The following is a 56,511-nucleotide window of genomic DNA, read 5'->3' on the forward strand; positions in this document are numbered from 1 at the left end:
CTGCCGTTCGGCAGAACCTGTTGTCTCAAGCGAGGCGCGTATCTTACCGCAACCCCGTTCAGTGTCAACCGTTTTTTTCGTCTTTTTCGATCTCGCTGCGAGCAGCGCATCGAACGAACCGGTTGTCACTCAAGTATTACCCTGGCATAAAAAGCATCGCTTTTTCAATGGGTTATCACTTGCTCATTGGTGCTGCCCAGTGTTCCGTGAACCCTGTCGCCCCAAGCGAGGACGCGAATTCTACAGACCCCAGCCGGGGTGTCAACGCTTTTTAACGAAAAAGCCGAAAAACCCTGCATCACTTCCCGAAACGACAGCGGGAATCCTCTGAGGTGCCCGCCATGCTGCTACTTGTTACGCGCCTTCTTCTTGGCCCGGTGCTTCATATCCTTGATATGCTGCCGGCTGCGTTCCTTCTTGGCCAACTGCCTCGGTGTAAGCGTATTACGGCGTCCGGCAAATGGGTTCTCACTGGTGCGGAACTCAAACCGAATTGGCGTGCCACGCACCTTCAGGTATTTGGTAAACCGGTTTTCTAGATAGCGCTTGTATGAACCGGGCAGTGACCCGGTCTGGTTACCGTGCACCACAATGATCGGCGGGTTGGAGCCCCCCTGGTGTGCGTAACGCAACTTGATGCGACGGTTGTTCACCATCGGCGGCTGGTGGTCAGCCACCACGTCCTCCAGCAAGCGGGTCAACTGGTTGGTTGACCATTTGGCCATGGCACAGTCATATGCCTCGTTGATGGAGTCATACAGGTTGCCTACGCCCGAGCCATGGAGTGCCGAGATAAAGTGGAACCGCGCGAAGCCGGCAAATGCCAGGCGGCGTTCGACCTGCGATTTGACGTGGTCACGCTCATCCGGGCTCATACCGTCCCACTTGTTCAGAGCCACCACCAGCGCTCGACCGGAATCGATCACGAACCCGAGCATACTCAGATCCTGCTCGGTTACGCCTTCTCGCGCATCAATGACGCTGACCACCACGTTCGCATCCTTGATGGCCTGCAGGGTTTTGACGATTGAGAACTTTTCTACGGCTTCCTTGATATTCTTGCGTCGCCGAACACCCGCCGTATCGATCAGGGTATAAGGCTGTTCGTCACGCTCGTAGGGTATATAGATGCTGTCCCGTGTTGTCCCCGCCTGGTCGAATACTACGACACGCTCTTCCCCCAGCATGCGGTTGACCAGTGTCGACTTGCCCACATTGGGACGCCCGACGATCGCAATACGGATACTGTCGTCCTGCTCATCGGATTCGGTGTCTTCTGCACCTTCTTCTGGCGCAAAAGGCGCCAGCACTTCATCCATCAAGACGGTGACGTTGCGCCCATGTGCCGCTGCAATGGGTACAGGTTGCCCCAAACCGAGTGCATAGAAGTCAGCCATCGCCAGATCCGGATCGACCCCGTCCGTTTTGTTGACGACCAGCCAGCACTCCTTTTCATGACGACGCAGGTGATTCGCAATCATTTCATCGGCAGGATTGAGGCCGGCACGACCGTCAACGAGGAACAGTACGATATCGGCCTCTTCGATCGCCAGCAGGGACTGCTCTGCCATGCGCTGATCAATACCGTCTTCATCACCTGAGATACCACCGGTATCGATGACGATATAGTCACAGTTCCCCAGCCGGCCTTCTCCATACTTGCGGTCGCGGGTCAGCCCGGGCAGGTCGGCGACCAGCGCATCACGCGAGCGGGTCAGACGGTTAAAAAGGGTCGATTTTCCGACATTCGGACGACCAACCAAAGCTATCACGGGCAGCATAATGTATTACCTGGAAACAACACGGCGGCACTCTGCCAATTACAGAGGCCGCCGATATAGATTAAGTGTATCGGTTTATTGTAGAGCCAGAGCGGTCAGGCGGCCATCATTGGTTAATGCGTACACAATGTTTTCACGTACCAGCAAGTCACTCTGCAGGCCTGATGAGTCAACGCGATAGCGACCGGTTACATGCCCGTCAATCTGGGACAGTACGTGAATATACCCTTCGGCATCTCCCACCAATACGGAGTTGCCGGTCACTTCGGGCGCGGTTAAACCACGGTGCAAGAGTACATCCTGTTGCCACACGCTGGCACTGCTGCGCGCATCATACGCTTGTACGCTGCCGTTATCCGCAACCGTATACACATTGCCAAAACCGCCGGCCAACCCTCTGTAGCTGGAGTGATCACGCGCCCAGACAACCTGACCATCAGCCGGGCTGATGGCGACCAGCCGCCCCTGGTAACTGCTGGTGTAAACCAGACGGTTGTATACCAGCGGCTGCGCATCGATATCGACAATGCGCTCAAGCTCGGAACGCCCTTCGGCCAATGCGATCCGCTGTTCCCAGATCTGGCGGCCAGACGCATTGTCCACAGCCACCATTTTCCCATTGGCGAACGCCGCCAGTGTCAGGTCCGCGGCTACGATGGGTGCGCTGGTACCACGCAGGCTCAGGCGAGGAATCTGGCTATCGAAACTCCAGCGAGCCTCACCTGTATTGACATCAAGAGCAACGATTTTGCCATCCAGTTGCTGAACCACAACCAGTTCCGCATTCATCTGCGGCTGAGAAACCACTTCGGATGTGGCCTGGTAGCGCCACTGCTCTGAACCATCAGCAGCGGACAGTGCGATCACTTCACCATCAAGGCTACTCAGCACAACCAGCCCATTACCGGCCCCGACACCTCCGAGGACTTCGATATCGAGCTCCTGACGCCAGCGAACAGTGCCGTTCTCCAGCTCTGCGGCAACCACATCACCTTCGGCACTGACTGCATAAATGGCGCCATCGGCAATGGAGGGACTGAATTGATGATAACGATCACCCAGACTACTGCCCAGGCTGACACTCCACAGCGGTTTCAGACTATGCTCAGCCTCGAAGTCAACCAGCGGTGACGGCTCTACCACCGTTCCCTCAGAGCTGAACATGCCACAGCCGGTCAACACAAAGCCCAAACCGGCAATGGCTGCGATGCGCTTCATGTTCATGAGCGTGCTCCTGCCAAGTCATCGCGTTTCATTTTCAGCAAGGGACGCAGCTGTTCGCCGCCACCTGCTTCCAGCGCTGCTTCATAGGCATCATAAGCACCGGCCAATTCACCCTCTGCCTTCAGCAAATCACCCAGCAGCTCCTGACGTTCAGATTCAAAGGTTGCTGCATCGAGCCCTTTCAGCAGCGCGATGGCCTCCTGCTCACGAGACAGCTGCTGCAGCAGCGCCGCCTTGCGCAGGCTGGCAACACGGGCCAGGTCGTCGTTCGCTTCGGCGCTGTCGATCACCCAATCGAGCTGAGTCTGTGCAAACTCATAATCTGCCTGCTTTACGGCGGCGGCAGCAACGGCCAGCGCAGCAAACCGTGCATAGGCCGTACTCTCAAAATCGTTCTGCAGCTGTTCTGCCAGGTGTTTGGCTGTTGCATACTGGCTGTCGTCGGACTGCATCTCCGCCAACTGAACCGCTTCAGCCAGATTTTGATACAGCGCCGAGGCCGCCGCGGCCTGCTGCTGCTCCCTGGCTTGCCAGGACTGCCAGCCCACCACGATCGCAATCGCAGCGGCCACACCAACCACCAGCGACCTGCCGTTTTCCTTCCACCATGCCTTCAGGGCGTTGAGCTGTTCTTCTTCCGTTCGCAGTTCTGCCACGTTCAACTCCTAATTACAGAAATAAGCTGTGCCTTCAGGCAAACAGTGCTTTCAGCTTTTCGATCATTGCGTCCGGGCTCAGATCATACTCCGTTTCGCCATCATGCCAGAGTGACATCTGATGCCCCTTATCCTCATCAGCACGCATCAGTGCAATCGCCGGGGCGCCGGTTTGTCGGGCCTTCGCGGCGATGTTCTTCAGACCTGCACAGTGGGTTCTGACTCTCAAGCCGGGAACTGCCTGGCGCAGCTGCTCAGCCATGAGGATCACCTGATGCTGCAGGCCCTTGTGCTCGGCAGCCAGGTAGAGGTCAAAGGTCTGACGCACGTCCGCCGGCACAACGTCCAGCGTTTCAAGCAACAGAATAAGACGTTCAACACCCATCGCAAAGCCGACCGCGGGCGTTGGCTTGCCGCCCAGCTGTTTAACCAGTCCATCGTAACGACCACCGGCACATACGGTACCCTGTGCCCCCAGCTTGTCCGTCACCCACTCAAACACGGTCTTGCAATAGTAATCCAGCCCGCGAACGAGGTACGGATTCACTTCATAGCGGATACCGGCCTCATCGAGCATGCTGCAAAGCTGTTCAAAGTCATGACGCGACTCTTCATCCAGATGATCCTGTAGACGAGGCGCCTGCTCGAGGATGGCACGGGTGCCTTCATCCTTGCTGTCCAGAATACGCAACGGGTTGGATTCAAGACGGCGCTGACTGTCTTCATCCAGTGCATCGTAGTGCTCGCGCAGGTAGGCGACCAGCGCTTCTCGGTATTCGGCACGTGCCGCATTGCTGCCCAGAGAGTTGAGCTGCAGCACCACCGCATCACTCATGCCCAGCTCGCGCCAAAGCGCGGCAGAGATCAGGATTATCTCTGCATCGATGTCAGGCCCGGCCATACCGAACGCCTCGACGCCGATCTGATGAAACTGGCGATAACGCCCCTTCTGCGGTTTTTCATAGCGGAACATCGGCCCCTGATACCAGAAACGCTGATTCTGGTTGTACAGCAGCCCGTGCTCTTCACCTGCGCGCACACAACAGGCGGTTCCCTCAGGGCGCAGAGTCAGGCTTTCACCATTACGGTCGTCAAAAGTGTACATCTCCTTTTCGACGATGTCGGTGACTTCACCGATGGAGCGTTTGAACAGATCCGTCTGCTCCACAATGGGCATACGCATTTCTGAATAGCCGTAAGCGCCCAGAACGCGCTGCACGGTTGCTTCCAGGTACTGCCAGACAGGTGTCTGGTCCGGCAGAATGTCATTCATACCGCGAATGGCTTTAATCTTGCTCAAAACGTTGGGTGTCCTGTTAACTTGTTCATGAAGCGGTTAGAGAGGGAGTGAGAGACGTGCCACATTTGCACTCGCACGGGCAGCGAGGTCGATCGGCTCGCCATTATAGCTGAATTCACTGACGGCGCTGACACGCCCGACCACAACCGACAGCGGCTCTTCGCCGGCAAGCTCAAGTGTAGTGCCCCCCTGAGCCACACCCGAGTAAAGCATACGGCCGGATTCCGCCTTGACGCTCAACCAGCAGTCTTCCGACAGCACGATCACCAGACCCGCCTGAACATCCGCCTGTGGTGCCTGAGACACGTCTTCAGCAGGCGCAGCGGCAGGCACGACATCCTGAGCCGCCTCTTCAATCGACCCCGCATCCTGTTCCGGGACGGTCTCAGGTGCCGGCGCCGGCGCAGCTTCTTCTGGCGCAAGTGCCGCCTCGACCTCTGCCGCTACTGCTGCAGGTGCTGAAGCGGTATTCAGCTCTGCCAGAGGTTCAACCAGAGGCTCGACTGGCGGCAAGTCCAACGTGTTGTCTGCCGTTGAATCAACCGAAACCGGCTCATCCAGAGCGGGTATGCCGATGCTGTCATCAAAACCATACTGTGCCTGCCACCACCAGAGGAATACACCGATCAAGGCGAGGATAAAAAACCAGCTGCCGATCTTGAGCACCGGGTGCCCCTGCCGACGCCCCGGCACCATCGAAACAGTGCCTATGGCTTTCACATCAGCTGTGGTGCTTTTGTGGCCTGTGGCGCGGTTAAAGGCATCAACGAAGGGCTTGGGATCGAGCTTGAGGTAGTTGGCATAGGCCCGAATATAACCACGCGCAAAAACCGGATCACCAAGACGAGCCAGATCTCCACTCTCGATCGCCTGGACGACAGCCGCATGGAGATGAAGCTGTCGGCACACCTGTTCCACACTGATGTCATGCTGCTCGCGTGCGGTACGTAACTGATCGCCTGGAAACTCGGGGGGAGCCGAAGCGGTCTGATCAAGCTCACTCACTGTGTACTCTCCTCATAACGTCGGTATTCAGCCGATTCGGGATAGGTATTTTTGAGAATCAAGGCATAAGTCGAGGCTTTTGAGGTGTCATGCTCAGCCCGTGCCAGCTGGATACCCAGCCACAGGCTGGCAGCCGTATGTTCGGTCCGGCGTGACCGCACCAGATCAAGGAAACGCTCAAAGTAGCGCGAAGCGGATGCCAGCTCACCGGTATCCAGCTCATGCTGTGCAAGGCCAATCAACGACAGGGGCCGGTTGCCGTTAATGGCCAGGGCGCGCCGAAAGGACTGGGCTGCCAGATCATCCTGCTGAGTCAGTTGATAGCATCGTCCCAGGTTCTCAAGCGCCTGGGCTCTGCCGCTGTAGAAAGGGTCTTCCGTCGCACTTTGCAACTGCTGGCAAGCCTGACTGTAGCGCTGCTGCGCAAACAGAAAGGCACCATAGTTGTTATGAATACGGGCCGAGTCGGGATCAGCCTGAAGCGCCGAGCGGAAATATTGCTCGGCAAGCTCGTACTCCTGCTCGGTCTGGAAGACCAGTGCAAGCGTACTCAACGCGGGCGCGTAGTCATCATCCAGTTCCAGAGCACGCTGCAGGGACAGTTTGGCATTGACCGTATTGCCGGCCTGTAAATACTGAATACCGAGACTGGTATACGCTTCCAGGGTCTCTTCAGGGCTGCGGCCCGAGCCTGATGTGTCAGACTGTGTGGCGCAACCGGACAACAGCACCGCTGACGCGAGCAGTACAACCAAACCGGACCCTTTCACACATCCCCCTTATACCTGTGATATCTTCCCTTGGGCAGGTTCTTCTTGTACCACAGGAATATATTTTTGGCTACGGCGGGTGCGGTCCTCGACCTGTCCAACCAACTGGCCACAAGCCGCGTCCACATCATCACCACGGGTGCGCCTTACCGTCGTAATGATCGACGCTTTCAGCATGATGTCCTTGAAACGCTGTATCGCTTCTTCACTGGGGCGCCGATAACCCGAGTTCGGGAAAGGGTTAAAGGGAATCAGGTTCAGTTTGCAGGGCAGCTTGCGCAGAAGCTTGGCAAGCTGACGCGCATGTTCGGGTTGATCGTTCACGCCGTCAATCAGAGTGTATTCAACCGTTGCAACGCGCTTGTCGTTGAGGCCATCCAGATAACGGTTACTGGCCGCAATCAGCTCTTCGATCGGATAGCGCTTGTTGATGGGGACCAGCTGGTCACGCAGTTCATTATTCGGCGCGTGCAGGGAGATGGCAAGAGACACATCACTGACCTTGCCCAGCTTATCGAGCGCGGGCACCACACCTGCTGTACTCAGCGTCACGCGTCGCTTGGACAGGCCATAGGCATTGTCGTCCATCATCAACTGAGTCGCATCAACCACGTTCTCGAAATTCATCAGCGGCTCACCCATGCCCATGAGCACCACATTACTGACACGGCGCTCGGCAGGATCAAACGGGCCGAAGGAGCGGATCGCCACCCGCAACTGTGCGATGATCTCGGCGGTTGAAAGGTTGCGGTTAAAGCCCTGCTTGCCGGTTGAGCAAAAGCTGCAGTCCAGTGAACACCCCACCTGCGAGGAGACGCAGAGGGTTCGACGGTCCCCGTCCGGAATCAGGACCATCTCAATAGCCGAGCCGCCATCCATACGGATCACCCATTTGCGGGTGCCGTCTTTGGAGATTTTCTCCAGCAGAATCTCCGGCTCACGAATTTCAGCCACATCAGCGAGCTTGGCGCGCAGCGCCTTGCTGATATTGGTCATTTCATCGAAGCTGGAAGCACCCTGTTGGTGCAGCCATTTCAGAACCTGGGTCGCGCGAAATTTCTTTTCGCCCATCTGTTCAAAAAAGGCTTCCAGTTTTGCAGGCGACAGCCCCAGGAGATTAATCTTGGACGGAGAGTCGGACATGTCGTGTTCACTCATATTGCGGGTTAGGCTGCCCGCAGGCAGCCCGGTATGGCTTAAGCGCCGAAGAAGTAAGCGATTTCGCGCTCAGCAGAAGCAGAGGAATCAGAACCGTGCACGGCGTTTGCGTCGATGGACTCAGCAAAGTCACGACGAATGGTGCCTTCAGCGGCTTCCTGCGGGTTGGTCGCACCCATCAGATCACGGTTGAGCGCGATGGCGTTTTCACCTTCCAGTACCTGTACAACAACCGGACCAGAAGTCATGAACGCGACCAGGTCAGCGAAGAAAGGACGCTCTTTGTGCTCAGCGTAGAAGCCTTCAGCTTCTTCTTTGCTCAGCTGCTTCATCTGCATTTCAACGATTTTCAGGCCCGCTTTTTCAAAGCGAGTCTCGATTTCACCGATTACGTTTTTGGCAACCGCATCCGGCTTGATGATGGAAAGAGTGCGTTCAACTGCCATAAGTCAATTCCCCAATCTATAGAACATAAGTCAATAAAGCGCAGCATTATACGCAAACCGCCGGGCACTGAACAGACACGCCGGCATGAATGAAAAAGCCCGCAGTGCGGGCTTTTTCCAGTCAGTCGGCCTCTTCGATCCAGGCCATCTGAATGGCCTCAAGGATCTTTTCGCCACAGTGGTCAGGATCATCGTCGAACTCATCCAGCTCCATGACCTTGGCATACAGATCAGGGAAGCTGATCTTCAGCGGATCCTGCTCCGGATAGGCCTCAGACAGCTCAATCGCAATATCATGCACATCCACCCATTTCAGGCCCATGCTGCACTCCTCAATGATTCTCGGACACCTGGTTAATGGTGTACTTGGGAATTTCGACCACCAGGTCTTCATCCGCAACCAGCGCCTGACAGCTCAAACGCGATTCCGGCTCCAGGCCCCACGCCTTGTCAAGCATGTCATCTTCCAGCTCGTCCGCTTCGTTGAGCGAGTCGAAGCCTTCACGAACAATCACGTGACAGGTCGTGCAGGCGCAGGATTTTTCGCAGGCATGCTCGATTTCAACACCGTTCTGCAGCGCCACATCACAGATGGAAACGCCCGCATCGGCTTCGACCACCTTACCCTCAGGACACAGCTCTTCATGGGGCAGAAAAATCACCTGAGGCATCAGCGTGTCTCCTTTTCTATTTCATCAATGGCATGGCCCGACAGGGCACGCGAAATACTTTGATCCATGCGACGTGAGGCAAAGAAATCACTGGCTTTGGCGAGCTCTTCAATGCCCGCTTCAATGCGGCGATAGTCGCTTCCGGCAGCAATCTCTTCCAGCCTGGCGATCGCCTGCTCGAGCATGCTGTGCTCGTCCCTGGACAACAGATCCCCATCTGATGCCATGGCACCCCGCAGCGCCGCGACAATGCGCTCGGCTTCCACCTGCTGTTCACGCAGGTTACGTGCTTCAAGGTCATCTTCGGCATGGCTGTAGGAGTCTTTCAGCATGCGCGTGATTTCATCATCACTCAGACCATAAGAGGGTTTCACCTGTACGCTGCTGGTCACGCCTGTGGATAACTCCTGCGCTGCCACGCTAAGCAACCCGTCCGCATCAACCTGAAAAGTCACACGAATCTTGGCTGCACCCGCCGCCATCGGCGGAATGCCCTGCAGCACAAAACGGGCCAGGGAACGGCAGTCCTGCACCAGTTCACGCTCACCCTGTACCGCATGAATGGCCATGGCGGTCTGGCCATCCTGGTAGGTGGTAAATTCCTGAGCCCGCGCCACCGGAATGGCCGTGTTGCGGTGAATGATTTTTTCGACCAGCCCGCCCATGGTTTCGAGACCCAGCGACAGCGGGATCACATCCAGCAGCAGCATGTCACTGTCAGGCTTGTTACCCACCAGCACATCTGCCTGTAGCGCGGCACCGATCGCAACAACCCGGTCCGGGTCGATATCGATGTGCGGCTCGCGGCTAAAGAACTCACCGACTGCTGCGCGAACACGCGGAACACGGGTAGAGCCGCCAACCATCACCACTTCCAGCACCTCATCGATGCTCACACCGGCATCCTTAAGGGTGCGCCGGCAGGTACGCAGCGTACGCTTGATCAGTGGCTCGATCAGAGCATCAAACTGTTCACGGCTCACTTCAACCGCAAAGGTTTGTCCATCCAGCTCGATCGATTCAGTCACAACCGCCTGATCGGTCAAACCTTCCTTGATACGTCTGGCCATGGCCGTCAGCGTACGAGCAGAGGACGCGTTCAGCGCCTCTCCAAGCCCGGAAAGCTCGAGCAACTGCTCCGCCAACAGGCGGTCAAAGTCATCCCCACCCAGTGCAGTATCGCCACCGGTCGAGAGCACTTCGAATACGCCCTTGTTCAGGCGCAAAATCGAAATATCAAAGGTACCACCGCCCAGGTCATAGACCGCGATAACACCTTCGTCTTTCTGATCCAGTCCATAGGCAACGGCAGCAGCAGTCGGCTCATTGAGAAGGCGCATCACTTTCAGACCGGCGAGCTGGGCCGCATCCTTGGTCGCCTGACGCTGAGCGTCATCGAAATAGGCCGGTACCGTGATGACTGCACCTTCCAGCTCGCCATCCAGTGAACGCTCGGCACGTGCCTTCAGCGCCTTGAGGATATCCGCAGAGACTTCTACCGGGCTCTTGTCACCCGCTGCGGTGTTCAGATAGGGCATTCCCGAGTCGGAAGCCGTCAGCCGGTAGGGCAGGGTTTCCCCCAGGCCCTTCAAGTCTTCCGCGCCGCGCCCCATAAGGCGCTTGACGGAACTGATGGTGTTGTATGGATCCTGTGCTGCACCAGCCAGAGCCTCTGCACCCACCAGCGGTGCCATGTCGGCTGCGTACCGAACGACAGAGGGCAGCAGATGGCTGCCCTGCTCGTCAGGCAGTGTCACGGCCTCGCTGCTGCGCACCGTGGCGACCAGCGAGTTGGTTGTCCCCAAGTCAATGCCCACTGCCAGTTTACGGGCATGGGGTTCCGGACTCTGTCCGGGTTCAGCTATTTGCAGCAGTGCCATAAAAATTCCGTTAGTCGTCGAACAGTCTGTCTTCGAGCGCTTCCACCTCAGTGCGCAGCTTCACCATGAACTGCATTTTGCGCACTACTTGCTCGGCCTCTTCCAGGTTGCTATTTCCCCAGGCCTTGGCAAAGCCCGCTTCAAGCCCCTTGATCTCGGCATCCACCTGCTGTTCCAGAGCATCCAGCTCAGCTTCCGGGTCCGCATGATCGGTCGCTTCGGCAACACGTTCACGCAATTCCATCTGTTCCATCAGGAACATGGGATCAAGCTGCTTGCGGGAGTCGGAAAGCGTATCAACACCTTGCAGCGACAGCAGGTATTGCGCCCTTTTAAGGGGAGACTTGAGAGTGGCAAGCGCCTCATTGAGGTAAGTGGTGTACTGAACAGCAATGCGCTGCTCTCGTTCGGACTGGTGCGAGTGACGGTCCGGATGCAGCTCCTGCTGTAGCGCGCGGTAGCGCTCGGACAGCTGTGCCGGATCAACGTCAAAGCTGACCGGCAACCCAAGAAATTCGAAATAGTTTTGCGTTATATCCATACCGACCTCATTCACCCGAACGGGTCAGACGTTGAAACTCTCGCCACAGCCACATTCGCTGCGCACATTCGGGTTGTTGAACTTAAAGCCTTCATTAAGCCCTTCACGCACGAAATCCAGTTCAGTGCCATCCAGATAGGCCAGGCTCTTGGGATCAATCACAACCTTGACCCCGCCAAACTCAAACACCTGATCTTCGGGCTCACTCTGATCCACAAACTCGAGCACATAGGCCATACCCGAACAACCGGACGTACGAACACCCAAGCGGATGCCCTCTCCGTGGCCTCGTGATTCAAGGTAACGCGCGACGTGATCGATCGCCGCCTGTGTCATGCTTATTGCCATAATTACCCCATTCACGGGGAGCCGCGCTCCCCGTTACGGTGTGTCACTTGCTCTGTTTCTTGCGGTAATCATCAACCGCCGCTTTAATGGCATCTTCAGCCAGAACCGAGCAGTGAATTTTAACCGGCGGCAACGCCAGCTCTTCTGCGATTTTAGAGTTTTTCAGCTCACTGGCTTCATCCAGGGTCATGCCCTTCACCCATTCGGTGACCAGAGAACTGGACGCGATAGCGGAGCCACAGCCATAGGTTTTGAAGCGCGCATCTTCGATGACACCTTCATCATTCACCTTGATCTGCAGTCGCATCACGTCACCACAAGCCGGAGCACCCACCATGCCGGTGCCTACGTGTGGATCTTCCGCGTCCATTTTACCGACGTTGCGCGGATTTTCGTAATGATCGATTACCTGTTCACTGTACGCCATGACTAACCTCCAATTATTCTACTTCCGGACCTTAGTGGTGTACCCACTCGACTTTCGTCAGGTCCACGCCGTCTTTATACATATCCCAAAGCGGCGACAGTTCACGCAGTTTTTCCACCGCATGACGCACCTGCTCAACGGCATAATCCACTTCTTCTTCAGTGGTAAAGCGCCCCAGAGAGAAACGGATTGAGCTGTGGGCCAGCTCATCATTCAGCCCCAGCGCACGCAGTACGTACGAAGGTTCCAGGCTGGCAGAAGTACAGGCAGAGCCGGACGATACGGCCAGATCCTTGATGGACATCAGCAGCGACTCGCCTTCAACAAAGGCAAAGCTGATGTTCAGAACACCCGGCACATACTGTTCGGTTGAGCCATTGATATGGACCTCTTCCATATCCTTCACGCCATTCCACAGGCGCTGACGCAGCCCTTCCAGGCGAGCCTGCTCGGACTCCATCTCTTCCGTCGCAATGCGGAAAGCCTCGCCCATACCGACAATCTGATGAGTCGGCAAGGTACCTGAACGCATGCCACGCTCGTGGCCACCGCCGTGAATCAGGGCTTCCAGACGCACGCGCGGCTTACGACGGACATACAGTGCGCCGACCCCTTTGGGGCCATAGATCTTGTGGGCACACACGGACATCAGATCGACTTTCATCTCTTTCATGTCGATCGGCAGCTTGCCAACACTCTGCGCTGCGTCCACATGGAACAGCACACCCTTGGCGCGCGTGATCTCACCAATGGCCGCGATGTCAGTAACGGTTCCGATCTCATTGTTCACATGCATGAGAGAGACCAGAATCGTATCGTCACGCAGCGCTTCCGCCACCTGATGCGGGGCAATGATGCCGTTGCTATCAGGCTCGAGGTAGGTCACTTCAAACCCTTCACGTTCCAACTGGCGACAGGGGTCCAGTACCGCCTTGTGCTCGATCTTGGACGTGATGATGTGTTTGCCTTTCTTGCTGTAGAAGCGAGCCACACCCTTGATGGCAAGGTTGTCAGACTCGGTAGCGCCCGAGGTCCACACGATCTCGCGCGGATCCGCTCCCAGCGTATCAGCAACCTGGCGGCGCGCATTCTCGACCGCTTCTTCGGCCTTCCAGCCGAACAGATGAGAGCGAGATGCCGGGTTACCGAAATTGCCATCCATCGTAAGGCAGGCGGTCATCTTCTCGGCTACACGCGGATCAACCGGTGTAGTCGCGGCATAATCAAGGTAGATCGGCAGTTTCATCGTATCTCTCCAGAAAACTCTCAAACAGCTGCTTTAGTGCGCGCTGACTGTTGGGTGCTGCTTGCAATCAACTGATCAACCTGGCGCTGCTGACGATCGGCAACCTGCTGCACGTCTTTGCGTGCAACCAGATCAGCCAGGCTGATGCTGCTCAGAAAACCGTGGATCTGATCACTGAGGTCACACCAGAGATGGTGCGTCAGGCAAACCTCGCCCCCCTGACAGCCACCATTGTGCTGACAACCGGTCGCATCAACAGACTCGTTGACCGCGTCGATCACTTCTGCGACATTAATCTGTCGCTGCTCACGCTTGAGCTGGTATCCCCCACCCGGACCACGCACACTGCGCACCAGATCGTTGCGTCGCAGTTTTGCGAACAGCTGTTCCAGATAGGAGAGCGAAATGCCCTGGCGCTCGGATATATCGGCCAGGCTGATCGGCCCCTTGCCTTCGTGCAGGGCCAGATCCAGCATCGCGGTCACCGCATAGCGCCCTTTGGTTGTCAATCGCATAACATTCCTCACATTCACGCTTTACAGCATGTGGGTATTATGCAATTCCCTAGTAAACCAGTCAACTATTAACCCGACCATTTTTATCAGGCTTTATCGGACTCGGTGGATTCATGCGGCTCGGTGCGGCCCGGCATGCCACTGACATCATCCACGGCCGCTTCAAAATCTTCCGACTTCAGTTCCGGCAACTGCTCGTCACAGTATTCCGGCTTCAGCTCGCACATGGCCTTGCCCATGGTATCCACCTTGTGGTCCATCGCCTGCATGTGATCGAGCAGGCATCGAATGGCATGAGCAACCGGGTCAGACACCTCTTTGGTAACGGCGTAGGCATCAAAGCCGACCTTGTCCGCCATCTGGCGACGCTTAAGCTCTTCAGGCGTTTCCTCTTCAGGCTGACGCTTGATAATCCGACCCGGAATCCCGACCACGGTCGCATCCTCCGGCACATCGCGGGTCACAACCGCATTGGACCCCACGCGCGCACCGGCACCAACCGTAATCGGACCAAGCACCTTTGCACCCGCACCGCAGACAACGTTGTTGCCCAGCGTGGGGTGACGCTTGCCCTTGTTCCAGCTTGTTCCACCGAGGGTGACACCGTGATACAGCGTGACATCATCCCCGATTTCAGCCGTTTCACCGATAACCACACCCATCCCGTGGTCAATAAAAAAGCGACGGCCAATAGTAGCACCCGGGTGAATCTCAATTCCGGTAAGCCAGCGCGCCAGATTCGAGATCATGCGCGCCATCCATTTGAAATCACGTCGCCAGAATGCGTTGGCAAGGCGGTGAAACCAGATTGCATGCAGCCCGGGATAAGCCGTAAGCACTTCAAAAGCGTTACGCGCGGCCGGATCACGATGGAATACTGACCGAATATCTTCCCGCATCTGCTTAAACATCATTATCTCCCTGCTGCGGCTTTTTCACCTGCTTTTCGATGGCCGTCAGGATGCCACGTAATACATTGACCTCGACCTTGTCCGGTACAGCTCGCTGCAGCAAACGGCGCAGCCGCGGCATCAACTGGCGCGGGTTTTCAGGGTCGAGAAAGTCGATCTTGACCAGCGTGCGCTCCAGGTGCTCGAACATCAATTCCAGCTCACGCTGCTGCGCCAGCTCAATATCCCAGTCGGTCCCCCACTGAGGTCTTGCTGCCTGCTCCTCAGCCACCTCTGCCATGCGCAGCTCATAGGTAATCACCTGCACGGCAGCCGCGATATTGAGTGAGCTGAAGTGATCAACCGCCGGGATATGCACATGGTGATGACAGCGCTGCAGCTCCTCGTTGGTCAACCCCCGATCTTCACGCCCGAACAAAATGGCGACGCGCGCCTTCTCCTTCAAGGGAGCTGCAATGGCAGCCAGTTCACGAGGATTCACCAGCGGCCAGGGAATGTGCCGCTCACGCGCACTGGTACCGAACACCAGCTCGCAGTCCGCAATTGCCTCATCCAGCGTCTCGACAACCTGTGCCTGCTCCAGAAGATCAGTCGCACCGGACGCGCGTGCGTCAGCATCGGGATGCGGGAAACATTTGGGGCTTACCAGACAGAGATCACTCAGCCCCATATTCTTCATGGCACGCGCCACCCCGCCGATATTGCCCGGGTGGGTCGTGTTCACCAGTACAATTCGAATGTGATCAGACATCTGAGATACGCCGCTAAAAGCGCACTATTCTAACAGATGATCATCCATATGCAGACCACCTGTTCAGCGAAGCATCGGTCTGAGCTACAATAGCCCTTTGCCAACCCTGAAAACTGGACAACAACACTGATGCAACCAATGGTAAATATTGCCCTGCGCGCCGCTCGCGCCGCAGGTGAACAGGTCTCTCGCGCCCTGGAACGTCTTGATCTGATCAAATCCGAACAGGCCGATGTAGCAGAGTTCATCAGTGATCTCTGCCAGCAGGCCGAGCGCACCATCGTCAATCAGATTCAAAAGGCCTACCCCCACCACAGCCTGGTGGGCGAGTACACCGGCCAGCACGCCCCGATTGGCGAAGGCCCCGGCGAGTGCGAATGGCACATCAGCCCGATCGACAGCCTGATCAACTTTTCCAACGCTCTGCCGATGTTCGCCCTGAGCATCACCGGTTTCGTCAACGGCCGCGCTGAGCACTGCGTCGTACTCAACCCGATGTTCGGCGAAGAGTTTACTGCCAGCCGTGGCAAGGGGGCACAGCTGAACGGCAAGCGCCTGCGTGTCAGCAACCGCACCAGCCTGGAAGGCGCCATCATTGGTACCGGTTATCACGGCCGCAGCAGCGACAAGCCCTGGATGGAATCCCACGCGCGCATGATGCAGGAAACCATGCAGGCGGGCGCTACCCTCCACAACAGCGGCTCCCCCGTTCTGAGCTTGGCCTACACTGCCGCCGGTCGACTGGACGGGTTTTATCAGATCGGACTGCACGCCACCGAGCTTTCCGCCGGCCTGCTGCTGATCCGTGAAGCCGGCGGTCTGGTTTCCGATTTCTCGGGTGGCAACCAGTACAACGATCGCGGCAACCTGATTACCGGCAACCCCAAGCTGCTTAAGGCCCTGCTGCGCACACTGCACCCGGCCACGGCTGAAGGCCTGCGCTAAAACAGCTTTCGTCCGTATGGGATGAGCCACCTCGCCATCCCATACGACAGGCATAAAAAAACCGCATCCCTGGATGCGGTTTTTTTGTTCATGCGCTCGGCATCAAGCGTTCATTGGATCACGCAGCACAATTGTCTCGTTACGGTCAGGACCGGTGGAGATGATATCGATCGGTGCTTCGATCAACTGCTCCAGGCGCGTGATGTAGGCACGTGCATTTTCCGGCAGCTGGTCCAGCGACTTGACGCCAACAGTAGACTCGGTCCAGCCCGGCAGCTCTTCGTATACCGGCTTGATTACCTCGTAGTCTTCACTGCCGCTGAGTGAGCTGACCGGATTACCGTTTTCATCCTCATAACCGGTACAGATATTGATCTGCTCCAGGCCATCCAGAACATCCAGCTTGGTCAGGCAGATGCCGGAAATGGAGTTGATCTGAATCGCATGCTTCAGGGCAACCGCATCAAACCAGCCGCAACGGCGTGCACGACCCGTTGTGGAACCAAACTCGTGACCGCGCTCAGCCAGGCGGCTGCCGATGTCACAGTGCAGCTCGGTCGGGAAAGGACCGCCACCCACACGAGTGGTGTAGGCCTTGGTAATACCCAGAATGTAATCCAGGTACAGAGGACCGAAACCACTGCCGGTTGAAGTACCGCCTGCCGTAGTGTTGGAGGAGGTCACGAACGGATAGGTACCGTGGTCGATATCCAGCAGGGAGCCCTGTGCACCTTCAAACATGATGCTGCGTCCCTGTTTGCGGAACTCGTGCAGAGTCGCCGTTACGTCGACCATCATCGGCACCAGAGTCTTGGCCATCTCCATGCAGCTGTCATACACCTGCTGGAAGTCGATGGGATCGACCTTGTAGTAGTTCTGCAATACGAAGTTATGGTACTCGAGCAGCTCCTTGAGCTTGTCGGCAAAACGTTCCGGGTGTGCCATATCGCCCAGACGCAGACCGCGACGCGCTACCTTGTCTTCGTAAGCCGGACCGATGCCACGACCGGTTGTACCGATCTTGGCATTGCCGCGCGCCAGCTCACGCGCCTGATCCAGCGCCACGTGGAACGGCAGAATCAGCGGACACGCCGGGCTCAGCTTCAGGCGCTCACGCACCGGAACCCCCTTGGCTTCCAGTTCGTCTACTTCTTTCAGCAGCGCTTCGGGGGACAGAACGACACCATTGCCGATCAGGCACAGAACGTTCTGACGCAAAATACCGGAGGGGATCAGGTGAAGAACCGTTTTTTCACCATCGATCACCAGGGTGTGGCCTGCGTTATGTCCGCCCTGAAAGCGAACAACGGCCGCAACCTGCTCGGTCAGCAGGTCGACGATCTTACCCTTGCCTTCATCACCCCACTGGGTGCCCAGAACAACGACGTTTTTACCCATTGCTGTCTCGAATACTCTTAAAGTTCAAAAAATGCGTTAACGGTCTTTAACGACCCAGGCATCCGCTTCCGCCACCAGGTGGCGTCGGTACTGCCCGCTCTGATCCGTTTCACCCTTGAGCTGCTGCACAACGCGCTCGCCCTTTTCACGCAGCGCCGCAATGGCAGCCTGCAGGTCCTTGCCCTCTCCTGCCGGAGCCAGAATCACCGGCTCGGACGGCTCTTCCAGACACCCTGAAAGATCCAGCAGCGTCTTCAGATCTGCACTGAAGCCCGTTGCCGGGCGGGCACGGCCGAAGTCGGCGCCGATGTTGTCGTAGCGACCACCCTTGGCCAGTGCCTGACCATACTCAGGGGTATAGGCCGCAAAGACCACGCCGGTGTGGTAGTGGTATCCACGCAGCTCACTCAGGTCAAAGTAGGCGTCTACATGCGGGTAGCGTGCCTTGATTCGCTCAGCCAGATCCCCGAGGTAGCGGATCGCTTTTACCAGTTCGGCATCCTCGCCAAACAAAGCCTCTGCACGTGCCAGCACATCCGCAGCCCCATTCATGCGAGGCAACTGCTTGAGCCATTCACGTGTTTGATCACTCACTGACGCAAGGCCGTCCACGAAGAGGTCAATCTCCGGCAGAGCCTTGCGCTGCAGCATATCCTGATAGTCTTCCTGTGCCTGGGCACTCAGCTGGCAGAGTTCCATCAACCGGCTGAACACACCCACATGCCCCAGATCCAGGCTAATCGTCCCTTGCAGACCCACCGCTTCGAGCGTTGCCAGCATCAGACTGATCACTTCAACGTCGCTGTCGGAACCGGCATGACCGTAAAGCTCGGCCCCCAGCTGCAGCGGGTTGCGAGATGCCAGCATGTTGGCCGGATGGGTATGCAGCACCGAGCCGCAATAACACAAACGACTGGCCCCTTCAGTGCGCAGGCGGTGTGCATCAATACGCGCCACCTGGGGGGTCATGTCGGCACGGACACCCAGCGTATGACCACTGATCCGATCGGTGACCTTGAAAGTATTCAGGTCCAGATCATGCCCGACACCGGTCAGGAGGGATTCAAGATGCTCCGCTATCGGGGGCATCACCAATTCGTATCCCCAGCGATGGTAGAGATCGAGCACCTTGCGGCGCATCAGTTCAACCTGCCGCGCCTGCGGCGGCAGCAGCTCCATAATTCCGTCGGGCAGCAACCAGCGATCTGCCAATGCCATGCGTTACTCCGCTGTCATGGGTGGTCTGATTCACAAAAAAACCGGGCACGGACCCGGTTTTGTCAATCTTATCATGAAACCGGGCACCAAAGGCACCCGGTTTGCATTGTACTATTGTGGAATCTGCGTTCCCTGCGCGTTGTTCAGGTACCGGAAGAATTCGCTCTTCGGGTCCAGCACAAACAGGTCACCGCCCGCCTTGAAGGATTCGCGGTAGGCGTTCAGGCTGCGATAAAACGCATAGAACTCCGGATCACGCTGAAAGGCTTCGGCGTAGATCGAAGCCGCTTCCGCATCGCCTTCACCACGAATGGTTTCCGCTTCACGGAACGCATCCGCCAGGATAACGGTGCGCTGACGATCAGCGTCCGCACGAATACCTTCAGCCAGCTCCTTGCCTCGTGCACGCAGCTCACGCGCCAGACGCAGACGCTCGGTACGCATACGTTCATACACTGAAGAGGAGACTTCCTGCGGCAGGTCGATACGTTTCACACGTACATCGATAACCTGAATACCCAGCTCTGACTGAGCCAGATCGCTGAGGGCACGAATCACGTCACCCATAACCTCTTCACGCGCACCGGATACCACTTCGGTCAGCGTACGTTCACCAAACTGGTTACGCAGGCTGGTTTCGATACGGGTCGACAGCAGGTCAGCCGCACGGAATTCATCACCTGAAGTTGCGGTGTAGTACTTCTCGACGTTATCGATCCGCCACTTGATAAAGGAGTCTACGATCAGACGCTTTTTCTCAAGGGTCAGGAACGCCTGCGGACGCGCATCCAGTGTCATGATACGGCCTTCAAACTTGCGCACCGTATTCACAAACGGAATCTTGAAATGCAGACCCGGCTTGATGTCAGCTTCGACAACCTCACCAAAGCGCAGTTTGATGGCGCGCTCGGTTTCCTTGACGATGTAGACGGACTTGGAACCAATCAGCACTACCACCAGCAGCGCAATCAGCCCGAACATGGATGTAGGTTTCATTAACGTCCCTCCCTCAGGCCAGATGTCGACTGTGAACGCTGACGTGTCTGGGTTTCCTGAAGTACCTGATCAGTGATCTGACGCAGGGTTTCATCATCCAGACGCACACCGCGACCGGAGCTGTCGCGTACCTGAGGCTGCTGAGAAGTCAGGCGATCAAGCGGCAGGTACATCATGTTGTTGCCACCTTCCACATCAACCATCACCTTGCCGGTACGGCCCAGCACGTCCTGCAGCGTATCGATGTAGAGACGCTCGCGGGTTACACCGGGTGCCTTCTGATACTCGGCCAGCAGCGCCTTGAAGCGGCTTGCTTCACCGGTTGCCTTGGCAACCACTTCTTCGCGGTAGGCATTGGCTTCCTCAAGCAGACGCTGAGCACGACCACGGGCTTCCGGCACGATGCCGTTGGCATAGGCTTCCGCTTCGTTCTTGGATCGCTGCTCGTCTTCTCGCGCCTTGATCACGTCATCAAACGCATCCTGCACCTGACGCGGTGCCTGAGCGTTCTTGATGTTGACCTTGGAGATCGTCAGACCGGTGGTGTAGTTCTCCATGTAACGCTGAAGACGTGCCTGCACCTGCAGCGCAAGGGTGTCACGCCCTTCAGTCAGGATGCCGTGCATGTCAGAGGTACCCACAACGTGACGCAGCGCCGACTCTGAAGACTGTGCCAGACTGTCACTGGGATCACGCACCTTCAGGGTGAACAGCATCGGATCGGACACCACGTACTGAACGGTCATGTCCACATCCACGATGTTTTCATCAGCCGTCAGCATCAGTGAACGATGGTCATACGTACGCAGTCGCGTGGTATTGACCTTCTGCACTTCGTCAATCAACGGCGGGTTCCACTGCAGACCCGGCTGAACCGTTTCATGGTACTTGCCCAGACGCAGGACTATGCCTCGCTCCTGCTGGTCAACGGTATAGAAGCCCATACCGGCCCAGAACAGCGCTGCAAGTACAACCAGCACGACGAAAAAGCCGCTGCCGCCGCCCTTGCCGCTGCCGCCGCCAAAACCGCCGCGCTTCTTGCCGCCGCCGAAGATACCGCCCAGGCGGTCCTGCAGCTTGCGCATCGCCTCATCGAGATCGGGCGGCCCCTGATCGTTGCCACCGCCACGTTTGCCGCGGTTGCCACCGCCGCTCCAGGGGTCATGGTTGTTACCATTACCGCCGGGCTCATTCCAGGCCATAGTGTTCTCCGTATTAAACCGCTGATTTAACTGTTATGAATGCTGCGATTATGACCGCAACGGCTGCGTTAATCGACCGTCTGCGGCACGTATTGTTCCTGTTTCAAGCCAAGACGACTGAGCAGACGCTTGAAATCCTTCATCTGCAGCCGAACTTCCAGCTGCATGCGTCCTTCATCGTCAACCGCTTCACTGACCACACTGCCCTGCGCATACAGCTGCGCTCTGAACTGACCATCCGAGGGGGCCAGCGTCAGTACGTCATGGAACATTTCCTCGCCCAGACGCTCACTGATCGCTTTCAGCAGCAGGTCAATACCGGCACCGCTGACAGCTGACACCCATACCCGCCAGGGCACGCCGTTCTCATCCCGATCGATGCGAGGCTCCACGGTCTCAAGCTGATCAATCTTGTTGTACACCTGTAGTACGGGTACTTCCGATGCACCGATCTCTTCCAGCACCGCTTCGACCTGATCGATATGCTCCAGACGTTCATCATCGTAACAATCGATCACATGCAGCAAAAGGCCGGCATCGGTGGTTTCCTGCAGCGTAGCCCGAAAGGCTTCGACCAGCTTGTGCGGCAAGTGGCGAATAAATCCAACGGTGTCCGCCAGGATCGCCGATCCCACATCCTCAAGCTCGATTTTGCGCAGCGTCGGATCCAGCGTCGCAAACAACTGATCAGCCGCATAGACCTCAGAGGTGGTAATGCGATTGAACAGGGTGGACTTGCCCGCATTGGTATAACCGACCAGCGATACCGTGGGAATTTCGGCACGCTGACGGGCGCGACGCCCCTGATCACGCTGCTTGCGAACCTTTTCAAGCCGTTTGAGAATCGACTTGATCCGACCTCTCAGCAGGCGACGGTCAGTCTCGAGCTGCGTTTCACCCGGCCCCCTGAGGCCAATCCCCCCTTTCTGTCGCTCAAGGTGGGTCCAGCCACGCACCAGTCGGGTCGACATGTGCTCCAGCTGAGCCAGCTCAACCTGCAGCTTGCCTTCATGTGTCCGTGCGCGCTGCGCAAAGATATCCAGTATCAGGCCGGTACGGTCCAGAACTCGACACTTGAGCTCACGCTCCAGGTTACGCTCCTGGCCCGGGCTCAGGGCATGATTGAAGATCACCAGCTCCGCCTCGTGCAGGCGCACCAGTTCAGCCAGTTCTTCGACTTTGCCTTTACCCAGGAAAAACTTGGGACTGGGGTCGGCGCGCGACCCGGTCAGAAATTCAACGGGATCGGCGCCAGCAGAGAGGGCCAACTCTTCGAGTTCACGGGGATTTTCGCGGTCTTCTTCACTGGAGAAGTCGATGTGGACGAGGACCGCTCGCTCGCCCGACTCGGGACGCTCAAAAAACAATTAATACCTCATTCAGCAGGCTTGTCGTCAGCCACCGGCAGTTTAACCGGGCGCGCAGGCACTACTGTTGAAATGGCATGCTTGTAAACCATCTGGCTGACAGTGTTTTTCAGCAGGATGACGAATTGATCAAAAGACTCGATCTGGCCCTGCAGTTTGATACCGTTCACCAGGAAGATGGAAACAGGTACACGCTCCTTGCGCAGGACGTTCAGGTAAGGGTCTTGTAGAGACTGCCCTTTTGACATTGCAAACTCCTTCCAGAATGGAAATCTATTTATAAGTGTAGTTGTATGTATACGGATTGAACTGACTCGGCGTCATACACCTGCATGAACAACAGAGTTTGCGCGCGATCATACCCGAAATCATTATATAACGGCAGGGTCAACCTGTTTCAAGGCGCGAGAAAGTAAATTACTGTCGCCCGTTCGCAGCCAATGCACCCCCTCCCAGCTCCTGAGCCAGGTGAGCTGCCGCTTGGCGAGCTGCCGTGTCGCCACTATACCCTTGTATCGCATTGTTTCACGATCATACTCGCCGGCGAACCAGGACCACATCTGCCGGTACCCCACACAGCGTATGGACGGCAGCCCGACGTGCAGGTTTCCGCGATCCCATAATTGCCTGACTTCCTCTTCAAACCCGGCCGACAGCATGATGTCGAAGCGCTGCTCGATACGTTCATGCAGAACACTGCGATCATCCGGCGCTATCGCCAGCGGCACGATCTCGAACGGCAGGTCGGCTTCGGACTGCTCCCGCCAGTGCTCACTGATCGGGCGCCCGGTCAATTCGTACACTTCAAGCGCACGCTGCAATCGCTGAGCGTCGTTGGGCTTCAGCCGCCGTGCTCCTTCCGGATCCACCTGTGCCAGTCGAGCATGAATCGCCGGCCAACCCTTTTCGACCGCTTCTGCCTCGATTCGTTCACGGATCTGCGGGTCCGCCTCAGGCAGGCGCGCAAGCCCCTGCTTGAGTGCATTGAAATACAGCATGGTACCGCCTACCAGAACCGGCAAACGGTCCGCCTGCTGGATCTCCTCGATCGCTTTCAGTGCATCGCTGCGAAACTGGGCAGCAGAATAGGCTTCGGCAGGGTCCAGAATATCCACCAGGCGGTGCGGATAGGCCTCCAGCTCGTCGGGGGTTGGCTTGGCGGTACCGATATCCATTCCTCGGAAAACCATCGCCGAATCCACACTGATCAGCTCACAGGGCAGCTGATCAAACAGGCGCATGGCCAGATCCGTCTTGCCGGACGCGGTAGGCCCCATCACAAACACGACCCTGGGCTTCTCTCCTCGGGGTGACGCCATTATTGTCCTCGCAGAAATAGCTTATCGAGTTGAGCGAGGCTCAACTGCGTCCAGGTGGGACGACCGTGATTGCACTGCCCGCTGCGCTCAGTCTGCTCCATATCCCGCAGCAGCGCATTCATTTCCGGCACGGTCAACTGTCGATTGGCACGCACGGCGCCATGACAGGCCATGGTTGCCAGCAGTTCATTCAGGTGCGCTTCTATGCGATCACTGGTGCCGTACTGCAGCATATCAGCCAGCACATCGCGCACCAGCTGTTCCACATTGGCCTTGGCCAATGCTACCGGCACTTCACGAATCACCAGAGACTCTTCTGCCATACGTTCCAGACGGAAACCCAGACGGTGAAACTCTTCGGGCATCTCTTCGGCAATATCCGCCTCACGCGCGCTGACGGATACATTCACCGGCACGAGCAGCGGTTGGCTGCGAATTCGGTCCTGCTCAAACGCCTGCTTCATGCGTTCGTACACTATCCGTTCGTGTGCGGCGTGCATATCCACCAGCACCATCCCCTCTGCGTTCTGGGACAGAATGTAGATGCCGTGCAGCTGTGCCAGCGCATACCCCAGCGGGGGGGCTTCGCCAGCCTCTTGCTCCGGCAGTGTTGCCGGCTGTGCCGCAGCCTGAAATGGTTCGGGAGGACGTCCGGCGGGCTGATGCAGTGCACCATAGGCCCGAATCTGCTCGCCCACCTGCGCACCGCTGCTCGGGGCAGCGGATCGCTCGGCACCATATTCAAATCCCATGGGGCGCTGACGCAGAGACGAAAGATCCCCACCTTGCGACCCCATCGCCGAGCCGATTTCTGAAGCGGGCACTGCACCCTGAGAAGCAGGCGCATCCACCGCCGCCGGCGCCTGGTCCTGAGGACGGAGGTCCGCAATCACACGGTAGAGGGTGCGGAAAATAAAGTCATGCACCAGCCGACTCTCGCGGAAGCGCACTTCATGCTTGGTGGGGTGAACATTCACATCCACCAGCGCCGGATCAAGTTCCAGATAGAGCACGTAGGCCGGGTGGCGTCCATGGAAGAGCACATCCTGATAGGCCTGGCGCACCGCATGGGTGACAACCTTGTCCCGGATCACGCGGCCATTAACGAAAAAATACTGCTGATCCGGCAGGGAACGGGAAAACGTGGGCAAGCCCATCCAGCCCCAGAGACGCAACCCGGAAGCCTCGGCTACCACATCCATGGCAACAGACTGCTCCACGAAAGCCTTGCCCAGTAACTGGCCCAGACGCTGCTCCCGTGCCACTTCAGTCGATGCGGGGCGCAGCTGGTGTACAACTTTGGCGTTATGCTTGAGTCCAAAACCCACATCGTAGCGGCTCAGTGCCAGGCGCTTGACCACTTCTTCCAGATGACGAAATTCTGTTTTTTCGGTTTTGAGGAATTTCCGTCGGGCCGGCGTATTGAAAAAGAGGTCACGCATCTCGACCGTGGTGCCTTCCGGGTGTGCCGCCGGCACCACTTCAGTGGTCATGTCGCGTCCCTGCGCCGATACGGACCAGGCAGCATCCTGAGCGGCTGTACGCGAGGTCAACGTCAGGCGCGAGACCGAGCTGATACTGGCAAGCGCCTCACCCCTGAAGCCGAGGCTGCCCACCGCTTCCAGGTCTTCCAGCGCGGTAATCTTGGAGGTGGCATGACGACTGAGCGCCAGCGGCAGGTCATCCTTTTCGATGCCACTGCCGTTATCGCGCAGACGAATGAGCTTTACACCGCCCTGCTCCACATCCAGTTCAATTCGATTGGCTCCCGAATCAAGGCTGTTTTCCAACAGCTCCTTGACCACGGAAGCGGGACGTTCCACGACTTCACCCGCCGCAATCTGGTTGGCCAGCTGCGGCGAGAGTAGATGAATGGCTGCCATAGGCTCCTGTTTAACGATTAACCCGCGGGGATGCGCAGCACCTGACCCACCCGGATCCGGTCGCTGTTGAGTTTGTTGGCACGGCGCAGCTGCTGTAAGGACACGCCGTTGCGCTGAGCGATGACCGACAGAGTGTCACCGGAGACCACCTTGTACAGACGATCACTCTGATCAGGCTTGCCGTTCTGCTTCTGCCAGGCGATGTAGGTGGCTGCCGGCGGCTTGTTCCAGAAATGGTCCGTGATGCCCCGGTAAATGGCTTCTGCCATCTGGCGCTGGTAGGACGCCGTCTTCAGCTTGCGCGCTTCGCCCGGATTGGAAATGAAGCCCGTTTCCACCAGGATCGACGGAATATCCGGCGATTTCAGCACCACAAAACCGGCCTGCTCCACGTGCTTTTTATGCATGCGGGCAAAGCGGTCAATGTTCCCGTGGATACGTGAAGCCACCTGATGGCTGTCCTTGCGGCTGGCGTTCATGGACATGTCCAGCAGCACACTGGCCAGCACATCATCCTTGTCATCCAGGCTAAGACTGCCAACACCACCGATCAGGTCGGCGCTGTTTTCGCGGCGGGCCAGCCAGCGGCCCATTTCTGATGTCGCTCCTCGGCCGGACAACACCCAGACGGAGGCACCACGCGCACGCGCATCCTTGAAGGCGTCTGCGTGGATAGAGACAAACAGGTCGGCATTGCTTTTACGCGCCTTGCCGGTACGACCACGCAGGCTGATGTAGTAATCGCCGGTGCGGGTCATCACGGCACGATAGCCCTTGCGCGCATCAATAAGGTCTTTCAGCTTGCGTGCTATGGCCAGCACCACATCCTTCTCACGCACACCGCCGGGCCCGATGGCGCCGGGGTCTTCCCCCCCGTGGCCGGCATCGATCATGACCACGATGTCACGCTTGCCCTCTTCACCGGGGATCGGCACCACGGTCTTGGTCACCGTTGCCTTGGACTGCATGGCCAGATCGACCACCAGTCGGTGCCCATACTGGTCATTGGGCTTCAGATCAAAGCTTTTCGGGCGCACTTTCTCCTTCAGGTCCAGCACGACACGCAGCCCGTCATCGCGATGGCTGTAACGGATATCACCCACCGGACTCTTGTCCAGCCCCAGGCCATCAAAAGATGCCTTCAGACGAGCCCCTTCGATGTCGATGACTACCCGGTCCGGACCGCTCAGCGTAAACAGCTTATGCTCGACCGGGCCGCTCATGTCGAATACCAGCCGCGTGTTATCCGGTGCCAGCCAGGCACGCACATTGCGCACTTCCTGCGTTGCCATAACCGGCACAGAAAGCACACACAGCAACAGGACTGTAATGGAGCGAAGCAGAGTCTTCATGTGAAGCCGTTTTGTTGTTAGTTGTTTAACTTATCGACCAAAGTCCGCCCTTTTTGAGTGACCGGGGTCAAGGTCAACGCCCGTCCGGTACCGGACAACGCAATATAGATATCCAGATCAGGCTGGGGCAGAACCCCATGACCCTTCTCTGGCCACTCAATCAGGCACAGGGCCTGATCGGTAAAATAGTCACGAATACCCAGGTACTCGAGTTCTTCCGGGTCCGCCAGTCGGTAGAGGTCAAAGTGAAACACCGGGCCAGCCGGGGTCTCATAAGGCTCTACCAGCGTGTAGGTCGGACTCTTGACGGAACCGGTGTGGCCGCATCCTCTCAGCACGCCTCGGCTCAGGGTGGTTTTCCCCATGCCAAGATCACCGTGCAGGAAGATAACGCCCCCCTCTTGGGCAGCCTGTGCCAGGCGCGCACCAAACTCCGCCATCGCCTGCTCGTCAGACAACACCAGTTCCATTCAATCCAGCCCTCGCTATTCGATACCACTCAGAACACGGCGCACACGGGCGATCAAGTCCGTCGCCAGCAGTCCCCGTTCACCCTGTTCCGAGGCGCAGAGATCGGCTGCTCGCGCATGGGCGAATACCCCCGCCCGGGCAGCATCGACCGTGCTCAGGCGCTGCGCCCTCAACGCTCCTATGATACCGGACAGCACGTCCCCCATGCCACCGCAGGCCATACCGGGGTTGCCGGCACTGCACAGATGCACCATGTCACCATCAAATGTCAGGCTGCCCGCTCCTTTCAGCACCACCGTTCCGCCCAGCATCGCCTGCAGTTCTCGCACCGCGGCAAAACGATCCGCCTGCACTTCAGTCGACTGATACCCCAGCAGCCGTGCGGCTTCTCCGGGGTGCGGCGTTAATACCCAGTCATGCTTGCCGGCATGGTTGCCCAGCCGAGAACTGAGCAGATTCAGTGCGTCCGCATCCAGCACCAGCGGCAGCCCCGAATTGAGCGACTGCTGCAACAGCTGGTCGGCCCAGGCGCTTTGGCCAAGCCCCGGCCCGACCACCAGCACATCCGGCTTTTGCAGCAGGGGTTGCAGGTCCTGTCCGGAGTTCACCCCCGCCGCCATGACCTCGGGCGCGCGGGTCAGCGCTGCGGCCACATGTTCTGGCCGTGTCGCAAGGGATACGAGGCCTGCGCCGCTGCGAGCGGCTGCCTCGGCGGCCATCAGCGCGGCGCCACCCATGCCATAGTCACCCCCAATGATCATGACGTGCCCGAACAGGCCCTTGTGCGAGGAGCGGCGCCGCGGCGGCAACAATGTGGCAAGATCGTCCGTGTCGGTACGAAAGGCGTTCATCGGCACCTCTTCGTACACTTCATCCGGTACCATCAGGCCATCGAACAGCAACTCACCACAGTGATCAACGCCTTCATGGGTCATCAATCCCTGCTTCAGACCCATAAAGGTGAGAGTGCGTTCCGCCTTCACGGCGGTGCCCAGCACCTGCCCCGTATCGCTGCAGAGGCCGGAGGGAATATCAAGCGCCATCACCGGTCGAGCACTGCGGTTGAGCTGCCGAATCAGCTTGGCCGTATCGCCCCTGACAGGACCCGAAAGCCCGGTTCCCAGCAGCGCATCGACCAGCACTTCACCGGCCAGCTCCGTTTCGGGCTGCCAGCGTTCCAGGCTGACACCCACCGCTTCGGCCCACTGCCAGGCGGCCAGGGCTTCCCCCTGCAACCGCTGGCTATAATCATCCTGCGTCACCAGCACCTGAACGTCCATGCCCTGCTGACGTGCCAGCCCCGCGACGATCAAGCCATCTCCGCCATTATTGCCGGCGCCGCAGGCCACCGTCAGGCGCTTCGCCTGAGGCCAGCGCGATTGCAGCTCCACGAAAGCGGCATGGCCTGCCCGCTGCATCAGGCGAAAGCCCGGAATCCCGAACTGCGCAATGGCGGTTCGATCCAGCGCACGGCACTGCTCAGCCGTGTATAATGCGGATGGCAGCTCTGCTCTGCTCGTCATGGCTTTCTCCTTTGTTATCAGTTCATTATAGAAGATGGACTGGCCAACACACACCCGGTTCCCTGGAACACTATGCCCGAAGCTGAAACATTAACATCTCAACAACTGGAACACCTCAAAGACGCCTTGAAAAACAAGGCTCAGGCGCTTGGTTTCGCGGACTGTGCCGTCACCCTGCCCGAACTGGACGGTGAGGCCGATGCGCTGGCGCAGTGGCTGGCGCAGGGATACCACGGCAGCATGGGCTATCTGGAAGAGAATATCGACAAGCGCCTCAATCCGAGAGCACTGGTTCCGGGTACCGAGCGCATTATCATGGTACGTATGGATTGCCTGCCTGAGGGCGCTCCCGTCACGGGCGTGTTGCGCAACCCCGACAAGGCCTACGTTGCACGCTACACGCTGGGGCGTGATTACCACAAAACGCTGCGCAAGCGCCTGAAACAACTGGGGCAGTGGCTGGAGCAGGAAGCGGGCACGGAGGTACGCTTTCGTCCGTTCGTTGACAGCGCCCCTATTCTGGAGCGCCCGCTGGCACGTAACGCGGGGCTTGGCTGGATCGGCAAGCATACACTGCTGCTTAACCGTCAGGCCGGCTCCTGGTTTGTGCTGGGTGAGCTGTTTACCGACCTGCCCCTGCCGATCGACCCGCCCGAAACCGAATCACACTGCGGTCGCTGCACCGCCTGCCTGGACGTTTGCCCCACTCGCGCCTTCCCGGAGCCCGGCGTACTGGATGCACGCCGCTGCATCTCCTACCTGACCATTGAAAGTCGCGACCCGATTCCGCTTGAGCTGCGACCGCTGATGGGCAACCGGATCTTTGGCTGTGATGACTGTCAGCTCATTTGCCCCTGGAACCGGTTCGCCCGTCGCAGTGACGAAACCGACTTTCAGCCTCGGCATGGCCTTGAGCAGGCCGACCTGCTTGACCTGTTCCGATGGGATGAAGCCGAGTTTCTGAAACGTACGGAAGGCTCGGCCATCCGCCGGACCGGCTATCAGGGCTGGCTGCGCAACCTGGCAGTGGCACTGGGCAACAGCCGGGGCGGACCCGCCGTCATCCGTGCGCTGAAGGCAAAGCGCCCCTCGGTGAGCCCTATGGTTCAGGAGCATATCGATTGGGCGCTCGTGCGGCTGGGGGCCCCTGCACCGTCTGATCTGCCGGTACTGGACCACCCCGGAGCCCGGCGCCTGCCGGAATAGGTCGTTACAGGCGAAAGAAGTGCCGGCGGTAGTGCCGCAGTTCTTCGATCGACTCGCGGATATCATCCAGTGCCAGATGAGTCCCCTGCTTGCGGAAGCCGTTCATCACATCCGGCTTCCAGCGCCGCGCCAGCTCCTTGATGGTGCTGACATCCAGGTTACGGTAGTGAAAAAAGGCCTCCAGCTCCGGCATGTAACGCCACAGGAAGCGGCGATCCTGGCCGATGCTGTTGCCACACATGGGGGATGCCCCCTTTTCACTGTGCTGGCGCAGGAACGCCAGCATCTGCTGCTCGGCTTCCTGTTCGGAGATCGTGCTGGCGCGCACACGGTCCGTCAGGCCGGACTGACCATGTTGACGGGTACACCACTCATCCATGTGAGACAGTACGGCATCACTCTGATGCACCGCGATCACGGGCCCTTCGGCAATCAGGTTCAAGTCACTGTCGGTTACGATCGCCGCCATCTCGATGATTCGATCGGTGTCCGGGTTCAAGCCGGTCATTTCCAGATCCACCCAGATCAGGTTGTCCTTTGACGCCATCCGCTGTTCTCCACTGGCAAAACTGTCAATTTGGTTCGGTTTGGAATACCTTAGCACGTCAACAACCCGAGCAGTGAATGAGCTAAGCCACCGTAATGGCAAAACGCAAGGTAAACCGGCGCCAGGCCTGGCGCATCAACAAGATTCAGCAGGAACGTGCGGCCCGCGCCGAGAAACGGGAAGCCCTGATCGAAGAGCAGCTGGAAGGCGGCGACCTGGGCCCCGAACAGCGGGGGCTGATCATTTCCCACTTTGGCCGCCAGGTAGACGTGGAAGTGCTGGAAGGCGAGCACAAGGGCGAGATTCAGCGCTGCCACCTGCGCACGCACCTCGGACAACTGGTGACCGGCGATCAGGTTATCTGGCGCCGCACCGCAGACAGCGGCGTGGTCGTCGCTGCACTGGACCGCCACAGCGAACTCCTGCGTCCCAACAATCAGGGTGAACTCAAGCCGGTGGCCGCCAACATCGACTACATCGTGATTGTGATCGCCGTCGAGCCCTACGCCCACGCCAACCTGATCGACCGCTATCTGGTGGCGGCCGAGGCCAGCCAGATCGAGCCGGTACTGCTATTGAACAAGGCCGACCTGCTGAATGATGACAACCGGGACCGCCTTGAAGCCCTGCTGGATCAGTACTGGACACTGGGCTATCGCACCCTGAGCGCCTCAACCTCAACCCAGCATGGTCTGGATGAACTCAAGGCTCTGCTGGCGGATCATATCAGTGTCTTTGTCGGTCAGTCCGGGGTGGGTAAGTCATCGCTGGTAAACAGTCTGCTGGGCACCGATATCAAGACAGGTGAACTGTCCGACCTGACCCGCAAGGGCCGCCACACCACCACCACTGCCCGCCTGTTTCACTTCCCCGATGGAGGCGACCTGATCGACTCGCCGGGTATCCGTGAGTTCGCGCTTTGGCACATGACGGAAGATCAGGTGCTTCAGGGTTTTCGGGAACTGGCCGCCCTGCAGGGGCATTGCCGTTTTCGTGATTGCCGTCATGACCAGGAGCCAGGATGTGCTTTCCTGTCTGCATTAGATGACGGTAAAATCAGCGAACAGCGTTTTCACAGTTTCCAGCAGATTCTGAACTCCATGCAGGACAGCCGCTAGCCAATGAGCACATCTTCTGCCTCTGATGAGACACCGCCCCTGTACGGCCTCGACGCCTGGGCGGACTACCTTGAGCAACGCCCGCTCCCCGTGCGCGTCAGCGTGCTCGTGCGACTGAAACGGCTGGTAAACAGTGATAATGCTACCCTGCATCAGATCACGGATCTGGTGCGTCAAGATCCGGCTCTCTGCTTTCATGTCACCCGCCTGGCACAGAGCAGGCACCGGGAAAAGAACTCCACTGTCACCAGCATCGAACACGCGGTAGGTTCGCTGGGAATGGACGCGCTGGCGGCTTTATGCCAGAGCCTGCAAACCCTCAAGGTCAACCCGGCCAGCATGCAGCAGAAAATGTATTTTCGTGCCATCGCTGACAGCCAGCACGCCTCCGTTCAGGCAGCGGAGCTGTGCCGTATGCGCGGCCTGCCTTTCGTGGAAGAGGTGCGTCTGGCAGCGCTGCTCTACGGTGCCGTACACTGGATGCTCTGGTTACATGCGCCGTTGCACAAGCACCAGTACCAGAAACGTGTGTTGCAGGATGGCGTGGACGTTGCGCTGGCAGAACAGGACCTGCTGGGGTGTACAGCTCAGGCGCTCGGCGCAGAACTGGCAAAACGCTGGGATCTGCCCGAGCTTACCCAACAGGCACTGGACCACGACACCTCCCCGAGCCAGTCCGACCTCAGGCTGCTGCACCGCAGGGCACTGAAGGATCCGAGAATGGGCAAACTGGAACTGCGAGAAGCCAACCAGCTGGCACAGCAGCGCTTTTTCCCCGTCAAGCTCGGCAACTGGCTTGCATTGACCACCACGCGAGGGTGGTACAGCAAGAAAGCAGCCCATCTTATGGACATACTGGCCGATTACCTCAGCACTCAGCCGGACGTGTTGCTGGGGCAACTGCATGGTTTCTGTGCAGAATCCTCACGCCAGTTCCACGTTCCCGGGACACTCAGCCCGGCCAGCGAAATGCTGCTTATTCCTTCCGCCGACCAATACCTCGGCATGTTGAGTGACCAGGAAATCAAGCGTCTGATACCCGAGGCACCACGTCCGGTCAAACCCAAACCTGCACCGCCTCCTCCACTGAAGGCGGCCGAAGACAAGCCCGCCAGACCGGTCACTGAGTGCCTGCACCCACACATATACAAACAGGTATTCGAACGCCTGCAAAGGGGATACGAACTCTATACCACGCCTGCCCACATTCTTCAGGCTCTGCTGCAAGGGCTGCACCAGGGGTTGGGGCTCAGCCGCGTATCACTTATGCTGGTCAATCCCAAAACACTCATGCTGCATACGCGGCGCAGCCTGGGGATAGACGAAAAACACCCTTTGGCCAGCCTGGAGCTGAGTCTGGACGTCCCCAGCCTGTTCAAGCGCCTGAGCGAGAAGCCGGCCGGCATATGGATCGATACGCCCAAACGTCACTCTCTGGCCCCCATGCTGCCAGAGGCGTTCAGTGCAGCTGTCGCAGAGCACGACTACCTGTTGATGTCAGTATTCCGAAACGACCAGCCGTTGGCCATTCTCTATGCGGATGACATCCCCGGGCACACTGCTCTGACCGATTTTCAGTATGAGCAGTTTCGACAGCTCTGCGCGGCGGCCACCCTGGCATTGAAGCGCCTGCCCGGCTAGCTTGGTCACAGGCCACCTCTCCGCTAAGATCACCTCACACTCAATAATGGACTCAGTCATGCTGCCACTGGTTATCAGCGCTGCCGAATTGGAGCCCCTGCTCGACAATCCCGACCTGCTCATACTGGACCTGTCCAGTGCCGAACACTACGCCGAAGGGCACATTCCCGGCGCCGTGCATCTGGACCCGGCACGCCTGCTCCGAGGTGAAGGGCCAGTGCCGAACCTGATCCCCACAGAGGCCCAGTTGCGTCAGCTTCTCTCCGAACTGGGCATTACCCCCCAGACCCATGTAGTGGCCTATGATGACCAGAAAGGCCCCTGGGCCGGTCGCCTGATCTGGACGCTGCGCTGTGCAGGACACACCGGCGCCAGTTTTCTTGATGGCCATCTGCCGGGTTGGCTGGCAGCCGGGTATACCACAGAGACAGCTCCACGCCAGCCTGCGCCAACTGACGCGCAGGTTCAAATGCGACCAGAGCTGCGCTTGACCGCAGAGCAGATCAGCGCACAGCTTGATGGTCCGCTTCAGGTCTGGGACGCCCGTTCAGAGGCGGAATACCGAGGAGAAAAAGTGGTCAACGCCCAGCGTGGCGGCCATATTCCGGGGGCTTTCCACCTGGAATGGACCGACCTGCTTGAGCCGGGCGACATCCCCTGTCTCAAACCGCGTGAAGCCATTCGAGCCCTTCTGACTGACAAGGGATGCGTGCTTGAACAACCGGTCGTGACACACTGTCAGACCCACAGGCGCTCAGGCCTGACCTGGCTGGCCGGTACCTGGGCAGGGTTGCAGCAACTGAGCTGCTATGATGGCTCCTGGTATGAATGGGGCAACCGGCCGGACCTGCCCGTTGAGACAGACTGACACAAGAAGCGAGTACACTTTGAAAAACGCACTTTTTATCCTGCTGCAACACCTGCTGCCTCAGCACCTGCTGTCGCGTCTGGCAGGCCGTCTGGCCGAATGCCGTATCGGCTGGGTCAAAAACAGCTTTATCAACTGGTTTCGCAAGCGCTACCGCGTCGACATGAGTCAGGCGCTGGAGCCCAACCCCGAAGCCTATAAACACTTTAACGCCTTCTTCACGCGGGCCCTGAAGCCGGATGCAAGGCCGCTGGACAATACGCCCGGCGCGCTCCTCTCTCCAGCCGACGGCGCCATCAGCCAGCTCGGCGCCATTGAACATGGCCGTATTTTTCAGGCCAAAGGGCGTGGCTATGGCCTGACGACACTACTGGGCGGCAGCATTGAGCGAGCCGAGCCCTTCATCAACGGTCAATTTGCCACCGTCTACCTGTCGCCCCGGGACTACCACCGTGTCCACATGCCGGTCACCGGTACCCTGCGCGAAACGGTATACATCCCGGGCGATCTCTACTCTGTCAATCAGGTGACAGCCGAAGGGGTCGACAACCTTTTTGCCCGCAACGAGCGACTTGTCGCCATTTTTGATACCGAACACGGCCCCATGGCGATGGTATTGGTTGGCGCCATGATCGTGGCAGGCATCGAAACGGTCTGGAACGGTCAGGTTGCCCCGGCATCCAAACGCCCGGTTATTCTCGACCGGCACCACGATCAGACTCCCATCACGCTGGAAAAGGGTGCTGAGATGGGCCGGTTCAAACTGGGGTCCACGGTGATCGTGCTCTTCGGCCCCAACGCGGCCCGCTGGGATGAAGCCCTGAAAGCCGGCAGCAGTGTGCGCATGGGACAAAGTCTGGGCACGGCCATCAGCGGCGAATAACCCTGCTGATCACGGGCTGATCAGCCCTGCGTTCTGGTTTACACTGACGGCTGATGCGGTAAAGGAGATCAAGCAAATCATGCATGCACACTGGCAAGAATGGCTTAACCGCCCGGGCGTTGAAGTGGCCGGGGATCAGATCATAACCACTCCGGAAGCGGACAGTGAAACACGCTCCGTCCCATTGACCGGTTACGGCATCATCCGTGTCAGCGGCCCCGACGCACACAAGTTCCTGCAAGGCCAGCTCAGCTGTGATCTGGCCGAAGTGGACAGAGCCGGTCATCTGCCCGGCGCCCACTGCAACATCAAGGGGCATATCCACAGCCTGTATCAGGTGATCCACGCAGCCGAGGATACCTACTGGCTGCGTACTCGCCTGGACTTGATCGACGATGCGCTGGCGCTGCTGAAGAAGTACATCATTTTCTCCAAGGCCGAAGCCGAATTGGCCAGTGACCTGCTGGGTGTTGGCCTGTGCGGGCCCGACAGCCAAGCACTGGCCAGCGGCCTGAAGGTGGACGGCAGTGTCGCCATCGCCCACTCGGATCGACTGGCCGAGCTCTGGCTACCGGCCACCCATCTGGATGACACCCTCGATGCGCTGCAGCCGGATGCCCCGCTGGGCCCCAGCAACGCATGGGAACTGGAAGCCGTCAACGCAGCGATTCCCGAGCTGTACCCGGCCACCCGTGAAGCCTTCATTCCGCAGATGATCAATCTGCAGGAATTCAAGGGTGTCAGCTTCAGCAAAGGGTGCTACACAGGGCAGGAGATCGTGACCCGGCTGCAACACCGCGGCCAGCTCAAGCGTCCCATGTATCTGGCCGAGGTGGTCACCGAGCAGGCTCCCGCGCCGGGCGATGCCGTGGCCAGTGACAACAAGAGCAATGCCGGCCAGATCGTGCGTGTCGCGCAGACCGACAACAGCACCTATCGAGTACTGGCCGTTGCCATCAAGAGTGAAGCGGAAGAAAGCACCCTGCACCTCGACGATGAGCAGGGCCCTGCGCTTTCCCTTCTCCCCCTGCCCTACTCTCTCGACCCCAGCCTGTTCGTCAGCAAGCGCTGATCTGAAACGACCGGAGTTTTCGCTCCGGTCGATTCGCGCCCAGCCCCAGTTCTGTTATTCTTTCCTTTGAGGCGATTTTCGCCGAAAACGTTGGACCGCGCACGGATACGTCAGGCGCACTGCGCAACGCCATGGAAATTTAAATAAAGGATCTTGCCATGCTTCGTAAGCTCTGCATCCTGGGTGTCGGAAGCACCCTGCTCGCCGGTTGCTTCGCAACCAACACATCTCAAGCCCCGATTGCCACCACATACCCGATCAGTGAGCAGCAAAAAATGCAGGCTGCGCATCACTGGGATGTTCTGGCACAACATCAGGCTGAACAACTGGTGCAAAAATTCCCCGGGAAAGCGCTCTACATTCAATCATCGAAACAGCCCACACCCTTCAGCTCGGCCTTTGACAACCTGCTGACCAGCCAGCTGGTTTCGGCAGGTGCCGTGGTCAAAACCTCCCCCGAGCTGGCTGCCAAGGTGAGCTATAAGGTACAAGTCGTTGAACACAAGGATCGCGGTTTTGTTCGGGCACCTCAGGGGGCTTACACCGCTCTTGCAGCAGGTGTGGCAGTTGCGACGATTCCCTTCAACCACTGGAGTGAACCGGCACTGGCATTGATCCCGGCGGCTGGCGTGGCAGACCTGTTCAGCGGTAACGTTACCAGTGAAAGCGGGCAGGAAGTGGTCATCACGACTCAGGTCCAGCAGTCCGGCCAGGTGCTCTACTCGAACTCCAGCATCTATTACATAAACCCCGGCGATAACGACCACTACAAGGCCAAGGCCGCACCGAACACTAAACCTGTCAATGTTTCCAACGAGTGGTAATCAGGGAGGGCACCATGAGAACTCTAACTAAATGGCTCGCAGCCAGCCTAATGGCCTTGATGGTATTGGGTGCTACCGGGTGCGTTGGTACTCAGAGCAAACGTCCGTCTGACCCTGAAGTTGACCTGATCGGACAGGTTCAGAATGCAGCCAGCGCCTTGATGAAAAACGCAAGGCTGAATTCGGGCAGTCCTTTGCTGGTCGCCACTTTTGCAGATATCGATGATTTGCAGCAGTCCTCTACTCTGGGCCGTACGCTTTCAGAGCAGTTCACCAGTTCTCTGGCCGCCAGGGGCGTACCCGTGATCGAAGTCAAAATGCGGGAAAACCTGTTTGTAAAAGAGCGCACCGGTGAACTTATTCTGTCGCGCACCCTCCACAGCCTGGTCCAGTCACATGATGCACAGGCTGTACTGCTGGGGACCTATGCTCTGGGCGGGAACAACATCTACGTCAACGTACGTCTGGTGAGAACCGAAGATAACATCATCCTGGCCGCACATAACTTCAGCTTGCCAATGAATCGTGATCTGAAGGCGATGCTCCCCCGCCGGCGCTAACCTCCTTTATCTCATGACATACCCCTGAAAGGGCTGGCAACTGCCAGCCCTTTCTATATGTTTTTTCCTACCTGAACCTAATACACGGCTCCGCTTGCCAATTAGCGGCCAGCAGCCTCTTGCCATTGCTCTCAAAACTGACACCGATCAAAAGGTGCCATTTTGGACTTGCTCTCCAGAAATAAGATTTGTTATCGTTCGCAGCCATGAATGAGAACAATTCACATAACGATTTGAGATAAAGATATGCTGAAGAGATTGTCACTGGCCGTTTCACTTGCCGTTTCTACCCAGGCTTTTGCACAGGACTATGCGGACTTCCCGGTTACCGTGAAGGGGTATGAAGGCAGTGCCACCACCTCAACCGCCTACACGGGTCAGGCCGCTCGTCAGGTCCTTCACAACTCGCTGAAGTCCCTGATTGGTGCCAATGCCGACATTGAAACACTGCTCGCCTACTACGAAGGCAAGGACGAGCAGCGCAAGGTTGTCGACCCTGTCAGCAAGGATGGTTTCCCGGTTAAACAGTCTCTGGTGGCTGATATTTCTGCTGGCAAGAACCTCAGCGGCAAGGCCTACGGTGGTATCGTCAACGGCTGGCCGGGTCAGATGACCGGGGACGAAGTACTGCGTCACCTGTTGACCAAGGCGGCTGAAAGCGAAAAGGGCTATGACCCGCTGATCGGCTACGATTATCGCCAGATTTTCTCCAAGTTTGCCATGGGCGCGGTGTTCTACCACCAGGCTGTAGACGTATACCTCGATGAGCGCATTACCGCTGCCTCCCACCGTAACGATGCCCCCTACAAGGATGGTGCCGCCTACACCGGCAAAGAGCATGTCTGGGACGAAGCCTTCGGCTACTTTGGCGCCCCCGCACACACGCTGGATCTGACCCCGGCCGAGGTATACGGCATCGCCAAGCAGAAGGCCGAACTGTTCGACAAGGCAGATGCCAACGATGACGGCGTTGTTGATCTGTCCAGCGAAATGGCATTTGCGCACGCATACTACGCGGCGGGTGCCGACAAGGGTGGCAAGTCCAACTACCTGCATACCATTACTCAGGCATTTGTGGACGGACGCCAGCTGATTGCTGATGCAAACGGCGAGCAGCTGACCGATGATGAGCTTGCCAAGCTGGCCGACTACGCCGACACCATCAAGCAGAACTGGGAGCGTGTCATCGCAGAGGCGGCCTTCAAATATGCCGGCTCCGTATACAAGGACATCCAGGCCCTTCTGGCTGCCATCGACAGCGGTGAAAGCACCAGCGAAATCATCCGCACCTATGCCAAGCACTGGGGTGAAATGAAAGGCTTTGCCCTGTCTCTGGGTGTCAGTGGACGCGATCTGGGTGCCTTTGGCGTACAGCTGGACCGCCTGATCGGCTTCAGCCCGGTCATGCTGGGCGATACTCAGGTGACCGGCATCGATGCCGAGGGTAACTTCACCCAGTCCAACAGCATCACGCTGCAGGCCTATGCGTTGAACATGCTGAAGGTTCAGAAGCTGCTGGCACAGCAGTTCCACCTGCTGGATCGCAAGAACGACATGCTGAATAACATGGATAGCCTGGCCGAAGAGATCAAGGTCAAGGCGCACATGGAAAACGACTGATCAAGGGGTCGTCAGGGGGGCTGGGCAGCCAGCCTCCTGGTTCATTATGAGTGAACTTCTGAATACGCTCTATGCCAGCACATTCGGAACAGACAAGCGCCTGTTCATTCTGCACCTGGCAACGGCCGCAGCCCTGGGCATATTAGTGTTAAGGGCCCGGCAGCATTCCTGGCGCCAGGCCTGTTCGCAGGTTCTGTCGACCCGAACCTGGCGGACCCCTTCAGCTCGCGCCGACTACCAGATCATCCTGCTCAACCTGCTGATCTTCATTCCGCTCACGCCCTGGTTACCCGATGCCATAGCGTTGGCTCAATGGGGACTGACGCAAGTGAACAACTGGTTTGAGCGGCCCATGCTGTTTGTTGAAACACCCTGGGTCATCCCCTTTGCATTCACCCTGTGCCTGTTCGTACTGGATGATTTCGCTCGATACTGGCTACACCGGTTAATGCACCGCTTGCCCGCGCTCTGGTACTTCCATGCCGTTCACCACAGCGCCCGCACACTGACACCTCTGACCGTACTTCGGGCCCATCCGGTGGAAGTACTGCTGTTCAGCATGCGCTCGGTTGTGGTCAACGCCTGCTGTCTGGCTGTGTTCTTCTATTTTTTCCCGGGTCAGATCAGCCTGATCACGTTGCTGGGGGCCAACGTGTTCAACTTTGGCTTCAACCTGCTGGGGAGCAACCTGCGCCACTCCCATATTTACTGGCGCTACTGGTCCTGGCTGGAGGGCTGGCTCATTTCGCCCGCCCAGCACCAGATTCACCACTCGGCTCGCCCCCGCCACTACGATAAAAACTTCGGCGCCATGCTGGCCATTTGGGACCGACTTTTCGGCACCCTGTACCGCTCCGACGAGCAGCCGCCTAAACGCCTGGGCACTCACTGGCGCCGGCAGCCGGGGGAGCAATCTCTGCTGCAGCTTTATGTGGGCCCGTTCAGGCAACTGGCGCGCAGGTGGACAGGCCACCCGCGCCAATCAAAACGCAGCCCCAGCCCTCAGGACTGAAGAGCCGATAGCGGCGGCAACTCCCACTGCACAGGCTGCATGCCCTGCTGTTCGAGCCACTGGTTCGCCTTTGAAAAATGGCCACAGCCAAAGAATCCGCGGTGAGCCGACAACGGCGAGGGGTGCGGGGCTTTCAGGACGAGGTGCTTGTGCGTATCGATGCTGGCACCCTTTTTCTGTGCATAACTACCCCAGAGCATGAACACCACATGCTCACACTGCTCATTCACCAGCTCGATCACACGGTCCGTGAAGCGCTCCCAGCCCTTGCCCTGATGGGCATTGGCATTACTCTGCTCCACGGTCAGCACTGCGTTGAGCAACAACACCCCCTGCCAAGCCCAGCTTTCCAGATAACCATGATCGGCTGGTGCGATCCCCAGATCGCTCTGTAACTCCTTGTAAATATTCACCAGCGAGGGCGGCGTTTTGACACCGGGCTTCACAGAGAAGCAGAGCCCATGTGCCTGACCGGGCTGATGATAGGGATCCTGACCGATCACCACTACCTTGACCTGATCCAGCGGCGTCGCCTCCAGCGCATGGAACCAGTTGGAGGAGTGTGGATAGATCACCTTGTGCGCAGCCTTCTCAGCCTGCAGAAACTGTTTCAGCGCCTGCATGTAGGGCTGATCGAACTCCGGCTGCAGCCAGGGCTGCCAGCTCGGTGCCTTGTCAAGAGCCATAGATACTCTCCGTAAACAAACAGGGCCACTCGAAGTGGCCCTGTGGATAACGCAATAGTCGCGGTCAGCGATCAGCCACGCGGACGCATGGCCGGGAACAGCAGCACATCACGAATCGACGGTGAATCGGTAAACAGCATCACCAGACGATCAATGCCGATACCTTCACCCGCGGTCGGCGGCAGGCCGTATTCCAGTGCCTGTACGTAGTCTTCATCAAAGTGCATCGCTTCGTCATCACCGGCGTCTTTCTCTTCCACCTGCTTGCGGAAGCGCTCGGCCTGATCTTCAGCGTCGTTCAACTCCGAGAAGCCGTTGGCCAGCTCACGGCCGCCCACGAAGAATTCAAAGCGATCGGTCACATGCGGGTTGTGATCGCTGCGACGGGCCAGCGGGCTGACTTCAGTCGGATACTCGGTGATGAAGGTCGGCTGCTGCAGACGGTGCTCGACGGTTTTCTCGAAGATTTCGATCTGTACCTTGCCCAGACCCCAGCCGTCTTTCACGTCGATATCCATGCGTTCGGCGATCTGGCGTGCAGCGGTTTCGTCTGCCAGCGCTTCGGCGGTGATATCCGGGTTAAAGTGCAGGATGGAGTCGAATACGCTCATGCGGGTGAACGGCTTGCCCATGTCGTACTCGAAGGTTTCCAGCACTTCGCCTTCTTCGTTACGCACGGTGTTGGTGACAAGGGTTGTCCCCAGCACATCCTTGGCAACGGTGCGCAGCATGTCTTCGGTCAGGTCCATCAGGTCGTTGTAATCCGCATAGGCCTGATAGAACTCAATCATGGTGAATTCCGGGTTATGACGGGTCGAAAGCCCTTCATTACGGAAGTTGCGGTTGATCTCGAACACCCGCTCAAAGCCGCCCACGACCAGACGCTTCAGGTACAGCTCCGGCGCGATACGCAGGTACATGTCCAGATCAAGCGCGTTGTGATGGGTAATGAACGGACGTGCGGTCGCACCACCGGGAATCGGGTGCAACATCGGGGTTTCGGCTTCGATGAAGCGGCGATCGATCAGGTACTTGCGGATACCGGCCACGATCTTCGAGCGCATCTCGAACACCTTGCGCGACTGATCATTCATGATCAGGTCCACATAACGCTGACGGTAGCGCATCTCCATGTCCTGCAGGCCCTTGAACTTGTCCGGCAGCGGACGCAGGCTCTTGGTCAGCAGTTCAAACTCTTCCATGTCAACGTACAGGTCGCCCTTGCCGGACTTGTGCAGCTGGCCGCTGACGCCAATGATGTCGCCCAGGTCCAGTGACTTGGCAAACGGACGCGCCGGCTTGTTGACGTAGAGCTGGATGCGGCCGCTCATGTCCTGCAGGACCATAAAGGCGCCACGGTTGAGCATGACGCGTCCGGCCACGGACACGCGAATGCCAGCTTCTGCCAGCTCTTCCTTGCTCTTGTCGCCATGCGCCTGCTGCAGGTCTTCGGCATAGCTGTCACGGCGGAAGGTGTTCGGGAAAGCATTGCCTTCCTCGCGCAGCGCAGCGAGTTTTTCGCGGCGCTCGGCGATCAGGCGGTTTTCATCTTGCTGCACACTGTTGTCTGACATCGGGCGTTACCTTAAAACGAAAACTTACAGGCCGGCCTTGAGGCTGGCTTCAATAAACTGGTCCAGATCACCGTCCAGTACGCGATCACAGTTGGAGGTTTGCACGTTGGTGCGCAGATCCTTGATGCGCTGATCGTCCAGCACGTAGGAGCGGATCTGGCTGCCCCAGCCGATATCGGCCTTGGAGTCTTCCAGCTCCTGTGCGGCTTCGCGGCGCTTCATCATCTCCATCTCGTAGAGCTTTGCACGCAGCTGCTTCATACAGGTGTCACGGTTCTGGTGCTGGGAGCGTGCCGACTGGCTCTGTACCACGATACCGGAAGGCTCGTGCGTGATACGGACCGCCGATTCGGTTCGGTTTACGTGCTGACCACCAGCGCCGGAAGCGCGATACACGTCCACGCGCAGGTCGGCCGGGTTGATTTCGATATCCACGTTATCGTCGATTTCGGGGGAGACGAATACGGACGAGAACGAGGTGTGGCGACGGCCACCGGAGTCGAACGGTGATTTACGCACCAGACGGTGCACACCGGTTTCAGTCCGCAGCCAGCCAAAGGCATACTCGCCTTCAAAGCGGATGGTGGCCGACTTGATACCGGCAACTTCACCGTCGGATACCTCGATCAGCTCGGTCTTGAAGCCCTTGCTTTCACCCCAGCGCAGGTACATTCGCAGCAGCATATTGGCCCAGTCCTGAGCTTCGGTACCGCCCGAACCCGCCTGAATATCCAGGTATGCGTTGTTCTCATCCGCTTCGCCGCAGAACATGCGACGGAATTCCAGCTGCTCCAGCATCTTTTTCAGCCGCTCAACATCGGCCTCAACCTCAGCCACGGTGTCTTCGTCGTTCTCTTCGACGGCCATCTCCAGCAGGTCGCCGGCATCGCTGATACCGGTCTCCAGCTCGTCGATGGTTTTAACCACGTTCTCAAGCCCGGCGCGCTCCTTGCCCAACTGCTGGGCATTGTCCGGATCGTTCCAGACATTGGGATCTTCAAGCTCGCGTTCCACCTCTTCCAGGCGCTCACGCTTGCCGTCGTAATCAAGGTAGGTGCGCAGCGCCAGGGTACGCTCGCTGAACTCTTTCAGACTGTTGAGAATCGGGTTGATTTCCATCGTGGTACTTGGACACTCGTTGGCTAGGAAAAAGAGGAGTATCTTAACTGATCAGGCGCAGTGTTTGAATGACTGTGCCGACTGTCTGCGGTTCGACTTGCCATTCTCAGCGGGTAGAATGCGGCAATAAATCAGGAGTTGCTTATGAAAAGGATGCGTGGAAGACGATGGCTGGCCGCCCTCCCGACGGGACTGGTGGCATCTCCGGTCGTGGCGGCAGAGACAGCCACCCGGATCCTGGACCTGACCCAAAACGTCTACGCGTATCTGGCCCTGATGATTTTCGTACTGGGCTACATCTGCGTGGTGCTGGAAGAGCGCCTGGAGCTGCGCAAGTCCAAACCCGTGATTGTGGCCGCCGGGCTGGTCTGGATTCTGGTGGCCCTGGCCTATCGACAACAGGGCGACATGCATACGGCGGGGATAGAACTCCAGCGCTACATCCTCGACTACGCCGAGCTTTTCCTGTTTCTAATCGCGGCCATGACCTACGTGAACATGCTGGAGGAGCGGCGCGTATTTGCTGCGCTGCGAACCTGGCTGGTCACGCGCGAATTCTCCCTGCGCCAGATCTACTGGGTCACCGGACTACTTACCTTCATACTGTCCCCCATCGCCGATAACCTCTCAACCGCGCTGTTGATGGGGGCCGTGGTGCTGGCGGTAGGCAACCACCACTACCGCTTTATCTCCGTCGGCTGTGTCAACGTGGTGGTGGCCGCCAATGCAGGCGGCGCTTTCAGCCCTTTCGGTGATATTACAACGCTGATGGTATGGCAACAGGAAAAGGTCGCCTTCCCCGAATTCGGCCTGCTTCTGTTGCCCTCTTTGGTCAACTGGCTGGTGCCCGCACTTATCATGTCGACCGTCGTTGAGCCCTCTCAGCCCGGTGGCGAGCGCCGCCATCAGCGCATGAAAAAGGGCGGTGTCACCATCATGCTGATGTTTATCGCAACCATTGCCCTGTCGGTTCTGGTTCACAGCCTGCTTCATCTGCCGCCGGTACTGGGCATGATGACCGGTCTGGGCGCACTGAAGATGTACGGCTACTTCCTGAGCCAGCACGACCCGATTTACCGCGAACAGGGGCATATCACTCACCACCATGCGGACAACAGCAGCACACAGAGCATGCTGCGGGGCGACCATACCGGTGTCATCCGCCGCTTTGACATTTTCAAGGTCGTAGAGCGTGAGTCCTGGGACACCCTGATGTTTTTCTACGGTGTTGTGCTCTGTGTCGGCGGGCTTGCCACACTCGGCTACCTGAGCAACCTGTCCACGCTCCTGTACGGCAGCCTCGGGGTGACGCTGGCCAACAGCCTGATCGGCCTGATGTCGGCACTGGTGGACAACATTCCGATCATGGTCGCCGTACTGGGCATGGACCCCGGCATGACGCTGCCCCAGTGGCTGCTGGCGACCCTCACGGTCGGCACGGGCGGCTCCCTGCTGTCGATCGGCTCCGCTGCCGGCGTTGCGCTCATGGGGCAGGCGCGGGGAACCTATACCTTCTTCAGCCATCTCAGATGGAGCTGGGCCATTTTGCTGGGTTACAGCGCCAGCATTCTCTGTCACCTCTGGTTAAATGGACATTGATCATGACACATCAACCTGACACAACCCTGCCAACCCCCGTCTGGGACCTGTTTGTGCGCCTGTTCCACTGGCTGCTGGCAGCGAGCATCCTGTTTGCCTGGTGGAGTGGCGAACAGGGCGGCAACTGGATGACCTGGCACATGCGTGCCGGCTATACCGTTCTTGGACTGATTCTGTTTCGGCTTGGCTGGGGGCTTGTGGGCACTCACTATGCCCGTTTCAAAGAATTCATCCGCGGCCCCAAACAGACGCTTGGCTATGGCATGAAGATGCTGCGTCGTGAAGAGCATCAGCATGCCGGACACAACCCTCTGGGTGGCTGGATGGTACTGGTACTGCTGCTGTTGAGCGCCGCTCAGGCCGGTACAGGTCTTTTTGCCAATGATGAAATTTTCACCGAAGGGCCGCTGGTCCACCTGGTGAGTTATGACCTGAGTGTGGAAATCACGCGCTGGCACAAGCTGATTTTCGATGGTCTGCTGATCGCCATCGGGCTTCACCTGCTGGGCGTGATCTGGCACCAGCGTCTGCGCGGTGAAAAGCTCATACAGGCGATGCTGCACGGCCGCAAGCCGCTGCCCGAAGGTACTACCGGTGCGGGCCCTACGCCCTGGGTGCGGGGTCTGTTGCTGGCACTGGGCTCAGCAGCGCTGATTTGGGCACTGGTGAACCTGCTGTAGCTGACATGAAAAAGGGCGCTCAATGCGCCCTTTTCGTTTATGGATCCGACTGTGAACTGAAGCCCTGATCAGTCCTTGAAGTTGTCGTGGCAGCCCTTGCAGGTTTTGCCGACTTCACCAAAGGCCGGGCGAATCTGATCCATATCACCACTGGCAGCAACTTCAGCCAGCTTGGCGGTATTCTCGGCCAGCATGTTCATGCCGCCTTCAAACTTGTCCCAGTTCTCTTCGATGGCGGGCAGCGCATCTGTATCACCGCTGTAGGAGCCTTCGATGAAACCTTCTTTCGGCAGCTGACTCAGCTGAGCCACGATTTCGGCACGGCGCGCGAAGTCTTCGGCATCGTAATCCATCTTGCCTTTGACCATCGCCCCCATGGTGCCAAAGTGCCATTTAATGGCGCTGAACACGCCCTGGCGGTAGTCAATTGCGTCTTCCGGCTTGGTCGCCATGGCAGCGGTGCTTGCCACAGCCAGTACGCCAGCCAATCCCATTGCAGCAATCTTGTTCATAACAGTTCCCTTTTGATTGTCTGAGTCAGGACTCAATATTAGACATAACTAATCGAGCAATTCAATGATGCACGCAGTTGGCCCGCAAACACAACCTGAATCAGTATAATGCCGGCTCAACCCAGCCTTGAGGCAGCAGGCCCGATGATTAGTTCCATGCCCCTTTTGTTACGACTGATGCTTCCATTCGCGCTCGGCTACTGGCTGTCCTACGTGTTTCGCGTTATCAATGCAGTGGTGGCCCCCGCCATTATGGACAGCCTGCATCTGGACGCCTCCACGCTGGGGTTCATCTCAAGTGCGTACTTTCTCACCTTTGCGGCCTGCCAGATCCCGCTGGGTATTCTGCTGGACCGCTACCAGACCCGCACCATCGCTTCGGTACTGCTGTGCATTGCCGCCGCCGGCAGCCTGCTGTTTGCAGTGGCCGAATCAGCACTGACACTCTGGCTGGGGCGGGGGCTGATCGGCATCGGGGTGTCTGCCTGTTTGATGGCGGCGTTCAAGGCCTACACCAGCTGGCTCAAGGCCGAGCAGCTTCCGATGATTAACGGCCTGCAACTCACATTTGGCGGTCTGGGTGCCCTGAGCGCGACCCTGCCTGTCGAGTGGGCGCTGGCCTGGACCGACTGGCGGACACTGTTTATCGGGCTGGCACTGCTCTGCCTGGCCGTTGCACTGCTGACCCGTGTGCTGATCCCCTGCACAGAGAGTCCAGGGGGACATCAGAGCCTGAAGGAGGATTTGCGCCAGGTGGGGCAGGTATTGAGGACACCCGCTTTCTATCAGCTGGCTCCGGCCAGCATGGTGTCTCAGTCGCTGTTCATTGCCACCCAGTCGCTGTGGGCCGGCGAATGGCTGCGGCATGTGAGCGGACTTTCCGCCAGTGCGGCGGCAGACATGCTGATGATCTCCGCAGCCAGCATGGTGGCCGGCTTTCTGACACTGGGCACTCTGGCAAGCCGGTTGCAACGGCTGGGAATGAAAACCACAGAGGTCAGCTTTGCCGGCATGGCCGTTTTTCTGGCGGCACTGATCTGGATTCAGTACCAGCCCGAAGAGGCGCCTGTGGTGGCCTGGGCCCTGTTCGGCTTCTTCGGTACCTCCGGGACCCTGATGTTTGCAGGGCTGGGGCAGGCATTTCCCAAGGCGATCAGTGGCCGGGTGACCACCACGCTGAATCTGGGCATTTTTCTGGGGGCCTTTGTCATGCAGTGGGGCATGGGGGCCATCATCGAGCTCTGGGGGGCTGGCGATGACGGGCGTTACCCCACCGAAGCCTACCGCACGGCACTGGCGGTGGGCTCCTGTATCCAGGCGTCAAGCCTGTGCTGGTATGTGCTGTGCCGACGCCGGGCTCAGCTGTCGAATGCGGCCAGTACCTGAGGCCACCACTGCTGCAGGCGAGCCTCCGTCTCGCTGCGCTGCCCGTCCTCGTCCAGCGCCAGTCCGACAAAGTGCTGCCCGTCAGGCGTCAACGCCTTGGAGGCGTCAAAATCATAGCCATCGGTTGACCAGGGCACGACCACTTCTCCGCCGGCGGACACGACCTGATCGTGCAATGCCCCCATGGCATCCAGGAACCACTCGCCATAACCGAGCTGGTCACCCAAACCAAACAGAGCAACCCTCCTGGCTTGAAAATCGATCTGGCTGAACGCCTGCCAGTGCTCGTCCCAGTCTTCCTGCAGCTCACCAAAGTCCCAGGTCGGAATGCCCAGAATCAGGGTGTCGTAGTCCTGCATACGCGCAACGCCCTCGGCGGCGATATCATGCAAACGGACTCGGTCCGGGGCCATGGCCGCTATCTGCTGTGCAACCTCTTCAGTGTTTCCAGTAGTACTGGCGTAAAAGAGACCGATCTGACCCGGCATGCGTTTTCCTCTTCGTGCAAATAAAAAGCAGCCCAATGGGCTGCTTAGTGTCTGTATCCAAGCGAGAGGCTACTTTACTTTTTGCCGGTCACTGCCTCAACCGAATCCTGTGCCAGCTGCTGCATGGCCTGCTGAGCGGCGGTCAACGCCTTCAGGTTCTGCTCATTGGCGGCGCGCAGGGTCTGTTCCAGTTCCTTGGCGTAGGCTTGCTGAAGTTCAAGCATGTCATTGGGGCTTTTGCACTTCTGCAACTCGCTGGTTTGTTGCATGGTGGCCTCGATGCAGGCCTTGGTGCACTCCATCTGCTGACGCGTCAGTTCCTCGAGCATCTTGGTCTGGATATTCACCAGTTCACGAAATGGTGCCATCGATTCTGTCATCTGTTTGGTCATGTCCTGGAACATTGTCAGCCCCCCTTGGCTATTGTTGTTCAATACTCTCAATTAACCATTGTAGGCTAAAAGCCGCAAGCAGATTTCGTTAAACTAAAGCATTAGACAGGCCGAATACCCACAGGAGGTTTTGATCATGCGCATGTTACATACCATGTACCGTGTTTCCGACTTGGAAAAGTCGCTGGCGTTTTACACTGAAGTGCTGGGTATGCGTCTGTTGCGGCGCAAGGATTACCCCGAAGGCAAATTCACGCTTGCCTTTGTGGGCTATGGTGACGAGAGCGAAAACACCGTGCTGGAGCTGACCCATAACTGGGATACCAGCGGCTACGATCTGGGCAACGGCTATGGCCATATCGCCATCGAAGTCGATGATGTGTATCAGGCCTGTGAAGATATCAAGGCCCGCGGTGGAGAAGTCGTACGTGAAGCCGGCCCAATGAAGAACAGCACATCAGGCACCATCCTGGCATTTGTGAAAGACCCGGACGGCTACCTGATCGAACTGCTCAGCCCTAACCGCAAGGACTGAGCCGCAGACGGTTCCGGGGTTACACCCGGAACCGTCCCGCCATATCCTGCAGGCTTGCTGCCAGACGTGAAAGCTCCTGACTGGCAGACTCCGTCTGCGATGCGCCGGACGCCGATTCCTGCGCCCCGTCGTTGATCGCCACCAGTGAACGGTTGATCTCTTCTGCAACACTGCTCTGCTCTTCAGAGGCACTGGCGATCTGAGCATTCAGGTCGGTAATACGTTTGACCGCCTCCGCGATCAGGTGCAGCGCTTCTCCCGCCTCTTCAGCGCGGCTTCCGGTCTGCTCCGCCTGCTCCTGACTATCCTGCATGGCAGTGGCAGCGGTGGATGTACCACGCTGCAGGCGACCAATTACCTGCTGAATTTCGGCCGTGGACTCCTGCGTCCGCTGGGCCAGAGAGCGCACTTCATCGGCAACAACCGCAAAGCCACGCCCCTGCTCACCGGCACGTGCCGCTTCAATCGCCGCGTTCAGGGCCAGCAGGTTGGTTTGTTCAGCAATCGCGTTGATGACATCAATCACCGAGCCAATGGATTCGCTGTCTTTTTCTACAACCGCCAGTTCCTGGGCCACACGGGCCACCTGGCTTACCAGTTCCGAAGTCGCCGCGACAGCACTGTTGACCACACGGTTGCCGTTATCCGAAGCCTCCAGCGTATTCTTGGCTTCCACGTCAGCATTCTCGGCACTGCCGGCCACTTCACGGACGGTCGCGACCATCTCGTTCATCGCGGCTGCCACCTGCTCCACTTCCGCACGCTGGCGGTTGATCACCTGGCTGGAGTGGCTGCTGACACTGCTCATCTCCTCGGCCGCCGAGGCCAGCTGAGTCGTCGCACCTGAAATCTCGCCCACCAGTGTCTGCATCTGCTGCAGCATGCTGTTAAAGCTGTCCGCGATATGGCCCAGCTCGTTCTTGCCTTCCACGTTGGCGCGCAGGCGCAAGTCAGACTGGGTTGCAACCTGATCCATAACCCCCTGCAGATGATCCAGCGGACCACGAATGGAGCGATAGATCAGCACGCTCAGCAGCACCAGAGCCACCACAATGGCACCGGCGAGTGCGATCTGAAACACCAGCTGTCGCTCATAGTTGCTGCGCAGCTCCTGACGTGTCATGTCGGCTTCGTGCAACTGCAGATTGACCAGCTCGGCCACCTTGTCACTGATAGGATCAACGGTTTTATAAAGGTCGCCATTGAAGCCGTACATTTCACCGTAGGTGAGGCCGCTCATTTCGCTCAAGCGCTCGATAACGGCACTGATAGATGCATCTGCCACCGCCATCAGCTCCTTGGCTTCGTTGATCAGTCGAAGCTCTTCCCCGGATGCCTGCAGTTCAAGGTAGGCTTCCCAGTTGGACTGAATGGCATCTCTGGCTTCCGTGACCTGCTTGAGCGCCTGCTCTGCCGGAATCAGACTCTTGTCGACCTTGTTCACGGTATCGATCACGTTGACGGCATAGTTGTCCGCAACATTTTTCAACATCTCAAGCGGTACAATCCGCTCCTGATAGAGTTCATCGATACCACTGTTAGCCCGCTCAAGCTCAAGCAATGAGGTGACAACAACAAGCAGCAGGCCCAGAATCGGCACTACCGAGCCGATAATCAGCTTGCTTCGAATAGTCATTTTTTTCAGCATGTTGGGTTTCCAGGTCGTATAAAAAGGTCTGATCGAGGGGCAGGTTCAGGTGCGTGGAACACACCTTTTCATGTACAATTGTACATTAGAACCACCTTAATAATACAGGCAAGCCCTGAGTGGCGGGGGTTAACATCATTATCGTCACCCCGGGGCGATACAACAACCGTTCTTGCTGTAGTTTTTTTGAAACACTTTTCGGCGGAAGCCGTCTCGACGACTTCCTGAATGCATCAAGTATGATGATGAAGGCATGGCTTCAATGAACAAATCCGCACTATTCGCAGCGGCCGGGCTGCTGTTCTCTCTGCACACCACCTCCCTTTTTGCTGCCAGCATTGACGCAGCACAGCGTGCTATCGACGCCGGTGATTACGGCAAGGCCCAGAGTGAACTGGAACCGCTGGTTAAATCCCGGGATCCCGCCGCCATGAACCTGCTTGGCAATCTGTACGAAAACGGCTGGGGTGTCGAGAAAGACACCGAGCGTGCCCAGCGTCTGTATGAGCAGGGTGCACGCCAGGGGCATCTGGAAAGCGTGAACAGCCTGCGCGCCCTCAAGAACCGAGCCTACAAGGTCGAATTTGACCGTTTGCTGCCGCTGGCCAACAACGGCGACGGTGACGCTCAGAACCGCATCGGCGAAATGTATGAATTCGGTTATGGCGTCGAGCGCAGCAGTGACAAGGCCATTGAGTGGTACCGCAAGGCCGCCGAGCAGAATGTGGTCGCCGCCTGGCACAATCTGGGCCGCTGCTTTAACTTCGGCACCGGCGTAGAACAGAACTACACCCTGGCCGAAGAGTGGTACCGCAAGGCGGCCGAGCAGGGACACATGGAAGCCATGTTCTTCCTCGGCACCCTGTATTCAAACAACCATGGTCAGGACAACAGCGTTGACAATGACATCGCTGCCTACGCCTGGATGCATAACGCTGCCGTACTGGGCAACAGCACTGCCGCGACCATCGAAACCCGCCTGAAGCTGAAGCTCGACGGTGAAGAGCTGAAACAGGCCGAAGCCCTGGCGGACAAATACAAACAGGAATACGTTACGCCCTTCCAGCAGTAATTCCGCTCGCGGACAGGCCCAACGGTTATAACCGTATCGAATAACTGGTTCGATTATATTCTTGGATGCGCATATTAGCAGAGGTTAAAATGCGCATCCTTTAACCAGTTAAACAATCGCCTTGATGCCTATGTCCGCACCTACTCTCACGGCTACAAACGCCTCCCCTCTGCTGCGCCAACCGGTGGCGCTGGCGGCTTCGATTGCCGCACTGACGGGACTGTTCACGTATCTTGCCCAGAATCAGGGACAGCATTCGGGTCTGGTCATGTTGCTGGGCGCGGCCCTCGGCGTGGCGCTCTATCACGCCTCTTTCGGCTTCACGACCGCCTGGCGCACATTCGTCACCACCGGTCGCGGGCGTGCCATCCGGGCACAGATGTTGATGCTCGCCGTTGCCGTCTGCCTGTTCTTCCCGGCCCTCGCGGCAGGCGAACTCTTTGGCCAGCAGGTGTTTGGCTTCGTCCGACCACTGAGTGTTTCGGTTGTCTTCGGTGCCTTTATTTTCGGTATCGGCATGCAGATTGCCAATGGCTGTGCGTCGGGGAACCTGTACCACGCCGGCGGCGGCCAGCTGCGAGCCATTCCCAGCATGATCGGCTTTGCAGCCGGTGCGCTCTGGGCCACCCATGATTATGAGTGGTGGACCACCCAGCCCTCGCTGGCCCCGGTCGACCTGATCGAACTGTTGGGACTGGCCCCCGCCATTGCACTCAACCTGGCGGTCTTTGCCGCCATCGCACTGCTGACCCGTGCGATTGAGAAACGCCGCCACGGCGCAGTGGAAGCGGATGATGCCGGCGCCGATCAACCGCTGTCTCGCCGACTGCTGAGCGGCCCCTGGCCCTTTATCTGGGGTGCCGTGGCACTGGCCGTTCTGAATTTTGCCACTCTGGCCATGATCGGTCGTCCCTGGGCGGTCGCGCTGGCGTACCCGCTGTGGGGCGCCAAGGCGGCAGAAGCCATGAACCTGGGGCTGGATGTGGACTTCTGGGGCTACTGGCTGATGCCCGGGCGTGATACGGCCCTGATGGGTGGTGTACTGGATGACAGTGCCAGCCTGATGAACATCGGCGTCATTCTGGGTGCGCTGGTGGCTGCAACCCTGGCCGGTCGCTTTTCCCTGAGCTGGAAAATGCCGCTGATGCAGTGGGTCGCGGCCATTCTTGGCGGCCTGATGCTCGGCTACGGCGCCACCATCGCATTTGGCTGCAACATTGGTGCCTTTTTCGGCGGCATCGCGTCCGGCAGCCTGCACGGCTGGCTGTGGCTGGTGGCAGCCTTTGCGGGCAGCTTTGTCGGCACCTGGTTTCGCCCGCTGTTCCGCCTCCCCCGTACCTGATCCCTGCCACGCCGGGCTTAGCCCGGCCCCGGCTGGGGTGCTACAATCCGGTTCCATTATTCACTGCATGAATCAGGAATCGACTGTATGCACCGCCCGTTCAAACAGGAGTTCTCCCAAACCGCGCCCGCCTCTTTCATCAAGCGCCTGATGGCGATGATCTACGACAGCCTGCTGATCGTGGCACTCTGGATGGTGATAGGTGCAATCAGTGTTGCTCTGAACGATGGCGAGGCGATCAGCATTGAAACCAGCCCGGCCAGCGCCGTGGCCCTGTTCAACTCCGCCCTGTTCTGCGCCACCTTCCTGTTCTTCGGCTTCTTCTGGACCCGTAACGGCCAAACGCTGGGCATGCTGGCCTGGCGCCTGCGGGTGCAAACCCTGGCCGGCGGCCGTATGAGCTGGAGCCAGGCACTGGTTCGTTTCCTGCTGGCCATCCCCTCACTGGGCCTGTTCGGGATCGGTTTCCTGTGGATGCTGGTCACGGACGAGCGCCTGTGTCTGCACGACCGCTGGTCGGGCACCTGCATGGTGCAGCTGCCCAAACCGGAGAAGAAAAAGAAGGATAAAGCGAAGGGCTGAGCCGGTCAGCCGGCCCGACGCAACAGCCAGGCCCCGGTGCCGGCGCAGATCGCAATTGGCACGGCGACCGCCACCAGCGGCGGGAAGCCGAAAACGGTACTGGCCGGTCCCAGCAGGTCCTGCGCGAACTTGAACACCAGCCCCAGCACCACGCCTGCAATGATACGCTGGCCGATGGTGACGCTGCGCAGTGGCCCGAAGATAAAGGACACGCCGATCAGCACCAGCGCCAGAATCGCCAGCGGCTGCAGCAGCTTGCCCCAGAACGCCAGCAGGTAGCTGTCCGCCTTGACGCCCTGCTCTTCCAGATACGCCGAGTAGGACCAGAGTCCGCTGATCGACAGATCCACCGGATCCACGACGATGACGGACAGAAGGTCCGGTGTCAGGCCGCTGCTCCAGCGCTCCTGTTCGTGCGTCTCAACCTCAGTCCCCAGATCGGTAAAGCGAGTGGTCTGAACCTGTTCCAGTGCCCACTGCTCATCGTCATAGCGCCCTTTCACGGCAAAACTGGACCACTCAAGCTGGTTGTCCTCCGCAAAGCGATAGCGCGTCACCCCGTGGATAACACCGCCGGGCTCAACCGCGTTGATGTGGATAAACAGAGGGCCTTCCCGATGCCAGATACCATATTTTGAACTCAGAGCCCCCCCACCGGACTGCGCCAGTGCCCTGAAGCTCTGCGCTTTCTGCTCCGTATGGGGCGCAATGAACTGTCCCAGCACCAGTGCCAGCGCCGCCAGCAACAGAACCGGCTTCATCACGGCCAGCAGGATGCGACCGGTGGAAAAACCCGCCGCACGCATGACGGTCAATTCGCTGTGTGTAGCCAGCAGCCCAAGCCCGATCAGGCACCCCACCAGCGAACTCAGGGGGATGAATTCATACAGACGACGCGGTGCCGTCAGCGCCAGGTACTGCAGTGCTTCACCCAGGCTGTAGGTGTCATCCACATCATCCAGCTGCTCCAGCAGGGCCGAGATCAGATCCAGCCCCACGACCACCAGCAGCACCGCCATAATGGCGCCCAACACATGGCGCCCGATGTAACGTTCAAGCATCAACATCAACCGGCCCTCCCGCGCAGTTTCGGCATGCCGGGCAGACGGTTCCACAGGCGCTCCCAGAAACGCTCGGCCAGAATCAGGTTGGCTGCAAAGGCCAGGAAGGCAGCATGCACCAGCCACAACACCCAGATCGGCTGGTCACCGTCTTCCACCGCTGAACGGGTACTGGTCAGTAAAGACAGGTACAACAGATACACAATGATCGACGGAATCAGCTTGGCAAAGCGTCCCTGACGCGGATTGGTTCGGCTCATGGGAACAGCGATCATGGTGACGATAAACGCCAGCACCGGCAGTGACAGGCGCCAGTGGAAACGCGCCTGCTGCGCCAGATTCTCGCTCTGCATCAACACGGAGGTCGGCATGGCGTCCAGCTCGGTAATTTCAGTGGCCAGACGCGCCTCGGGCAGTTTGATCCCGTAACGCTCATATTCGGTACGACTGTAGGCATGCCGGCCGGGCTCACCGTCATAGCGATAGCCGTTTTCCAGCACCAGGAAACGCCCCTCGAACTCGGGCAACAACTGCCGTTCGGCGCGCTCGGCCATCAACACCACCGGCTGGCCGTTCTCGTCCCTCTGGGCAATGAAGACCTCTTCCAGCTGGTCGGACTCGGCATCGTAGGATTCCGCGTAGGTCACCTGACGCCCGCCGGTCTGGGACAGAAAGCGGCCCGGCGTCAGCATTTCCAGTTCGCTGCGCGATTCCTGAATACTGAAGATGGCCTCGGTCTTGGCGGCACCGGCCGGTGCCAGCCAGAGTGACAGCAGGGCCACCAGCCCCGCAATCAGCGTTGCCGGCCCCAATGCGTGCAGCACCAGCCGTTTCTGGCTGATCCCACAGGCCCGGAACACCACCATTTCACTGTCCAGATAGAGCCGCCCGAAGGCCAGCAGAATGCCCAGAAACAGCCCCAGGGGCAGCAGCAGCTCAAGGAAGCCGGGCATACGCCAGAGCATGACCCAGAAAACAAAGTCGGCATCGAGACGGCCGGTGGCTGCCTCGGCCAGATACTTGATCAGGCGGGCACTGCTGATAATCAGCAACAGCACGGCAGTAACCGCCGTGGTGGTGATCAGCACCTCACGTGCCAGATATCGGAAGATGATCAAAACAGATTCCCTTTCGCCGCCATGGTTTCCAATCGGAGAAATGGTTTATAGTGCGCGGTACA

57 protein-coding genes are annotated in these 56,511 nt (G+C 58.3%); 18 read left to right on the plus strand and 39 right to left on the minus strand.

All coding sequences use genetic code 11. From position 1 onward, the window contains the following. Positions 1-347: 347 nt before the first annotated feature. From der to H9C73_RS03460, 18 genes are all read right to left on the minus strand, one after another. Positions 348-1,781 (minus strand): ribosome biogenesis GTPase Der, encoded by a 1,434-nt coding sequence (gene der, locus H9C73_RS03375; protein WP_209286385.1) that lies wholly within the window; start codon positions 1,779-1,781, stop codon positions 348-350. Positions 1,782-1,856: 75 nt separating this feature from the next. Next, positions 1,857-3,005 carry an outer membrane protein assembly factor BamB gene (gene bamB, locus H9C73_RS03380; protein ID WP_209286386.1) on the minus strand — a complete coding sequence of 383 codons (1,149 nt, stop codon included), beginning with the start codon at positions 3,003-3,005 and terminating at the stop codon, positions 1,857-1,859. After that, positions 3,002-3,661: a YfgM family protein gene (locus tag H9C73_RS03385; RefSeq protein WP_209286387.1), complete on the minus strand. Its 660-nt coding sequence runs from the start codon at positions 3,659-3,661 to the stop codon at positions 3,002-3,004. Before H9C73_RS03385 ends, bamB begins: the two co-directional genes overlap by 4 nt. A gap of 34 nt (positions 3,662-3,695) precedes the next feature. Beyond that, the gene (hisS, locus tag H9C73_RS03390; RefSeq protein WP_236014070.1) at positions 3,696-4,934 is read right to left on the minus strand and encodes a histidine--tRNA ligase; all 1,239 of its coding nucleotides are present in this window, start codon (positions 4,932-4,934) and stop codon (positions 3,696-3,698) included. A 63-nt stretch (positions 4,935-4,997) separates the two neighbouring features. Continuing rightward, the gene (locus tag H9C73_RS16200) at positions 4,998-5,966 is read right to left on the minus strand and encodes a RodZ domain-containing protein (protein WP_209286389.1); all 969 of its coding nucleotides are present in this window, start codon (positions 5,964-5,966) and stop codon (positions 4,998-5,000) included. Further along, entirely contained in the window at positions 5,963-6,736 is a 774-nt protein-coding gene (gene pilW / locus H9C73_RS03400; RefSeq protein WP_209286390.1) for a type IV pilus biogenesis/stability protein PilW, read from the minus strand. Before pilW ends, H9C73_RS16200 begins: the two co-directional genes overlap by 4 nt. A 9-nt stretch (positions 6,737-6,745) precedes the next feature. Next, positions 6,746-7,879 (minus strand): 23S rRNA (adenine(2503)-C(2))-methyltransferase RlmN, encoded by a 1,134-nt coding sequence (gene rlmN / locus H9C73_RS03405; protein ID WP_209286545.1) that lies wholly within the window; start codon positions 7,877-7,879, stop codon positions 6,746-6,748. A gap of 53 nt (positions 7,880-7,932) precedes the next feature. Then, the gene (ndk, locus tag H9C73_RS03410) at positions 7,933-8,340 is read right to left on the minus strand and encodes a nucleoside-diphosphate kinase (protein ID WP_209286391.1); all 408 of its coding nucleotides are present in this window, start codon (positions 8,338-8,340) and stop codon (positions 7,933-7,935) included. A 121-nt stretch (positions 8,341-8,461) separates the two neighbouring features. Next, a complete protein-coding gene (iscX, locus tag H9C73_RS03415) occupies positions 8,462-8,662 on the minus strand; it encodes a Fe-S cluster assembly protein IscX (RefSeq protein WP_209286392.1) in 201 nt (66 codons plus the stop codon). Between the two features lie 10 nt (positions 8,663-8,672). After that, a complete protein-coding gene (gene fdx / locus H9C73_RS03420) occupies positions 8,673-9,011 on the minus strand; it encodes an ISC system 2Fe-2S type ferredoxin (RefSeq protein ID WP_209286393.1) in 339 nt (112 codons plus the stop codon). After that, on the minus strand, positions 9,011-10,891 hold the full coding sequence (gene hscA, locus H9C73_RS03425; protein ID WP_209286394.1) for a Fe-S protein assembly chaperone HscA: 1,881 nt from the start codon (positions 10,889-10,891) through the stop codon (positions 9,011-9,013). The genes fdx and hscA overlap by 1 nt, the downstream gene beginning before the upstream one ends. 10 nt (positions 10,892-10,901) lie before the next feature. Then, the gene (gene hscB / locus H9C73_RS03430; protein WP_209286395.1) at positions 10,902-11,432 is read right to left on the minus strand and encodes a Fe-S protein assembly co-chaperone HscB; all 531 of its coding nucleotides are present in this window, start codon (positions 11,430-11,432) and stop codon (positions 10,902-10,904) included. 24 nt (positions 11,433-11,456) lie between these two features. Continuing rightward, positions 11,457-11,780, minus strand: a complete 324-nt coding sequence (gene iscA, locus H9C73_RS03435; RefSeq protein ID WP_209286396.1) for an iron-sulfur cluster assembly protein IscA — start codon at positions 11,778-11,780, stop codon at positions 11,457-11,459. A gap of 43 nt (positions 11,781-11,823) precedes the next feature. Next, positions 11,824-12,207 carry a Fe-S cluster assembly scaffold IscU gene (gene iscU, locus H9C73_RS03440; RefSeq protein WP_209286397.1) on the minus strand — a complete coding sequence of 128 codons (384 nt, stop codon included), beginning with the start codon at positions 12,205-12,207 and terminating at the stop codon, positions 11,824-11,826. Between the two features lie 31 nt (positions 12,208-12,238). Continuing rightward, positions 12,239-13,453, minus strand: coding sequence for an IscS subfamily cysteine desulfurase (locus H9C73_RS03445; RefSeq protein ID WP_209286398.1), 1,215 nt, complete (start codon positions 13,451-13,453; stop codon positions 12,239-12,241). Between the two features lie 20 nt (positions 13,454-13,473). Next, complete coding sequence (iscR, locus tag H9C73_RS03450; RefSeq protein ID WP_209286399.1) at positions 13,474-13,968, minus strand: Fe-S cluster assembly transcriptional regulator IscR; 495 nt, start codon at positions 13,966-13,968, stop codon at positions 13,474-13,476. A gap of 86 nt (positions 13,969-14,054) precedes the next feature. Beyond that, positions 14,055-14,879 (minus strand): serine O-acetyltransferase, encoded by an 825-nt coding sequence (gene cysE / locus H9C73_RS03455; RefSeq protein WP_209286400.1) that lies wholly within the window; start codon positions 14,877-14,879, stop codon positions 14,055-14,057. Then, on the minus strand, positions 14,872-15,630 hold the full coding sequence (locus H9C73_RS03460) for an RNA methyltransferase (RefSeq protein WP_209286401.1): 759 nt from the start codon (positions 15,628-15,630) through the stop codon (positions 14,872-14,874). The genes cysE and H9C73_RS03460 overlap by 8 nt, the downstream gene beginning before the upstream one ends. Before the next feature lie 129 nt (positions 15,631-15,759). Here H9C73_RS03460 and H9C73_RS03465 point away from each other — a divergent pair, with 129 nt between their 5' ends. Then, on the plus strand, positions 15,760-16,575 hold the full coding sequence (locus tag H9C73_RS03465) for an inositol monophosphatase family protein (RefSeq protein ID WP_236014061.1): 816 nt from the start codon (positions 15,760-15,762) through the stop codon (positions 16,573-16,575). A gap of 102 nt (positions 16,576-16,677) precedes the next feature. On the opposite strand, the gene H9C73_RS03470 is transcribed toward H9C73_RS03465, so the two are convergent. From H9C73_RS03470 to H9C73_RS03520, 11 genes are all read right to left on the minus strand, one after another. Next, on the minus strand, positions 16,678-17,973 hold the full coding sequence (locus tag H9C73_RS03470; RefSeq protein WP_209286402.1) for an adenylosuccinate synthase: 1,296 nt from the start codon (positions 17,971-17,973) through the stop codon (positions 16,678-16,680). Between the two features lie 36 nt (positions 17,974-18,009). After that, the gene (locus H9C73_RS03475) at positions 18,010-19,191 is read right to left on the minus strand and encodes an ATP phosphoribosyltransferase regulatory subunit (protein WP_209286403.1); all 1,182 of its coding nucleotides are present in this window, start codon (positions 19,189-19,191) and stop codon (positions 18,010-18,012) included. Between the two features lie 111 nt (positions 19,192-19,302). Beyond that, on the minus strand, positions 19,303-20,187 hold the full coding sequence (gene hflC / locus H9C73_RS03480) for a protease modulator HflC (RefSeq protein WP_209286404.1): 885 nt from the start codon (positions 20,185-20,187) through the stop codon (positions 19,303-19,305). Next, on the minus strand, positions 20,187-21,389 hold the full coding sequence (gene hflK, locus H9C73_RS03485; protein WP_209286405.1) for an FtsH protease activity modulator HflK: 1,203 nt from the start codon (positions 21,387-21,389) through the stop codon (positions 20,187-20,189). Before hflK ends, hflC begins: the two co-directional genes overlap by 1 nt. A 68-nt stretch (positions 21,390-21,457) precedes the next feature. Next, positions 21,458-22,756: a ribosome rescue GTPase HflX gene (gene hflX / locus H9C73_RS03490; protein ID WP_209286406.1), complete on the minus strand. Its 1,299-nt coding sequence runs from the start codon at positions 22,754-22,756 to the stop codon at positions 21,458-21,460. Between the two features lie 8 nt (positions 22,757-22,764). Then, positions 22,765-23,004, minus strand: a complete 240-nt coding sequence (gene hfq / locus H9C73_RS03495) for an RNA chaperone Hfq (protein WP_209286407.1) — start codon at positions 23,002-23,004, stop codon at positions 22,765-22,767. A gap of 123 nt (positions 23,005-23,127) precedes the next feature. Next, on the minus strand, positions 23,128-24,075 hold the full coding sequence (miaA, locus tag H9C73_RS03500; RefSeq protein WP_209286408.1) for a tRNA (adenosine(37)-N6)-dimethylallyltransferase MiaA: 948 nt from the start codon (positions 24,073-24,075) through the stop codon (positions 23,128-23,130). Beyond that, positions 24,075-25,958 (minus strand): DNA mismatch repair endonuclease MutL, encoded by a 1,884-nt coding sequence (mutL, locus tag H9C73_RS03505; RefSeq protein WP_209286409.1) that lies wholly within the window; start codon positions 25,956-25,958, stop codon positions 24,075-24,077. The genes miaA and mutL overlap by 1 nt, the downstream gene beginning before the upstream one ends. A 17-nt stretch (positions 25,959-25,975) precedes the next feature. Further along, positions 25,976-27,310, minus strand: coding sequence for an N-acetylmuramoyl-L-alanine amidase (locus H9C73_RS03510; RefSeq protein ID WP_209286410.1), 1,335 nt, complete (start codon positions 27,308-27,310; stop codon positions 25,976-25,978). A 17-nt stretch (positions 27,311-27,327) separates the two neighbouring features. Continuing rightward, on the minus strand, positions 27,328-27,780 hold the full coding sequence (gene tsaE / locus H9C73_RS03515) for a tRNA (adenosine(37)-N6)-threonylcarbamoyltransferase complex ATPase subunit type 1 TsaE (RefSeq protein ID WP_209286411.1): 453 nt from the start codon (positions 27,778-27,780) through the stop codon (positions 27,328-27,330). Positions 27,781-27,795: 15 nt separating this feature from the next. Continuing rightward, entirely contained in the window at positions 27,796-29,304 is a 1,509-nt protein-coding gene (locus H9C73_RS03520; protein ID WP_209286412.1) for an NAD(P)H-hydrate dehydratase, read from the minus strand. 72 nt (positions 29,305-29,376) lie between these two features. Here H9C73_RS03520 and queG point away from each other — a divergent pair, with 72 nt between their 5' ends. After that, positions 29,377-30,510 (plus strand): tRNA epoxyqueuosine(34) reductase QueG, encoded by a 1,134-nt coding sequence (gene queG, locus H9C73_RS03525; RefSeq protein ID WP_209286413.1) that lies wholly within the window; start codon positions 29,377-29,379, stop codon positions 30,508-30,510. 4 nt (positions 30,511-30,514) lie between these two features. Here queG and orn read toward each other — a convergent pair whose 3' ends face one another. Next, positions 30,515-31,057 carry an oligoribonuclease gene (gene orn, locus H9C73_RS03530; RefSeq protein WP_209286414.1) on the minus strand — a complete coding sequence of 181 codons (543 nt, stop codon included), beginning with the start codon at positions 31,055-31,057 and terminating at the stop codon, positions 30,515-30,517. A gap of 95 nt (positions 31,058-31,152) precedes the next feature. Between orn and rsgA the strand changes: the two genes are divergently transcribed. The 9 genes from rsgA (at position 31,153) to H9C73_RS03575 (ending at position 40,655) form a co-directional block, all read left to right on the plus strand. Further along, the gene (gene rsgA / locus H9C73_RS03535) at positions 31,153-32,175 is read left to right on the plus strand and encodes a small ribosomal subunit biogenesis GTPase RsgA (protein ID WP_209286415.1); all 1,023 of its coding nucleotides are present in this window, start codon (positions 31,153-31,155) and stop codon (positions 32,173-32,175) included. Between the two features lie 3 nt (positions 32,176-32,178). After that, positions 32,179-33,816, plus strand: a complete 1,638-nt coding sequence (locus tag H9C73_RS03540) for an HDOD domain-containing protein (RefSeq protein WP_209286416.1) — start codon at positions 32,179-32,181, stop codon at positions 33,814-33,816. A 58-nt stretch (positions 33,817-33,874) separates the two neighbouring features. Further along, positions 33,875-34,684 carry a sulfurtransferase gene (locus tag H9C73_RS03545; RefSeq protein WP_236014062.1) on the plus strand — a complete coding sequence of 270 codons (810 nt, stop codon included), beginning with the start codon at positions 33,875-33,877 and terminating at the stop codon, positions 34,682-34,684. Positions 34,685-34,703: 19 nt separating this feature from the next. Beyond that, positions 34,704-35,567: an archaetidylserine decarboxylase gene (asd, locus tag H9C73_RS03550; protein WP_209286418.1), complete on the plus strand. Its 864-nt coding sequence runs from the start codon at positions 34,704-34,706 to the stop codon at positions 35,565-35,567. Between the two features lie 79 nt (positions 35,568-35,646). Beyond that, a complete protein-coding gene (gene ygfZ / locus H9C73_RS03555) occupies positions 35,647-36,639 on the plus strand; it encodes a CAF17-like 4Fe-4S cluster assembly/insertion protein YgfZ (RefSeq protein WP_209286419.1) in 993 nt (330 codons plus the stop codon). A gap of 158 nt (positions 36,640-36,797) precedes the next feature. Then, positions 36,798-37,463 carry a hypothetical protein gene (locus tag H9C73_RS03560; RefSeq protein WP_209286420.1) on the plus strand — a complete coding sequence of 222 codons (666 nt, stop codon included), beginning with the start codon at positions 36,798-36,800 and terminating at the stop codon, positions 37,461-37,463. Between the two features lie 14 nt (positions 37,464-37,477). After that, positions 37,478-38,023, plus strand: a complete 546-nt coding sequence (locus tag H9C73_RS03565) for a FlgO family outer membrane protein (RefSeq protein ID WP_209286421.1) — start codon at positions 37,478-37,480, stop codon at positions 38,021-38,023. Between the two features lie 246 nt (positions 38,024-38,269). Continuing rightward, positions 38,270-39,643, plus strand: coding sequence for a DUF4856 domain-containing protein (locus H9C73_RS03570; RefSeq protein WP_209286422.1), 1,374 nt, complete (start codon positions 38,270-38,272; stop codon positions 39,641-39,643). A 46-nt stretch (positions 39,644-39,689) separates the two neighbouring features. Continuing rightward, positions 39,690-40,655 (plus strand): sterol desaturase family protein, encoded by a 966-nt coding sequence (locus H9C73_RS03575; RefSeq protein WP_209286423.1) that lies wholly within the window; start codon positions 39,690-39,692, stop codon positions 40,653-40,655. On the opposite strand, the gene ung is transcribed toward H9C73_RS03575, so the two are convergent. The 3 genes from ung to prfB form a co-directional block, all read right to left on the minus strand. Further along, the gene (gene ung, locus H9C73_RS03580) at positions 40,646-41,341 is read right to left on the minus strand and encodes a uracil-DNA glycosylase (protein ID WP_209286424.1); all 696 of its coding nucleotides are present in this window, start codon (positions 41,339-41,341) and stop codon (positions 40,646-40,648) included. The two genes, H9C73_RS03575 and ung, sit on opposite strands and share 10 nt — an antisense overlap. A gap of 71 nt (positions 41,342-41,412) precedes the next feature. Further along, entirely contained in the window at positions 41,413-42,915 is a 1,503-nt protein-coding gene (lysS, locus tag H9C73_RS03585; protein ID WP_209286425.1) for a lysine--tRNA ligase, read from the minus strand. A gap of 24 nt (positions 42,916-42,939) precedes the next feature. After that, positions 42,940-44,034 carry a peptide chain release factor 2 gene (prfB, locus tag H9C73_RS03590; protein WP_209286426.1) on the minus strand — a complete coding sequence of 365 codons (1,095 nt, stop codon included), beginning with the start codon at positions 44,032-44,034 and terminating at the stop codon, positions 42,940-42,942. 153 nt (positions 44,035-44,187) lie between these two features. Between prfB and nhaD the strand changes: the two genes are divergently transcribed. Further along, positions 44,188-45,633: a sodium:proton antiporter NhaD gene (gene nhaD, locus H9C73_RS03595; protein ID WP_236014063.1), complete on the plus strand. Its 1,446-nt coding sequence runs from the start codon at positions 44,188-44,190 to the stop codon at positions 45,631-45,633. Positions 45,634-45,635: 2 nt separating this feature from the next. Then, positions 45,636-46,313: a cytochrome b/b6 domain-containing protein gene (locus H9C73_RS03600; RefSeq protein WP_209286428.1), complete on the plus strand. Its 678-nt coding sequence runs from the start codon at positions 45,636-45,638 to the stop codon at positions 46,311-46,313. Positions 46,314-46,381: 68 nt separating this feature from the next. Here H9C73_RS03600 and H9C73_RS03605 read toward each other — a convergent pair whose 3' ends face one another. Next, positions 46,382-46,825: a c-type cytochrome gene (locus tag H9C73_RS03605; RefSeq protein WP_209286429.1), complete on the minus strand. Its 444-nt coding sequence runs from the start codon at positions 46,823-46,825 to the stop codon at positions 46,382-46,384. A 156-nt stretch (positions 46,826-46,981) separates the two neighbouring features. Here H9C73_RS03605 and H9C73_RS03610 point away from each other — a divergent pair, with 156 nt between their 5' ends. Beyond that, positions 46,982-48,211 carry an MFS transporter gene (locus tag H9C73_RS03610; RefSeq protein ID WP_209286430.1) on the plus strand — a complete coding sequence of 410 codons (1,230 nt, stop codon included), beginning with the start codon at positions 46,982-46,984 and terminating at the stop codon, positions 48,209-48,211. On the opposite strand, the gene fldB is transcribed toward H9C73_RS03610, so the two are convergent. Together fldB and H9C73_RS03620 are read right to left on the minus strand one after the other, a co-directional pair. Further along, positions 48,184-48,699 (minus strand): flavodoxin FldB, encoded by a 516-nt coding sequence (gene fldB / locus H9C73_RS03615; protein ID WP_209286431.1) that lies wholly within the window; start codon positions 48,697-48,699, stop codon positions 48,184-48,186. The two genes, H9C73_RS03610 and fldB, sit on opposite strands and share 28 nt — an antisense overlap. Before the next feature lie 74 nt (positions 48,700-48,773). Then, positions 48,774-49,103, minus strand: coding sequence for a phasin family protein (locus tag H9C73_RS03620; protein WP_209286432.1), 330 nt, complete (start codon positions 49,101-49,103; stop codon positions 48,774-48,776). Positions 49,104-49,227: 124 nt separating this feature from the next. Here H9C73_RS03620 and gloA point away from each other — a divergent pair, with 124 nt between their 5' ends. Beyond that, positions 49,228-49,626, plus strand: coding sequence for a lactoylglutathione lyase (gloA, locus tag H9C73_RS03625; RefSeq protein WP_209286433.1), 399 nt, complete (start codon positions 49,228-49,230; stop codon positions 49,624-49,626). 19 nt (positions 49,627-49,645) lie between these two features. On the opposite strand, the gene H9C73_RS03630 is transcribed toward gloA, so the two are convergent. After that, a complete protein-coding gene (locus tag H9C73_RS03630; RefSeq protein WP_209286434.1) occupies positions 49,646-51,274 on the minus strand; it encodes a methyl-accepting chemotaxis protein in 1,629 nt (542 codons plus the stop codon). Between the two features lie 253 nt (positions 51,275-51,527). On the opposite strand from H9C73_RS03630, the gene H9C73_RS03635 reads away from it, so the two are divergent. From H9C73_RS03635 to H9C73_RS03645, 3 genes are all read left to right on the plus strand, one after another. Continuing rightward, on the plus strand, positions 51,528-52,346 hold the full coding sequence (locus H9C73_RS03635) for a tetratricopeptide repeat protein (RefSeq protein WP_328797933.1): 819 nt from the start codon (positions 51,528-51,530) through the stop codon (positions 52,344-52,346). Positions 52,347-52,476: 130 nt separating this feature from the next. Further along, positions 52,477-53,688 carry a YeeE/YedE family protein gene (locus tag H9C73_RS03640; protein ID WP_209286435.1) on the plus strand — a complete coding sequence of 404 codons (1,212 nt, stop codon included), beginning with the start codon at positions 52,477-52,479 and terminating at the stop codon, positions 53,686-53,688. Positions 53,689-53,775: 87 nt separating this feature from the next. Further along, the gene (locus H9C73_RS03645) at positions 53,776-54,270 is read left to right on the plus strand and encodes an RDD family protein (protein WP_209286436.1); all 495 of its coding nucleotides are present in this window, start codon (positions 53,776-53,778) and stop codon (positions 54,268-54,270) included. 5 nt (positions 54,271-54,275) lie between these two features. Here the strand turns inward: H9C73_RS03645 and lptG are convergent, their stop codons facing one another. After that, positions 54,276-55,337, minus strand: a complete 1,062-nt coding sequence (gene lptG / locus H9C73_RS03650; RefSeq protein ID WP_209286437.1) for an LPS export ABC transporter permease LptG — start codon at positions 55,335-55,337, stop codon at positions 54,276-54,278. Then, positions 55,337-56,449 carry an LPS export ABC transporter permease LptF gene (lptF, locus tag H9C73_RS03655; RefSeq protein ID WP_209286438.1) on the minus strand — a complete coding sequence of 371 codons (1,113 nt, stop codon included), beginning with the start codon at positions 56,447-56,449 and terminating at the stop codon, positions 55,337-55,339. The genes lptG and lptF overlap by 1 nt, the downstream gene beginning before the upstream one ends. Positions 56,450-56,511: the final 62 nt, after the last annotated feature.

Source organism: Marinobacterium alkalitolerans (genome assembly GCF_017776525.1).
Classification (GTDB): Bacteria; Pseudomonadota; Gammaproteobacteria; order Pseudomonadales; family Balneatricaceae; genus Marinobacterium; species Marinobacterium alkalitolerans.

What these genes read in the sequence shown, in the direction of transcription:
- rsgA (WP_209286415.1), top strand. Translation starts at nt 31,153, where the DNA reads ATGGCAAAACGCAAGGTAAACCGGCGCCAGGCCTGGCGCATCAACAAG.
- fldB (WP_209286431.1), bottom strand. Translation starts at nt 48,699, where the DNA reads ATGCCGGGTCAGATCGGTCTCTTTTACGCCAGTACTACTGGAAACACT.
- H9C73_RS03645 (WP_209286436.1), top strand. Translation starts at nt 53,776, where the DNA reads ATGCACCGCCCGTTCAAACAGGAGTTCTCCCAAACCGCGCCCGCCTCT.
- H9C73_RS03635 (WP_328797933.1), top strand. Translation starts at nt 51,528, where the DNA reads ATGGCTTCAATGAACAAATCCGCACTATTCGCAGCGGCCGGGCTGCTG.
- H9C73_RS03470 (WP_209286402.1), bottom strand. Translation starts at nt 17,973, where the DNA reads ATGGGTAAAAACGTCGTTGTTCTGGGCACCCAGTGGGGTGATGAAGGC.
- H9C73_RS03610 (WP_209286430.1), top strand. Translation starts at nt 46,982, where the DNA reads ATGCCCCTTTTGTTACGACTGATGCTTCCATTCGCGCTCGGCTACTGG.
- ygfZ (WP_209286419.1), top strand. Translation starts at nt 35,647, where the DNA reads ATGCATGCACACTGGCAAGAATGGCTTAACCGCCCGGGCGTTGAAGTG.
- iscX (WP_209286392.1), bottom strand. Translation starts at nt 8,662, where the DNA reads ATGGGCCTGAAATGGGTGGATGTGCATGATATTGCGATTGAGCTGTCT.
- prfB (WP_209286426.1), bottom strand. Translation starts at nt 44,034, where the DNA reads ATGGAAATCAACCCGATTCTCAACAGTCTGAAAGAGTTCAGCGAGCGT.
- gloA (WP_209286433.1), top strand. Translation starts at nt 49,228, where the DNA reads ATGCGCATGTTACATACCATGTACCGTGTTTCCGACTTGGAAAAGTCG.
- iscR (WP_209286399.1), bottom strand. Translation starts at nt 13,968, where the DNA reads ATGCGATTGACAACCAAAGGGCGCTATGCGGTGACCGCGATGCTGGAT.
- orn (WP_209286414.1), bottom strand. Translation starts at nt 31,057, where the DNA reads ATGGCGTCAAAGGACAACCTGATCTGGGTGGATCTGGAAATGACCGGC.
- H9C73_RS03565 (WP_209286421.1), top strand. Translation starts at nt 37,478, where the DNA reads ATGAGAACTCTAACTAAATGGCTCGCAGCCAGCCTAATGGCCTTGATG.
- iscA (WP_209286396.1), bottom strand. Translation starts at nt 11,780, where the DNA reads ATGGCAATAAGCATGACACAGGCGGCGATCGATCACGTCGCGCGTTAC.
- H9C73_RS03445 (WP_209286398.1), bottom strand. Translation starts at nt 13,453, where the DNA reads ATGAAACTGCCGATCTACCTTGATTATGCCGCGACTACACCGGTTGAT.
- hflC (WP_209286404.1), bottom strand. Translation starts at nt 20,187, where the DNA reads ATGAAACCTACATCCATGTTCGGGCTGATTGCGCTGCTGGTGGTAGTG.
- H9C73_RS03545 (WP_236014062.1), top strand. Translation starts at nt 33,875, where the DNA reads ATGCTGCCACTGGTTATCAGCGCTGCCGAATTGGAGCCCCTGCTCGAC.
- fdx (WP_209286393.1), bottom strand. Translation starts at nt 9,011, where the DNA reads ATGCCTCAGGTGATTTTTCTGCCCCATGAAGAGCTGTGTCCTGAGGGT.
- H9C73_RS03620 (WP_209286432.1), bottom strand. Translation starts at nt 49,103, where the DNA reads ATGTTCCAGGACATGACCAAACAGATGACAGAATCGATGGCACCATTT.
- ung (WP_209286424.1), bottom strand. Translation starts at nt 41,341, where the DNA reads ATGGCTCTTGACAAGGCACCGAGCTGGCAGCCCTGGCTGCAGCCGGAG.
- queG (WP_209286413.1), top strand. Translation starts at nt 29,377, where the DNA reads ATGCCCGAAGCTGAAACATTAACATCTCAACAACTGGAACACCTCAAA.
- H9C73_RS03560 (WP_209286420.1), top strand. Translation starts at nt 36,798, where the DNA reads ATGCTTCGTAAGCTCTGCATCCTGGGTGTCGGAAGCACCCTGCTCGCC.
- nhaD (WP_236014063.1), top strand. Translation starts at nt 44,188, where the DNA reads ATGCGTGGAAGACGATGGCTGGCCGCCCTCCCGACGGGACTGGTGGCA.
- H9C73_RS03510 (WP_209286410.1), bottom strand. Translation starts at nt 27,310, where the DNA reads ATGAAGACTCTGCTTCGCTCCATTACAGTCCTGTTGCTGTGTGTGCTT.
- ndk (WP_209286391.1), bottom strand. Translation starts at nt 8,340, where the DNA reads ATGGCAGTTGAACGCACTCTTTCCATCATCAAGCCGGATGCGGTTGCC.
- der (WP_209286385.1), bottom strand. Translation starts at nt 1,781, where the DNA reads ATGCTGCCCGTGATAGCTTTGGTTGGTCGTCCGAATGTCGGAAAATCG.
- H9C73_RS03570 (WP_209286422.1), top strand. Translation starts at nt 38,270, where the DNA reads ATGCTGAAGAGATTGTCACTGGCCGTTTCACTTGCCGTTTCTACCCAG.
- tsaE (WP_209286411.1), bottom strand. Translation starts at nt 27,780, where the DNA reads ATGGAACTGGTGTTGTCTGACGAGCAGGCGATGGCGGAGTTTGGTGCG.
- lptG (WP_209286437.1), bottom strand. Translation starts at nt 55,337, where the DNA reads ATGTTGATGCTTGAACGTTACATCGGGCGCCATGTGTTGGGCGCCATT.
- H9C73_RS03465 (WP_236014061.1), top strand. Translation starts at nt 15,760, where the DNA reads ATGCAACCAATGGTAAATATTGCCCTGCGCGCCGCTCGCGCCGCAGGT.
- H9C73_RS03600 (WP_209286428.1), top strand. Translation starts at nt 45,636, where the DNA reads ATGACACATCAACCTGACACAACCCTGCCAACCCCCGTCTGGGACCTG.
- H9C73_RS03630 (WP_209286434.1), bottom strand. Translation starts at nt 51,274, where the DNA reads ATGCTGAAAAAAATGACTATTCGAAGCAAGCTGATTATCGGCTCGGTA.
- bamB (WP_209286386.1), bottom strand. Translation starts at nt 3,005, where the DNA reads ATGAACATGAAGCGCATCGCAGCCATTGCCGGTTTGGGCTTTGTGTTG.
- H9C73_RS03640 (WP_209286435.1), top strand. Translation starts at nt 52,477, where the DNA reads ATGTCCGCACCTACTCTCACGGCTACAAACGCCTCCCCTCTGCTGCGC.
- hscA (WP_209286394.1), bottom strand. Translation starts at nt 10,891, where the DNA reads ATGGCACTGCTGCAAATAGCTGAACCCGGACAGAGTCCGGAACCCCAT.
- hscB (WP_209286395.1), bottom strand. Translation starts at nt 11,432, where the DNA reads ATGGATATAACGCAAAACTATTTCGAATTTCTTGGGTTGCCGGTCAGC.
- mutL (WP_209286409.1), bottom strand. Translation starts at nt 25,958, where the DNA reads ATGGCAGCCATTCATCTACTCTCGCCGCAGCTGGCCAACCAGATTGCG.
- rlmN (WP_209286545.1), bottom strand. Translation starts at nt 7,879, where the DNA reads ATGTCCGACTCTCCGTCCAAGATTAATCTCCTGGGGCTGTCGCCTGCA.
- lysS (WP_209286425.1), bottom strand. Translation starts at nt 42,915, where the DNA reads ATGTCAGACAACAGTGTGCAGCAAGATGAAAACCGCCTGATCGCCGAG.
- H9C73_RS03540 (WP_209286416.1), top strand. Translation starts at nt 32,179, where the DNA reads ATGAGCACATCTTCTGCCTCTGATGAGACACCGCCCCTGTACGGCCTC.
- H9C73_RS03520 (WP_209286412.1), bottom strand. Translation starts at nt 29,304, where the DNA reads ATGACGAGCAGAGCAGAGCTGCCATCCGCATTATACACGGCTGAGCAG.
- hfq (WP_209286407.1), bottom strand. Translation starts at nt 23,004, where the DNA reads ATGTCAAAAGGGCAGTCTCTACAAGACCCTTACCTGAACGTCCTGCGC.
- cysE (WP_209286400.1), bottom strand. Translation starts at nt 14,879, where the DNA reads ATGTTTAAGCAGATGCGGGAAGATATTCGGTCAGTATTCCATCGTGAT.
- hflK (WP_209286405.1), bottom strand. Translation starts at nt 21,389, where the DNA reads ATGGCCTGGAATGAGCCCGGCGGTAATGGTAACAACCATGACCCCTGG.
- iscU (WP_209286397.1), bottom strand. Translation starts at nt 12,207, where the DNA reads ATGGCGTACAGTGAACAGGTAATCGATCATTACGAAAATCCGCGCAAC.
- H9C73_RS03575 (WP_209286423.1), top strand. Translation starts at nt 39,690, where the DNA reads ATGAGTGAACTTCTGAATACGCTCTATGCCAGCACATTCGGAACAGAC.
- miaA (WP_209286408.1), bottom strand. Translation starts at nt 24,075, where the DNA reads ATGGCGTCACCCCGAGGAGAGAAGCCCAGGGTCGTGTTTGTGATGGGG.
- H9C73_RS03475 (WP_209286403.1), bottom strand. Translation starts at nt 19,191, where the DNA reads ATGGCATTGGCAGATCGCTGGTTGCTGCCCGACGGAATTATGGAGCTG.
- H9C73_RS03605 (WP_209286429.1), bottom strand. Translation starts at nt 46,825, where the DNA reads ATGAACAAGATTGCTGCAATGGGATTGGCTGGCGTACTGGCTGTGGCA.
- H9C73_RS03460 (WP_209286401.1), bottom strand. Translation starts at nt 15,630, where the DNA reads ATGTCTGATCACATTCGAATTGTACTGGTGAACACGACCCACCCGGGC.
- hisS (WP_236014070.1), bottom strand. Translation starts at nt 4,934, where the DNA reads ATGAATGACATTCTGCCGGACCAGACACCTGTCTGGCAGTACCTGGAA.